This window comes from Actinoplanes sp. NBC_00393, from assembly GCF_036053395.1.
Lineage (GTDB): Bacteria > Actinomycetota > Actinomycetes > Mycobacteriales > Micromonosporaceae > Actinoplanes.
In genome coordinates this window covers 980,835-1,036,734 of the sequence record NZ_CP107942.1, presented here as the reverse complement: position 1 = coordinate 1,036,734, position 55,900 = coordinate 980,835, and the positions used below count along the sequence as shown (strand labels likewise).

Below are 55,900 nucleotides of genomic sequence, written 5' to 3'. Positions count from 1 at the left end.
ACGGCCGGCGGGAAGACGTTCACCGTGGTCGGCTGGGCGTTCAGCCTGAGCGGCTCGGCGGACGCCTGGGTGACGCCGGAGCAGATCGCCGCGCTGAAGCCGAGCGGAACCCAGATGCTGTACCGCTTCACCGGTGACGTGTCGACCCGCGCCGCCGTCGACCAGCGCATGGCCGGGGTGACCACGGGGCTCCCCGACGGCGCGCTGCTCGCGGCCCAGCCGTACCTGGTGATCAAGGAGGACGCGGCCGCCGAGCCGGGCGTCTACCTGCCGTTCCTGGCCACCTTCGGGGTGCTCGGCCTGCTGGTCGCCCTGATCATCGTGGGCAACGTGGTGAGCGGCGCGGTGATCTCCGGGTTCCGGCACATCGGGGTGCTCAAGTCGCTCGGATTCACCCCGCGGCAGGTGGTCGCCGTCTATCTGACGATGGTGTCGGTGCCGGCGGTGATCGGCGCGATCCCGGGCACGGTGCTCGGCGCGTTCGGGGCGCGGGCGTTGCTGTCGAACACGTTCGCGGGGCTCGGCTTCGGGGTGGGCACCGGCGCCCGCCTCTGGGTGTGGATCGTGGCGCTGCTCGGCGTACCGGGACTGGTTTTCCTGGCCGCGCTGCTGCCTGCTCTGCGTGCCCGCCGCCTCTCCGCGGCCGAAGCGATCAGCGCCGGGACCGCGCCGCGACGCGGGCGTGCGCTGCGGATCCAGCGCAGTCTTTCCGGTACGCGCCTCCCGCGCTCGGTCAGCCTGGGTCTGGGCCTGCCCTTCGCCCGGCCCGGCCGCACCGCGCTGACCATGGCGTCACTGCTGCTCGGCGTGGTCTCGGTGACCTTCGCGACCGGCCTGTCCGGCTCGCTCATCCGGGTCGGCGAGGTGGACGACTACTCCGGCGGCGACCTCGGGGTACGCGCGGACGCCGGCCCCAACAGCACGCCCAGCACCCGCCCGGACGCCGAGGTCGAGCAGCTGCTGCGCGGCCTGCCGGGCGCCGAACGGGTCGCGGTGGCCGTCGGCCGGCAGGTGTCCGTGCTCGGCGACAGCGAACCGATGCAGTTCAACTTCGCCCGCGGCGAGGTCGCCGAGATGGGCTACCGGGCGCAGGTGCTGGAGGGCCGCTGGATCGCCGCCGACGACGAGGTGGTCGCGCCGAGCCAGCTGCTCAACGAACGCGGCCTGGCGATCGGCGACCGGCTCACCGTCGAGATCGACGGGGTGCGCAGCTCGTACACCATCGTCGGCGAGACGGTCCGCGGCTTCCCCGGCCCGGAAGGCATGTTCGCCCCGTGGCGCACCTTCGCCGACGCCGAACCGCAGGACTTCTTCTACCAGGTGCAGGTCACCGACGGCACCGACATCGACGCCTACGCGGCGGCGGTGCGGGCCGCCGACCCCGGCCTGTTCGCCTGGAACAACACCGGCGGCAACGAGCTCACCATCGTGGTGACCGGCTTCTCCACGGTGCTCGCCCTGCTGCTGGCCACGGTCGCGGCGCTCGGCGTGCTCAACACGGTCGCGCTCAACGTCCAGGAACGCCGCCGCGACCTGGGCATGCTCAAGTCGATCGGGATGACCCCGCGGCAGGTGGTGATCATGACAGTGACGTCGATGGCGGCGCTCGGGGTGGCCGGCGGGCTGATCGGGCTGCCGCTCGGGATGGCCGCGCACCGCCTGGTCGTGCCGCTCGCCGCGGACGCCGCGAAGGTTCGTCTGCCGGACTACGTGTTCCAGGTCTGGGACCCGGCATCGCTGGCCGTGATGGCGCTCAGCGGGGTGCTGATCGCGGTGATCGGCGCGCTGCTGCCGGCCCGCCGGGCCTCCCGGCTGACCATCGCCCAGGTCCTGCACAACGAGTGAGTGTCACTCCCAGCTGACGGTCTCCAGCTCACCCAGCTCCTCGACGGCGCTGCGGTCCTCGCTCGCCAGGATCCGCAGCATCCGGGCGGCCTCGTCGCCGGTCACGAACCGGCCCCGGGACCGCCCGGCCGCCGCGTCCGGAGTCTCCAGCCACAGCCGGCCACCGGCCTCGCAGGAGACCTGGATCACCGCGTCCGAGCGGGAGGTGAAGACCGCCCAGTTCCCGGGTGTCCGCGCGATGTGCCGGTCCAGCCGCGCCTCGCACTCCTCGACGCTGTGCAGAGCGGGCAGTTCGGCCCAGCCGCGGTCCTCGGTCTGGTAGCGCATCTCCAGCATGTTGGTCTCGGCCGCTCCACCGATCACCGTCGCCAACTCGGTCACGTCCTCCCCGCGGAAGACCGGGGCGAACGCGCGCCAGGCCAGGCGCCGGGGCACGTCCACCTCGCGGGTGAACTCACTGTCCGGCGCGGTCAGGGTGCCGACGACCCGGTCCCACCGGCGCTGCACGACCAGCTCGTAGCCGCGCATGTCGCGGATCTCGACCCGGACGCCGCTCGGGCCCTCCGGCGCGATCTGGGTCAGCAGCCGTTCGGCCGGCCACGGGAAGCGGCGCTTCGAGCGGCGGATCGGGCCACCCGGCCAGTCGTCGAGCAGCCGGGCGTCAGCGCGTGGCAGCGGTTCGCGGTTCCAGTCGTGCACCGGCAACGAAATGCCCTTGCCGGTGGTGGTGAACAGGAACGCGTCCTGTGTCTCGCCCTCGAGGACCTCGCTCCGGTGCGCCGCATAGACGCTGACCGTCCGGTCGGCGAGGTACGGCGTGTCACCGGCGCTCAGCACGACGGCCCGGTCCAGAACCGAGCCGGGCACATGCAGCGGGGCCGTCCTGACGATGTCTGCCGGCTCATCCGGAATCGCCAGCAGCGCGGCGGCCATGTCCTCGCGATATGAACCATTTGTCGCTCGTACCACGGTGACTCGGCCGCTGCGCACCCGGAAGATGATGGTTACCGGGCCGGCCGGCAGCGGCACCGTTTCCGTCAGCACGTCGTGGCCGCCGATCCGGCTCGGCGTCAACGGGAACGGGCGGGCTGCCTGGAGGCGCTCGATGATCTCCTCGTCCGTCACCGGTGCATTTGAGCACGCGGCCGTTAGGGTGGTGGCCGTGACCCGACCCCTGCTGGCCGTCGACGCCCCGAGCCTGTACTTCCGCGCGTTCCACGGCATCCCGGAGAAGGCCGCCCAAACCTCGGCCGGTGAGCCGGTCAACGCGATCCGCGGCTTCATGGACATGCTCGCCCAGCTGATCCGGACCCGGCAGCCCGACCGCCTGATCTGCGCGATGGACAACAGCTGGCGGCCGGCGTGGCGGGTCGAGCTGGTCCCGTCGTACAAGAAGCACCGGGTGGCGCACGGCGACGTCGAAGAGGTCCCGGCCGCCCTCAAGCCACAGATCCCGGTGCTGCTCGAGGTGCTCGCCGCGATCGGCATCCCGGCGTTCGGGGTGGACGGCTACGAGGCCGACGACGTGCTGGGCACGCTCGCCGCCACCCAGCCGGCCCCGGTCGAGGTGGTCTCCGGTGACCGCGACCTGTTCCAGCTGGTCGACGACGCCCGCGGCACCCGCCTGCTGTACTGCGGCCGGGGCGTGGCGAAACTCGAGGACGCCGACGAGGCCCTGGTCCAGGCGAAGTACGGGGTGCCGGCCCGCTGGTACGCGGACTTCGCGGCGATGCGCGGCGACCCCAGCGACGGCCTGCCCGGGGTCGCCGGCGTGGGTGAGAAGACCGCGGCCCGCCTGATCGAGCGGTACGGCGGGGTCGAGCAGATCCTGGCCGCCCTCGACGACAAGGACGCCGGTTTCGCCCCGGGCGTGCGGACCAAGCTTGACGCCGCCCGGGAGTACCTGGCGAAGGCCCTGCCGGTCTGCAAGGTCGCCCTCGACGTGCCGCTGCCCGACTTCGACGCCACCCTGCCGAAGGCCCCGCAGGACGGCGACGCCCTGCTCGCCCTCGCCGAACGCTGGAACCTCGCCGGCTCGGCCCGGCGGCTGGTGGACGCTCTGGCCGGCTGACGCCGGTTGCCGGACGGTTGCGGCTCACAGCGCGATCTCAGGTCGGCCGCGTCGGCTCCGATACGGCGGGGCGGCAACACCGCCGCCTCACGATCGGAGTACGCATTGTCGACGCGAGCCGCTCGCGCGTGCTTCGGCGCCTGGATCCTGGTGCTCACCGGGCTCTACTACGCGTTCCCGGAGGCCCACCTCTACACCTGGGCGGCGCTGGGTTACTCCTGCGCCGCGATGGTGCTGGTGGGCGTACGCATGAACCAGCCGGAACGCAAGGCGCCGTGGTACCTGATCAGCGCCGCGCTGGCCTGCTTCACCACCGGTGACACCTGGTACAACCTGGTCCTGGCGGTGGGCCGGCAGCCGGACTTCCCCGGCCTGGCCGACCTGTTCTACCTGCTGGTGTACCCGCTGCTGACGGCCGCGCTGCTGATGTTCGTCCGGGCCCGCTCGGGCGGCGTGACGAACCGCGCCGCGCTGCTCGACGCGCTGGTCCCGACGGTCGGCCTCGGCCTGCTCGCCTGGGTGTACTGGATCGCCCCGTTCACCCGCTCCGAGCACCTGTCGGTGCTGGAGAAGCTGGTCTCGATCGGCTACCCGCTCGGTGACGTGCTGGTGCTGGCGATGATCCTGCGGATGCTGACCGGCTCCGGCAAGCGCGGCGGCGCGGTGACCACGATCGGGTTCGCCCTGGTCGGGCTGCTCGTCTCGGACATCTTCTACGGCCAGTCGCAGCTCAACAGCGACTGGACGCTGGGCGGGCCGGTCGACCTGGGCTGGATCGTCTTCTATTCGCTGATGGGCTACGTGGCTCTGCAGCCGTCGATGCGGGCGCTCACCCGTACCGCCGAGCAGACCCACACCGACATGGGCCGGCACCGGATCTTCTGGCTCGCGGCGGCCGCCCTGATCGCGCCCGCCGTGCTCGCCCTGGAGTACATGCAGGGCCACGAGATCGAGGCCGCCCGCGGTGGGGTCGTCGACGCGCCGGTGATCGCGGGCGCCGCGGCGGTGATGTTCCTGCTGGTGCTGGGCCGGGTCTCGGACCTGGCGGTGGCGCAGCGGCAGGCCGGCAGCCGGGAACGGGCGCTGCGCCACGCGAGCGCCACGCTGTTCGCCGCCGCCACGGCGGATGATGTCGCGGTCGGCGTACGCCGCGCGGTCGGCCGGCTCATGCCGTCCGACCAGCCCTACCACCTGGACATCCTGCCGGAGGTGTTCCCCGGCGAGGCGGAGATCTCGATGCGGCTGATGCCGGCCGCGGACCTCCCGCACGGCGATGCCGGCGGCTTCACCCACGCGCTCTACGGCACCCAGCCGATGCCGGGCGGCGGGTACGGCGTGATGGTCATCGGCGGGCCGGAAGCGGTCCTGCTGGCGGCACGTGCCTCCTTCGAGGCTCTCGGTGGCCAGGTCGCCGTGGTGCTGGACCGGATCGCGCTGACCGCCGAGGTCAGCCGCCGCGACACCGAGGCCTACTTCCGTACGCTGATCCAGAGCGCCGCCGACGTGATCCTGATCCTCGACGACGACAGCACGATCCGGTACGCCAGCCCGTCGGCGGAGGCGCTGTTCGGGCATGCCGACCCGACCGGCGCGCCGTTCGCCGATCTGCTCGCCGCGGACTCGCAGGAGGCCTGGCGTGAGGTGCTGACCCGGATCGGCCGCTGCGCCGGCGACCTGGACGGCATCGAGCTGGCCGCGGACCGCGACGGGCGGCGCGTGGAGATCGAGTGCGATCTGCGCGACCTGCGGGAGGACACGACCGTACGCGGACTCGTCATCACCATGCGCGACGTGACCGAACGGCGGCGCCTCGAGGACGACCTGACCCACCAGGCGTTCCACGACTCGTTGACCGGCCTGGCCAACCGGGTGCTGTTCAAGAACCGGCTCGAGCAGGCGTTCAGCGTGGCCGCCCGGGACGGCGCCACCCTCGGTGTGCTCTTCGTCGACCTGGACGACTTCAAGGAGGTCAACGACACCCTCGGGCACGCGGTCGGCGACCAGTTGCTGCTCGCCGTGGCGCAGCGGATCTCCGCGATCATCGGGGCGGGCAGCACCGCGGCCCGGATGGGTGGGGACGAGTTCGCCGTACTGGTCGAGCAGAGCAACAACGCCGACGCCGCGGAGGATCTGGCCGCGCGGCTCGTGACCGCGCTGGCCGAGCCGATCGAGGTCACCGGCACCGACGGCAAGGTCCACCAGGTCAGCGGCGCGGCCAGCGTGGGCGTCGCGACCAGCCGGGACGCGGAGAACGCCACCGAGCTGCTGCGCCACGCCGACCTCGCCCTCTACCTGGCCAAGGGCCTCGGCAAGGGCGCGTGGCAGCGCTACCAGAGCGACCTGCACACCCAGATGGTGCAGCGGCTGGAGATGCGTACGTCGTTGCAGGAGGCGATCGAGGACGAGCAGTTCGTGCTGCAGTTCCAGCCGATCGTCGAGCTGGCCGACAAGCGGATCACCGGCGTGGAGGCGCTGGTCCGCTGGCAGCACCCGACCCGCGGAGTGCTCGGGCCGTTCCACTTCGTGGAGGCGGCCGAGGAGAGCGGCGCGATCGTCGGCATCGGCTCGTGGGTGCTGCGGGAGGCGCTGCGCCAGTTCGCGCAGTGGCGGGCGGAGCACCCCGAGTCCTCGCTGCGCTACGTCAGCGTCAACGTCTCGGCCCGCCAGTTCCACAGCGCGGACTTCACCGACGTGGTCCGGCAGGCGCTCGCCGAGACCGGCGCGCGGCCCGAGTGGCTGCTGCTGGAGATCACCGAGAGCCTCGTGCTGCGGGATGCCGACAAGGTCCTTGCGGACCTCAAGGCGCTGCGCGCCATGGGCGTACGCATTGCGATCGATGATTTCGGTACGGGCTACAGCTCCCTGAGTTACTTGCGGCAGATGCCGGTGGACGTGCTTAAGCTGGACAAATCGTTCATCGACGACATCCTGCACAGCCGGCAGCAGCACGCCCTGGTCGACGCCATCATCACGCTGGCTCACAACCTCGACCTCGCGGTCGTGGCCGAGGGCATCGAGCAGTCCGGCCAGCACGGCGCGCTCGACGTCATGGGCTGCCAGTACGGGCAGGGTTACCTGTTCGCCAAGCCGCTCTGGCCGTCCGAGATCCCGGCTCTGGCGGTTGCCCCGGCACCGCTCGCGACCGTATGAGAGTGTCAGAAATCAGCAGATAAGCATGCGCCCCACGAGGGTGGTTCGACGGATATCTACTGGCGCGGGGCGGCGGGAGAGGGCAGGGTCGCAGGTGTGCTGAACAATCCCGTGTGGGCCGCCCTCGCCGGGCCGCAGGCGTGTTTCGCCGAGGCCGCCGGCGAGGCCGCCCGATACCTTCCCGAGATCGCCCCGTTCTGTGCCGTCCGCGACCCCGAGGACCCGGCCGGCTGGCGTGACCTGGCCACCCTCACCGATTCCGCGCTGATGACCGGCCCGACCATCACCCCGCTCGCGGGCTGGCGGATCGAGTCGGAGATGCGCGGGCAGCAGATGGTCGGCCAGAGCATGACCGGCGTGGAGGACCCGGAAGCCGTCCTGCTCACCGAGAAGGACGTGCCCGAGATGCTGGAGCTGGTGGCCCGCGCCCAGCCCGGCCCGTTCCTCAAGCGCACCATCGACATGGGCCGCTACCTCGGCATCCGCGACCCCGACGGCCGCCTCATCGCGATGGCCGGCGAGCGGCTCCGGATGCCCGGGTGGACCGAGGTGAGCGCGGTCTGCACCGACCCCGAGTTCCGCGGCCAGGGTCTCGGCGCCCGCCTCACGATGGCCGTGGCGGCCGGCATCCTGACCCGCGGCGAGCTGCCGTTCCTGCACGTCGTGTCGGACAACGACAGCGCCATCCGGCTTTATGAACGGCTCGGTTTCGAGCACAGCGGCGACGTGGTCTTCGCCTCGCTCAGGGTTGCGAGCTGATCTCTTAAACGGGACACTGCTGCCGTGACGGACAGCATCACGGACAAACTCAACACCGAGATCCCGCACTCGGCCCGCGTGTGGAACTACTGGCTCGGCGGCAAGGACAACTTCGCCGCCGACCGGGCCGTGGGCGACCAGGTCCGGGCGGTCTTCCCGGAGATCGTGGACGCCGCCCGCGAGACCCGGGCCTTCCTCGGCCGGGCCGTCACCCACCTGGCCGGCGAGGCCGGCATCCGGCAGTTCCTCGACGTGGGCACCGGCCTGCCGACCGTGGACAACACCCACGAGGTCGCCCAGCGGGTCGCCCCCGACACCCGGATCGTCTACGTCGACAACGACCCGCTCGTGCTCGCCCACGCCCGGGCGCTGCTCACCAGCACCCCCGAGGGCGTCACCCGCTACATCGACCGGGACCTGCGTGACTCCGCCGCGGTGCTCGCCGATGCCCGCGAGATCCTCGACTTCGACAAGCCGATCGCGCTGATGATGCTCGGCGTCATGGGCCACGTCGAGGACCCCGCGGAGGCCCGCGCCATCGTGCAGGCCCTGGTCGCCGGCCTGCCGCCGGGCAGCTACCTGGCGATGTCCGACGGCACCGCCACCAGCGAGCGGGTGATCGAGTCCCACCGTCAGTACAACGAGAGCGGCGCAGTCCCCTACCACCTGCGCGAGGTCGCCGACTTCACCGCCTTCTTCGACGGCCTCGAGCTGATCGAGCCGGGCGTGGTCCCGACCCCACTGTGGCGCCCCGCCAGCGACGACCGTCCCGTCGTCGACGGGTACGCCGGGGTCGCCCGCAAGCCCTGACCCCCAGTGACGGAAGCGCCGCGGCAGCGAGACAACACCGGGGCAAACCCGCCTTCGGCCGCTCCGCCCTGGCCGGGTAGAGGGCTCGGGCACTCCCGAGCTCGCGCAATGCGCTATCGCCGAAGGGATCACGAAGGTGAAGGGCGTCACCACCGGCGACGTCCTTTGCCTGCGAACCAGCGAGGACCGCATCGCCCGGCTGACCGTCCGCAAGATCAACGCCCGGGAGGGAAGCGTCGGCTTCGACGCCACCGTCTGGGACCACCCCTGAGCCCCTCTCAGCACCAGCCACGTTAGGCCTGCCGGCCCGGACAGCGGCGCAACCTCCGCCCGTCTCAACGCAGGCGGCCGGCGCAACGTCCGGCCATCTCAGCGCCGGCCACCAAGCCCACCAGGGGGCGCAACGTCCGGCCGTCTCAGCGCCGGCCTCCCAGCCCGCGCAGCGGGCGCAACGTCCGCCCATCTCAGCGCCGGCCTCCCAGCCCGCGCAGCGGGCGCAACGTCCGCCCATCTCAGCGCCGGCCTCCCAGCCCCGCGCAGCGGGCGCAACGTCCGCCCATCTCAGCGCGGGCCTCCCAGCCCCGCGCAGCGGGCGCAACGTCCGCCCAACTCAGCGCGGGCCGTAGGCCGGGCGGCGGGCGCAACGTCCGGATGGATCTGTTCGGCTGGCGTTCCGGACGATGACCGGGTGACGAAGTGGTCGCCGGAGCGGCACGAACACCCGTGCCCAAGATCATCTCTCGCACGCCAAGCTGTCCTGATGATCAACGGCCCCGCCGCGTCGTCACCCGAGGAGTACGAGGAGCAGCCCACGACGCTGGTTCCAACCGTCACAGCCGCCCGGCCCGCGCCACACCGCCCGCGCTTCCTCGCGCTGTCGGCGCTGACCGCACTGATGCTCTTCGGCGGCGGGATGATCATCGCCGGTCTGCTGGAACGGCCCGCCGAGCCCTCCTGGGCCACCGGCGAAGCAGCCGACACGACCGACCGCACACCCACGATCGTCGCGACCGCCTCCGACGGAACGCCCACCGGACAGAAACCGGCCGCACAGACACCGGACGGCCAGTCGGGCGCCCCGACATCAGGCACACCGAATCCGGGCGCCGCACCGACAGCCCCGCCGTCGACGAAGCCCTCGCGCAAGCCCAAGAAGAGCAGCGCGCCATCGGCGAAGCCAACGGCTGAGCCGACCAAGACCACCCCGGCCGAAGCGCCGTCCCCCACGAAGCCGGCCGCAAGCCCTTCCCCGACGAAGAAGCCCACGCCATCGCAGACGAGTAGTTCGCCGCAGGTGGTCACCCTCGGTTCCAAATGCTCGACCCCAGGTGCCCGTGCGGTTTCCCAGCTGGGCTTCTCGGTGGTCTGCGCAACGCGCCCCTGGGACGACACACTGCGCTGGCGCTTGGCATGACCGCTCCTGCGCATCACCGGCCAACACAGCCCCGCAATCCCAGCTTCACGCGGCAGATCGGCGGGTGACAGCGCCACCGTGCGGCTGATGCTGCCATTTCGATCTACTTGATCAGTCAGCCGCCCAACAGCGCTGCCTGCCGCGCGGTGGCACAGCATTCCCGCGCGGCCGAGTGATCAACCGAGCGCCAAACCGGGCCTCAGCCGCACGGCAGAGCTGTCACCCCGTGGCGGCACGCGCCTGGTCGCGCAACCGCGAGTCGCGCGAGCACAGAAACGACGCGCACCAGAACCACGCCGCCCGCGGTCGCGCAGGCACAAGAACGACGCGCCCCAGAACCACGCCGCCCGCGGTCGCGCAGGCACAAGAACGACGCGCCCCAGAACCACGCCGTCCGGGTCGCGGCAGCCCAGGATTAGTGCGTCCCCGAGCCGCGCGAGCCCAACGAGTAGCACCAACTCGCAGCCGCGCGGCCCGGAGTCACGCGTGCCCGAAGTCCCGCCGCCCCGGATCATGACCGATCGACGGCGATCTCACCAGCCGCCTTGCTGATGAGCAGCGCGGCAAGGGGTTCGGATGGTGGGCAAGAGCCGTAAGACACAGCCGAGCCCTCATTTTCAGCATTTTCGATCATCCGGCTGGGAGTTACACACCCTTCCGGCCGGCCGAGGCAGCCCCAGCTCCCAGCCGGCCCCGCAAACCCGCCTTGTGGATCACCCGGGCTGGGAATTCTGGCCACCTTGTTGATCCACTAGCGATCAGAACGTCGCGCCATCGCAGCGTCAGGCCGGCAGCACGTCCGGTCCCGACACCGCACAACATCCGACCGGCAGGCAACACCTACAGCAACCCGGGGCAAGCAGCCATGAACGTCAGCCGACCGACCCAGCTGGGTTCCACGGCTGCGTGCCCGGGCGGAAAACGACCCTGAGCGCCAGCCGGACAAACCAGCTGGCACCCACCGCTGCGTGCCCGGGCGCGAAGCGACCGTGGGCGCCGGCCGGACAAATCGGCTTGCGATAGGCGAGGGCTGAGCTTGAGTTCTGCGTCTGCCTGCATGGGCCCGGCGGACGCGCTGGGGCCCGGCACCGCGCCTGGCTCGCGCCGGAAAGCGGGGACCCTGTCACACCCGTACCGTTAAAGCTGTCCATGGTTGGGTGGCTGGATGCCGGCCAATTCGTAGGCCGCGATATGGGTGTATTTGTAATCGATCGGGTCGTGCACACTGTGCGTGCGCGCGTTGCGCCAGTGCCGGTCCAGGTCGTATTTGGCTGCGGCCGAGCTGGTTCCGCAGAGGGTGAACAGTTCGGACCCGGCCTCCACCGCGATCTCGCTGCCGAAGGCTTTCGCGGCCGCGACGGCGAGTGAGCCGCGCGCGGCGGCGTCGGCGTCGGCCGGGACGAGGCCGACCTCCTCGAGGGTGAGGGCGGCCGAGGTGAGGAGCGCTTCGGCGGCCCGGACCCGGCTGGCGAGGCGGCCGTAGCGGTGCCGGACGTGCGGGTCGTCGGTGGCGGCCACGGCGCCGGCGCGGACCGCCTCGGAGGACGGGCGGGCCTTGTTGCGCAGGTAGTCGCGGGCGTCGCGCAGGGCGGCACCGGCGATGCCGACCTCGATGGCGGTGTGGATGAGCTGGGCGCGGGCGCCGAGTTGCTGGGGTACGGCGTACGCCTCCGCATACGACACCCGCAACGAAGGGTCGACCGTGACCTGCGAGAACGTGGCTGTTCCGCTGATCGTGGCGCGCTGGCCGACCATGTCCCAGTCGGTGTCGACGCGGACGCCGTCGGCGTGGCGGGCCACGAATGCCAGGACCAGCCGGTCGTTCTCGTCGAGGGCGCTGACGCCGATCCAGCTGCTGGTGAGCGCGCCGGTCGTGTAGTACTTGACGCCGTCCAGGCGGCCGCCGACGATGCGGGTCTTCAGGTCCTGGGCGTGTTTGCCGCCGCGTTCGGCGAGGCCGTTGCCGAGCCGGCGGCCGGCCAGCACGTCGCCGTAGAGGCGCTTGCAGGCCTCGCGCGTGCCGTGCACGGCGAGCACGTCGATCATCAGGAAGTGGCCCTGCGGGATCTGGGCGATGGCCGGGTCGGCGGCGGCGAGGATGCGGATGACCTCGGCGAGGGTACGCGGACCGAGCCCCGGACCACCGTCGGCGGCGGGAATGGTGATCGCGAGCAGGCCGGAGTCGTCGAGGGCGGCCAGCGCCTCGTGCGGGATCACCGCGGCGCCGTCCCGGTCGCGCTGGATGGCGCCGGGTTCGAGCTGTGCGGCGAGCCGGTGGGCGGCCGCGACCGCCTCGTCATGGGTCTGTGGAGCTGCCATCCACAAATCCTATCGGTTAAGTTCGGTAGCGGAACCACCCTGCAACCGGCCCTTTCTCAAGTGCACCCGGGCGATACCGATCCAAGGCGTCATGCAGACCTGGACGAGACGTGTGCCGGCCCCACGGCACCGGCGGGCGCCCGCTCTGGCCTCGGCCTACCTGCTGCTCGGCGGCCTGTACCTCACGATGATCGTCCTGTCCGGCGCCGCCCTGGTCACCGACGTCTCGGCGTACGACGAGACAGCCGAGCTGGCCCGGTTCGCATTCGGCGTGTTCGGCCTGGCCGCGGCGGTCCGCGCCGCCCGGCAACCGGCCCTGCCCGGCCGGCTGCGGCAGGCCTGGGGCGCGGTGGCCGCCAGCTTCGCGGTGCTGGTCACGAGCGCGCCACTGCTGCTGTTCTTCGACCGGGACGGTACGTCAGTCGCCGCCGACATCACCCACGTGATCTTCGTGGTGGCGCTGCTGATCGCCCTGCAACGGTTCCCGCTGGCCCCGATGAACCGCCGGGACCGGCTGAAGACCGTCCTGGACGCGCTGATCGTGCTGGTCGGCGGGACGACGGTGCTCTGGTACACCTCGGTCGACAGCGCGCTGGTCTACTCGATCGCCGACCTGGCTCTGCTGTTCGTGGCGGCCCGGGCGCTGCTGCGCGGCGCCGACGAGTCCGCGCAGCGCCCGCTGCTGCTGCTCACCGCCGGCGCGCTGGTGCTCTTCGTCGGCGACGCGGTGCACGGCTATCTGGACGGTCACGGCCTGACCACCCAGACGTCCTGGCAGTTCGTCTGCTGGATCACCGCGGACGCGCTGCTCGCGGCCGCTGCGGTGGAGCAGCTGCGGTCGCGCTGCGGCGTCGCCCGGGAACCCCGGCAGGGCTTGCCGATCGGGCGGTTCCTGCCGTTCACCGCGGTCGCCGTGGCGCACCTGCTGATGCTGGCCGCCGCGGTGCAGGAGGGCGAGTTCTCCCCGTGGGGCGGACTCGCTCTCGGCGGCGCCGCCCTCAGCGCGCTGGTGCTGTACCGGCAGGCCCTGGTCCAGCGGGAGAGCGACGAGCAGGCCCGCACCGACGGGCTGACCGGGCTGGCCAACCGCAGCCGGTTCCGGGTCGCGTCGCACCGGTCGCTGGCCCGCAACGCGAGCACCGGCATCCTGGTGATCGACATGAACGGCTTCAAGGAGATCAACGACACCCTCGGGCACAAGTCCGGCGATCTGGTGCTGATCGCCTTCGCCGAGGTGCTGCGCCGCTGTGTCAGCTCGCCGGGCCTGCCGGCCCGTCTCGGCGGCGACGAGTTCGCGGTGGTTCTGCCGGAGATCAATCACCCCGAGGAGGCGTACGAGGTAGCCGGGCGCATCGCCGCCGCCCTGGGCCCGGTCGCCGTCGACGGCCGCCTCATCACGCTCGCGGCGAGCATCGGGGTGGCCGTCTCCGGTCCCGGCGAGCTGACCCACGACGAGCTGGTGCACCGCGCCGACCTGGCCATGTACCGGGCCAAGGCGCTCGGGCCGGACACCCGCTGGGCGATCTGGCAGGAGTCCCTGGAGCCGGACGCGCTACTGTCGAAGGCCTCGTGAACGCTTTCCTGCTGCTCAAACCGGACTGTCTGCGCCGGGGCCTCACCCGCGACGTGGAACGCACTGTCTCCCGCGCCGGCCTGCGCATCACCTGCCGGCACCGGCTCGACCTGACCCCGGACGACACCCGGTTCCTGTGGTCGGAGTACACCGATTCCGGGCACGTGCTGGCCCGCGCCTTCCTGGACCGCTATCTGTGCGGCGGCCCCTCCGAGGTGCTGCTGCTCAGCGGTCCGGACGCGTTCGAGAAGGCCCGCCAGGTCAAGCGGTCGGTGCGCTCGCGGCACGCGATGGGCCTGTTCGCCAATGTGGTGCACGCCGCCGAGCGCCCCGGTGAGCTGGCCCGGCAGGGCAACCGGCTGGCCGGGCACTGCGCTGCCTGCTCGTCGCCGTTTCCGGTGTCGTCGTCCGAGCTCAATCCGGTTCGGCCGGCCGGCGTCGACTTCCGAGAGCACGCCGACATCGCGCGGCTCGTCGACGAGTTGTGGCCGAGGCTGCAGGTGGATCTCACGCCGCCGGCGCCGTTCCGGCTCGCCGGCGAGCCGGTGGCCGCGGTGTATCTCGGCGGCGACCGGGACCATTCGCTGGATTCCGCAGTCACCGCGGTGTGGCGGGCGCTGCCGGGCGTGCCGGTCGGCGATGCGCTGATGCTGAATCTGTACGCGGGACGCGTCGGCGGCTACCCGATCGCGGTCGGCGGGCATGCGGCGGTCGAGCAGGCGTACCGCGTGTTGCGCGACCACGGGATCCGGGAGTGCGGGACCGGCCCGTACCGTCAGCCGGCCTGAACCGCCGGCGGCCGGCAAATCACGTCGCCGCGCCCCGGCCCGCTGTGTGAGGGTGGCGGCATGCCCCAGCCGATCCTGCGCACCCAACGCCTGCTGCTCGTCCCGCTTGCCGACCGGCACCTCGAGCTGGAGGTGGAGCTCGACTCCGACCCCGAGGTGCTGCGCTACCTGTTCGGCCGGGCCCGTTCACGGGACGAGGTCGTCGCGGCCCACGCCGAGCGGATGGCGCACGGCACAAAGGTCGACGGCCTCGGCTTCTGGATGGCGTTCGAGGGCGACGAGACCCCCGAGGCGTTCACCGGGCTGATGATGCTGCCGCCCGCGCACGGCCCCGACCAGCCCGACGACCCGGCCGTCGCCGAGCTCGGCTACCGCATCCTGCGCCGGTGCTGGCGCCGGGGTTTCGCCAGTGAGGCCTCCCGCGAGCTGCTGCGGCACGCCTTCGAGACCGTCGGCCAGCAGCGGGTGATCGCGCAGACCATGGCGGTCAACGCCGGCTCCCGGGCGGTGATGGCCGCGGTCGGCATGCGTCACGTGCGCACGTTCCACCCGAGCTTCGACGATCCGCTGCCCGGCGCGGAGCAGGGCGAGGTGGAGTACGAGATCACCCGGGAGGCCTGGGCTAGTCGACCACGCCGCTGAAAGCCGTGACGCGCTCGATGCGCAGGCGGACCAGCAGCTCGCCCTCGGCCGCGTTGCGGGCGCCGAACTCCCCGGCCCGCTCCGGGCCCATGTAGCGGGCGGCGATCCGGGTGGCCCAGTCGCGCATGTCGGCCAGATCCGTGAGCAGCGTGACCGGCCCGCGGACGGTGACGAACGCGTACGGCGCGGTCTCCTCGTCGACGCAGACCGTGGCGCGCGGGTCGCGGGCCAGGTTGCGGCCCTTCACCGAACTCGCGCCGGTGTTGAAGACGAGGTCGTCGCCGTCCAGCAGGAACCAGATGGGCACCACGTGCGGGGCGCCGTCGGCGCGGGTGGTGGCCAGCTTGCCGGTCCGGGTGCCGTGGGTGAGGAAGGCCCGCCATTCGGCGTCGTTCATCGCTTTCGCCATGGTCGCATTGTCACCCGGCGCCGGGCATGCGGCTCGGCGCCGGGTGAGACGCCGCGGGAGGCCCCGGGCGCGGCGGCTGCCGAGAATCAGGTGGCCGGGGCCGGGGCCGGCGTCCGGTCGACCAGGACCCGGGCGGCGACCGCCGTGATCAGGCCGGCGGCGACCACGGTGAGCAGGCCGACACGCAGGCTGGTCAGGTCGGCGACGAGACCCACCAGCGGCGGCGAGAGCAGGAAGCCGACCCGCAGCAGCCAGCTCACCACGGTCAGGCCGACGCCGGCGGGCAGGCCGGGCAGTTCGTCGGCGGAGTGCATGGCGGCGGGCACCAGGGTGGCCACGCCGAGGCCGGCCAGGGCGAACCCGGCCAGGGTGGTCCAGAGCGACGGGACGGCGAGGGCCAGGCCCATGCCGCCGGCGGCCAGGAGGCCTCCGGTGCGGACGACGGCGCGCTGGCCGTACCGGTCGACCACCCGGTCCCCGGCGAGCCGGCCGGCGGTCATCGCCACCTGCAGCGCCACGAAGGCGAGGCCGGCCGCGGCCGCGCCGGTGGTCAGTTCGTCACGCAGGTAGATCGCGCCCCAGGAGGCGCCGGCGTCCTCGACGAGGGCGCCGCACGCGGCGAGCACGCCGAGCACCGCCAGCATCCGCACCGCGGTCGCCGACCAGGCGCCCTTGGCCGCGGCCGACGACGGCTCGCCCGAGGCAGCGGAGTCCAAGGCGGCGTCCGAGGCGGCGGCGCCGTCCGGGCCGGGAAGCAGGAAGCGGTACGCCACCAGCGCGACCGCGCTGAACAGCACCGCCGAGATGCCCAGGTGCACGCCGAGCGACAGGCTCAGGCCGGCCGCCGCGGAGCCCATCAGGCCGCCGAGCACCGCACCGACGCTCCACAGCCCGTGGAAGGAGTTGACGATGGACCGCCCGTAGAGCCGCTGGACCCGCAGACCGTGCGCGTTCTGCGCCACGTCGATCACCGAGTCCAGCGCGCCGGCCACGAACAGCACCGCGGCCAGGGCGAACACGTTCGGCACGAAGGCGATCGCGACGGTGGCGGCGGCGAGCAGCACGATGCCGAGGGCGGCGACGCGTGCGGACCGGAAGCGGCGGATCGCGGCCGCGGCGAACAGGCCGGCCAGCAGCGCGCCGAGGGGCATCGCGGCGATGGCCGCCCCGAGCGCGGCGTTGGTCAGCTCCAGGTCTGCTTTGAGCTGCGGAAATCGGGGTACGACGTTCGCGTACAACGCGCCGTTGGTGAGGAAGACCGCGGCGACCGCGGCCCGGGCGTGGCGAACCGGGACGGCTGTGGTGGTGCTGAGCATGCGTACGATCGTACATATCATGTGTACGCTTGTACACAGCGCCGCTAAAGCTCATGACCCACGGTGAACGGCCGATAACAGGGGGCATGAGCGCCTCGAGACGGGAGATCGTCACGCCCGTCCTCCGCCGGGACCCGGTGCTGACCGCAGCGATCTGGTGGACAGTGGCGGGTGTCGTCCTGCTTTTCGCCTTCGACAGCAACGCCGAGGCGAAGGGCCTGATCTTCTGGTCGTTCCAGGTGCCGCTGGACGCGCTGCTCGCGTACTCGTCCTGGCAGGTCGCCCGGATCGCGACCGGCGCGATCCGCCGCTTCTGGCTGGTCCTGACCACCTGCGGGGTGCTGTTCACCTGCGGGGACACCACCCAGGCGATCATGGAAATCTCGGACAAGGGCTACGGCTCGACCGCCGGCGGCCCGGTGCAGAGCGCCTGCTTCGCGCTCGGCCTCGGCCTGCTCATCCTGGCCATGCTGGCCCACCCGCACCCGAGCCGCTCACGCCGGGAACGACTCGCGTTCTGGCTGGACTCCGCCACGGTGATGGTCGGTGGCGCGGTCGTCGCGTGGTGCATCACCGTGGACCAAGACGGCAAGACCCACGATTTGGTGACCGCCATCGCCATCGCCGCGGTGGTCCTCACCGCCGGTTTCGCCTCGGTCAAGATGGTGCTCAGCGGCAACGCGCCGATGCACCGCGCCGCGGCCACCCCGATGATCATCTCGTCCGCGGTGAACGCCGTCGGCGTCTTCATCGCCATGGACGAGACCGAGAACCTGCCGGCGTACGTCTTCGCGGTCCGTTTCCTGCCGTCGCTGCTGATCGCGATGGGCCCGCGGACCCAGGAGATCATCGCCCGGTTCGACCAGAGCGCGTTCGGCGCGCGCCGCCGCAAGCCCTACAGCCTGCTGCCGTACGGGTCGATCGTCGTCGTCTTCACCTCGATGATCCTGGTGCTCCGCGAGGGCCTGCGGGGCGGATCCGGCGCCCAGGTCTGGGGCGTCGTGGCCGGCCTCGGCGTGATCGTCGCGCTGGTCGCGGCCCGGCAGCTGGTCGCCTTCCACGACAACTCCCGGCTCATCAAGGAACTCGACACCACCCTCGCCGACCTGCGCGAGCACGAGACCCGGCTGCGGCACCAGGCGCACTACGACGGGCTGACCGGCCTGGCCAACCGCACCTGGTTCCACGAGCAGCTCACCGAGACCCTGGCCGACAGCGAGCCGGGCACGGTGTCGCTGCTGCTGATCGACCTGGACGGGTTCAAGGCGGTGAACGACACCCTGGGCCACGCGGCCGGTGACGCGCTGCTCGCCGGGGTTGCCGAGCACCTGCGCGCCTCGGTACGCACCGACGATGTGGTCGCCCGTCTCGGCGGCGACGAGTTCGCGGTGCTGCTGCGCGACTGTGACGCCCGCGCCGGCGAGCAGACCGCCCAGCGCATCCTGCGCGCCCTGGAGACCCCGGTGCTGTTCGGCGGCGAGCTGATCCGCGCGCACGCCAGCATCGGCGTGGCCGGCACCACCGACGGCGACGATCCGGCCTCGCTGGTCCGCGCGGCCGACGTGGCGATGTACGCGGCCAAGCACCAGGGCAAGAACTGCTGGCGCAACTACGAGCCGGCCATGGAAGCCGCCTGAGGCGCACAGCAAGCGCACAGACGGATCATGGGAGGCGGCCAACTGTGAAGCGCATCGTCATGGGCATGACACAGATGGCGATGCGTTTCCCGTACCCCAGCACCTCTGTCTCCGCCGAGGCGCCGCTGCGCTGGCGGTTGCGCGGCGCGGCGATGGCCGCGGCCTTCGTGGTCGGCTCGGCCACCGCCTCGGGCCACAACCCGCCGGGGTACGCCGACCGCGGCGTCGCCTCGACCCCGGCGACCGCCGAGCCGCTCTGGACCGCCCCGTCCCCGGCCGACCCGGCATCGACCTGGGCCGATGAGCCCGTCGGCGCCCCGGCCACCGCCGCCCTGCTGCACGGCGCGATCACCGGCACCTCGCGGATGCGCGGCTTCGTCTACCGGGCAGAGACCGGCACCCTGCGCGACCCGTCCTGAGCAGGGTTTTGTTCTTGTTTGTTCGGACACAAGAAATTCACGTCGATCATCATCCGGTGACGCCGGGCTCCCGTAGATCTGTGACGTCCGATCAGGACGATCCTCATCGATGGGAGCAACCATGCACCTGTCCCGCCGTCCCCTCCTGGGCGCCGCGCTCGCCGGCGCTGTGCTTGCCGGCGCTGTGCTCGCCGGCCTGCTCGCCTCCCCCGCCCCGGCCGCCCCGACCGGGATCCCGTCCAAGGCCACCGCGCAGACCTACCTGAACTCGCTGACCGTGGCCGCCGAGGCGAACGCGAGCAGCTACGACCGGGACCTGTTCCCGCACTGGATCACCATCTCCGGCGCCTGCAACACCCGCGAGACCGTCCTCAAGCGGGACGGCAGCAACGTGGTGACCAGCTCGGCGTGCGCCGCGACCTCCGGTTCGTGGTACTCCCCCTACGACGGCGCTACCTGGACCGCGGCGTCGGACGTCGACATCGACCACGTGGTGCCGCTGGCCGAGGCGTGGCGCTCCGGGGCGAGCGCGTGGACCACCAGCAAACGGCAGAGCTTCGCCAATGACCTGACCCGGCCGCAGCTGATCGCGGTCACCGACAACGTGAACCAGTCGAAGGGTGACAAGGACCCGTCGACGTGGCAGCCGTCGGTCACTTCGTACCGGTGCACGTACGCCCGGATGTGGATCGGCGTGAAGTACTACTGGGCGCTGAAGCTGCAGTCCTCGGAGAAGACCGCCCTGCAGAGCATGCTCAACACCTGTAGCTGATTCAGCGCAGGCCCCGGAAGAACTCGCGCAGGTCCTGGATCAGCAGGTCCGGGACCTCCAGGGCCGGGAAGTGACCGCCGCGCTCGTGCTCGGCCCAGTAGCGGATGTCCGGGTAGCGGCGCTCGGCCCAGCGCCGCGACGGCCGCGGCACCTCAGCCGGGAAGATCGACGCGCCGACCGGAACGGTGACCGGCTCGGCGTCGGCGCCGCTGATCCACCCGGCGACCTGGTCGATGCTCTCCGCGTAGAGCCGCGCCGACGACGCCGCGGTGCCGGTCAGCCAGTACAGCGTGACCTGGTCGAGGACCTGGTCGCGGCTCAGCCCGCCGGTGTCGCTCCAGGCGAGCAGCTTCTCGGCCATCCACGCGCACAGCCCGGACGGCGAGTCGACCAGCGCGTAACCGACGGTCTGCGGCGCGGTCCGGTGCATCTCCGAGTACGCCGACGACGTCCGGCCGCGTTCCGCCGCCTGCGCGAGGGCCTCGCTCTCGGCGGCGGTGAGCTGTCCGTCGGCCGGGTCCGGGCCGGCCAGCGGCGGGATCAGGTGGATGCCGGCCACATGATCCGGGGCGGCGACGGCCAGCGCGCTGGAGACACTGGTGCCCCAGTCGCTGCCGGCCGCCCCGTAGCGCGGGTAGCCGAGGCCGGCCATCAGCTCGGCCCAGGCGGCGGCGATCCGGTCGATGCCCCAGCCTGGCGCGGAGGGTTTGGCGCTGAAGCCGTACCCCGGCAGCGACGGGATCACCACGTCGAAGGCGTCGGCCGGGTCGGCGGGCTCGGTGAGCGGCCGGACCAGGTCGACCAGCTCCAGCACCGAGCCCGGCCAGCCGTGGGTGAGCACCAGCGGCAGCGCGCCCGGGTGCGGCGAGCGGGCGTGCAGCACGTGCACCTTCAGCCCGCCCAGCGTGACCAGGTACTGCGGCACCGCGTTCAGCCGCGCCTCGGCGGAGCGCCACCGGTACTCCTCGGCCCAGTACCGGCACAGTTCCTGCACCACGCCGAGCGGCACGCCCTGGGCCCAGCCGAGTGCGGGCGCCGGTTCCGGCCAGCGGGTCCGCGCCAGGCGGTTCCGCAGGTCGGTCAGCTCCGATTCCGGCACCTGCACGTGGTACGGCTCGACTCGCATGAACAATCTGTTACCCACTCAGGTGGCCCGGTGGCAGCTTTCGGCCGCAGATCACCATCAGCAGGTCCTGCGCCTCACCCCGGACCGGCCTTCCGGCGCCGAAACTCCAGTCCCGGTCGGTCGCCTGCAGCGACACCCCGGCGAGATCAGCGCCGAAGAAGGCGACACTCTTCGCCGAGAGCCCGGACAGCACAAGATCCATCCGGTACGCCGGAACGCTGCGGCCCAGCCCCAGAGCGATCGTGATGTCCAGCCCGTGGATGACGTCGTGCGACAGCGCCCCGAGCAGCCCACCGCCCGGCGGCTGCCACGGGTGAGCGACGTTGTCCTGCAGGCAGGTGAGCAGCTCGTCGCTGGTCAGCCGGGCCGCGTCCCGCTTGGCGCAGCGGTCGGCCATCGGGTTGAACCGGAACCCGGACCGGGCGAAGTCGATCAGGAAACGGGGCGCCGACATCCGGTACGGCATCGTCATGTGGGCGACGACCTCGCGTACCCGCCAGCCCTCGCACAGCGTCGCCGCGTCCCACTGCTCCGGCCGCAGACCGGCGAGCACGCCGGCCAGCTCGGTGCGTTCCGCGGTCACCGCGGCCCGGATCTCGTCCTGCTCTAGTCGTGTCATGAAGGGGGTACGGGGCAGAGGCGCCGAACTCATCGGTCCTAATCTCGGTGCATGACTGCCGAGCTGGAACAGTTCCGGGTCGAGCTCACCGGGTTCTGCTACCGGATGCTCGGTTCCGGCTTCGAGGCCGAGGATGCGGTGCAGGAAAGCCTGGTCCGGGCCTGGCAGGCGTACGAGCGGTACGACGAGCGGCGCGCCTCGCTGCGGACCTGGCTGTACCGGATCGCCACCAACGTCTGCCTGGACATGCTGCGCAGCGCACAGCGCCGCGCCCTGGCCATGGACCTCGGCCCGTCCTCGGACGCCGGCGCCACGTTCGGTGCGCCGCTGCCGCCGGACCGGTGGATCCTGCCGATCCCGGACGCCCGGGCCCTGCCGGCGACCGGCAGCCCGGAGGAGCAGGCCGTGCAGCGCGAGACGATCCGGCTGGCGTTCGTCGCCGCGCTGCAGCATCTGCCGCCCCGGCAGCGGGCCGTGCTGATCCTGCGCGACGTGCTGTGCTGGTCGGCCGAGGAGGTCGCCGGGCTGCTCGACGGCACGGTGCCCGCGGTGAACAGCGCGCTGCAGCGGGCCCGGGCGACGCTGCGCTCGCATGCTCCGGCGCCGGCCGACCCGCCGGACGCCGCCCGGCGGGCGCTGCTCGACCGCTACTGCGCCGCGTTCGAACGCCACGACATCGAGACCCTGGTGTCGCTGCTGCACGAGGACGCGACCACGTCGATGCCGCCGTTCGTATGGTGGCTGCGCGGCCGGGAGCAGATCCGCCGCGCCATGCTCGCCCCGGAAGCGTCCTGCGCGGGCGCGCAGCTGCGGCCGGTCGCGGTGAACGGCTCCCCGGCGTTCTGGCAGACCCGCCCCGGCCCGGACGGGCGGCACGAGCCGTTCGCGCTGGTCCTGCTCGAGGTCGCCGGTGGCCTGGTCACCGACACCGTCACCTACCTGGACCTGGACGGGCGGCTGCTCAGCGCAGTCGCGCTGCCTGATCGGTGACGGCCGCGAGGAAGGCGGTCAGGGCCGGGGTGGGCGGGGCGTCCCGGGTGACCAGGAACAGCCGGCGCCCGGTCCCGGCGCCCGCGACGTCGCGGATCGCCAGCGCCGGGTCGGCCGGCGGCAGGGTCATCGCCGGCAGCAGGGCCACGGCGCCGGCGACACGGACCAGCTCCAGCTGCACGTCGGCGTCGCCGGAGCGGTGCCGCAGGTCCGGCTCGTACCCACCCAGCGCCCGGCACGTGCCGACGACCATGGCGTAGTGGCCGGTCCCCTCGTCGGAGGCGACCCAGACGTCGTCGCGCAGGGCGGCGATCGCGACCTCCCCGCCGTCGGCGGCCAGCGGATGGGCGGCGGGGAGCACGACCCGCAGCGGCTCCTCGTGCAGCAGGGTGAACTCCAGGCCGGCGGGGCGAGGGCGGGGATGCCCGTCGTACTCATCGCTGACGATCACGTCGACCGAGCCCAGCCGCAGCTCCGGCAGGGCCTGCTCCAGCTCCAGCTCGGAGATCTCGACGCGGACCTGCGGATGGTCGGCGGCCATCCGGGCGACGGCGGGCACCAGCAGGCGGCGGGCGGCGGACTGCAGGCCGCCGGCACGCACCGCGCCGCGGACCTCGTCGCTCAGCGCCGCCAGGTCGGCCTCCGCGGCCTCGGCGGCGGCGAGCAGGATCCGCGCGTGCTGAGCCAGCAGCCGGCCGGCGTCGGTGAGCCGCACGCCCCGGCCCGCCTTCTCGAACAGGCGGGTGCCGGTCTCCTTCTCCAGCAGCGCGAGCTGCTGCGAGACCGCGGACGGGCTGTAGTCCAGCGCGGCGGCGACAGCGCCCAGCGTGCCGCGCTCCTCGAGCTCCCGGAGAAAACGCAGCCGGCGCAGATCGAGCGTGACCATGCACAAATCCTAACCAGTCAGCTCCAAGAATCATCACTGGACCTGAACGGTACGGCGGTCGAAGCTCGAACCATGGGACCTGTTCTGTGCCTTCTCTCCGCGGCCTGCTTCGGCGCCATGGCGATCTTCGGCAAGTTCGCGTACGAGGCGGGCGTCTCGGCCTCGGCGCTGCTGCTGGTGCGGTTCGGGCTGGCGGCCGCGCTGCTGGCGCTGCTCCTGCTGGTACGGCCGGGGTTGCGCGCTCCGGTCCGGTCCCGCGTGGCGGGCACCGCGCTGGCGATGGGCGGGATCGGGTACGCCACCCAGGCGGCCCTGTACTTCGCCGCCCTGCAGATCATGGACGCCTCGCTGCTGTCGCTGATCCTCTACACGTACCCGGTGCTGGTCACGGTCGCGGCCGTCCTGCTCGGCCGGGACCGGCTCACCCCGGGCCGCGCCGTCGCACTGCTGGTCGCCTCCGGCGGCACCCTGCTGGTCCTGCTCGGCACCGGGCGGGTTCCCTTCGCCCCGCTGGGCGCGCTGCTGGCCTTCGGGTCGGCCGTCACCTACACCGTGTACATCCTGGTGGCCGACCGCGTCGTGCAGCAGGTGCCGCCGGTGCCGCTGTCCGTACTGGTGATGGCCGGCGCGTTCGTCACCTTCGCCGGGCACGCCGCGGTCCGCGGCGTCGCGCTCGACTTCGGCGTGGCCGGCTGGTTCTGGCTGCTGTGCATCGCGGTGGTCTCCACGGTGCTGGCGCTGCTCATGTTCTTCGCCGGGCTGCGCCGCACCGGGCCGTCCACGGCCGCCATCCTGTCCACCTTCGAGCCGGTCGTCACCACAGTGCTGGCCGCGCTCACCCTGCACGAGTTCCTGACCAAACTCCAGCTCACCGGCGCCCTGCTGGTCCTCACCTCAGTGGCCGCCCTCCAGCTGTCACCCAGCGCTGCTTCGCAGCCCGGGAAGCAACACTCACGGTCAGCCGCACAAACAGGCTGACGCCCAGCGCTGCTTCGTGGGCTGGGATACGACAGCGACGGTCAGCCCGGCTGACGGGCTGACGCCCAGTGCTGCTTCGTGGGCTGGGATACGACGGTGGCGGTCAGCCCGGCTGCCGGGCTGACGCCCAGTGCTGCTTCGTGGGCTGGGATACGACGGTGGCGGTCAGCCCGGCTGACGGGCTGACGGTCAGTGCGGCTTCGTGGGCCGGGATACGACGGTGGCGGTCAGCCGAGTTCAGGGTGAGCCCGGCGGGCGCTGTGGGGCCTGGAGTGGGCTGGTGGTCGCGTCGTGCGGCGGGACGGGGTCGATTCGGGTGGGGCGGGGATTGCTCGTACCGTTGCGGGTTCTGCTCAGTCGGGGTGGCGCCAGATGACAGCTTCGAAGGTTGCCGCGGGTTCGGTGAACCGGCCGGAGGCCGATGAATCGGCCAGCAGGCCGCGCAGGTCGGCCTCGAAGGCCGGCCGGCGGTCGCCGAACAGGTGTGGCGCCGAGCTGGAGCGGGAGAGGACGGCGGCGACGATGTCGTCGGGTTTGCGTTCGACCGGGTCGCCGTCCACCCGGATGCGGGTGGGGCCGGTGAAGCCCGCGGCGCGCAGGACGTCCTCCTCGCCGGAGGCGGTGCCGTTCGGCAGGAAGCCCTGGCCGGCGCGGCGCACCGGCCCGAGGTAGCGGGCCACCAGCTCGTCGATGCGTGCCTGCAGCGGGGCGGGTTCGGCGACGCCACCGCCGACGTGCACCCAGGCGCCGCCCGGTTCCAGCAGGTGGTCACGAACCCGGGCGGCGACCAGCGACTGGTCCATCCAGTGGAACGACTGGGCGAACGTCACCACCCGGAAGCGACCGAGGCCGGCGGGCAGGTCCTCGCCGCGGGCCCGGTGCCAGCGGATGCCGGCGGCGCCGGGCCGGCGGGCGGCTTCGGCGAGCATGCCGGCGTCCGGGTCGACGCCGACCGCCTCGGCGAACAGCGGGGCGAGCAGCAGGGTCAGCGTGCCGGGGCCGCAGCCGACGTCGAGCAGGCGGCCGGTTCCGTCCAGACCGAGTTCGCGCCGGATGCCGTCGATGAGCTGCGGCGGGTACGGCACCCGGCCGGCCGTGTAGTAGGGCGCGGTGCCGGCGAACAGGGTTTCGTCCCACTCCCAGTCAGGCACGGTACTGCTCGTCGGTGACCTCGCCGCCCCACTCGGTGGTGCCGGTGGCGTTGACGGCCAGGTGGACGAAGGTGCTGTCCGGGGCGGCGCCGTGCCAGTGGGCGACGCCGGGCACGACGTGGACCCAGTCCCCAGGTTCCAGAGTGCGCGGCGCCGCCTCACCCTCCCACTGGACCAGGCCGCGCCCGGAGACCGCGACCAGGGCCTGCTCCCCGGTGTGCACGTGCCAGTACGAGCGGGCGCCCGGCGCGTAGGTGAACCGCAACCCCCGCAACCCCTCGTCCTGCTGGGCGGGCAGGATGTCGGCCTGCCACGCGTCGCCGGTGAACTTGTCCGGTTCGGCCGCCGGCGACGGCACCGAACCCTCCGCGACGATCCGGAATTCCGGCTTCTTCTCGGTCATCCCCCGATGATGCCCGGGTTGCGCCGCCCCGTGCGGGGGAAAGGTAGACGTCCATGACTCTGGTGAAGAGGGGTTCCCGGCTGATCACCGTGGACGGCGTCGTGTACCGGTGGCGGGTGCGGCGCCGTCCGACGTACCCGCAAGCCGTGGCCGTCTCACCGCTGTCGTTCGCGGTCGAGCGGGCCGAGGGCCGGGGTTCGGTGCTGATCGCCACCATGCCGGGCACGCATCCGAGCAACTGGGTGGGCACCGGTTCGGCCATCCCGGTGGTGCCGTCGATCGTCGCCGCGGTGATCCGGCGGGCCCGCGAGCAGGGCTGGCGCCCGGACCGGCCGGGGCCGGCGTTCTCGCTGGCGGTGAGCCGCGCGATCTGGGCCGAGACGTCGAGCACCTGACGGGCGCAGATCACATTCGAAAAGCCCGGCGCAGGCCACGATGACCGCAAAGGTAGCCTTGCCCGCCATGCGCAGATCCACCACCGCGGCCCTCGCCCTGAGCACCCTTCTCGGGCTTGTCGGCTGCGCTTCCACGAGCGAGTCCGCCGCACCCGGCGGCGCCCCCACCACCCCGGCCGTCACCCCCGGCCTGGACGAGGGCACCCATCTGACCTGTACGCTCGCCGGCCAGGCCACCCTCGGCCAGGACGGCCGTGACCTGAACGTCGCCACCGCGAAGGACATCGTCACGGCCGGCCGTACCTCGCAGAGCGTGCTGATCACCAGCGCGGTGAACGTGGTGGAGTCGGCCGCGTTGCGCGCCGAGGCCGCGGCCGGCACCCCGGACGAGGCCGCGATCGTCGCCGAGGTGAAGGCGGCGATCCTCAAGGTGCAGACGGTGTGCCAGGACGTGCCGTCGCTGAAGTCGAGCATCGAGTCGCCGGGCGCCGGCGGCGGCGGTGAGATCGACGCCGCCACCCCGGAGCCGGCCGAGCTCGACCGCGCCTCCTAACTGACGATGATCTCCTGGGCGGCGCCCGGCGCGTGGAACGCGAGCAGCGCCGCCCCCTCGGTGTGCACGCCGTCGAGTTCCGCCGCGGTCAGTGGCCGGAACGGCCGGATCGTCAGGGTCGCCGCCTTCCTGGTGGTGGCGATCCGCCAGGTCGCGGCGGCGCTGCCGTCGGCGAGCACGGTCCGCGGCTGCTCCATGTTGCCGCCGCCCCAGCCCTGGGTGGTGTAGTCGACGGTCACCACCCGGCTGCGGTCGGCGTGGGAGAGCAGCAAGTTGTCGAAGTCGTACAGGTAGCGGACCGGCGCCGGGGTGTCCGGGTCGGGGCGCGGCGCGTCCGGCAGGTCGAACAGCTCCCGTCCGTGCTCGTCGCGGAAGGTGACCAGCCGCGGCTGGAGCCGGTCGGCGACCTCGGCGAGCCGGGTCAGCCCGGACCACTGCTGGGCGTCGCGGACCGTCGCCGGGCCGAACGCGGCCAGGTAGCGCAGGAACAGCTCGTCCACCGGGGCGTCGACGGTCGGCTGGCCCAGCGGCATGTGCGCCGGCCGCCCGCTGCGCCCCCACATCCCGCGCGGCGGAACCTGGACCAGCGGCATCCACATCCGCGCGGCCTGGGCCAGCGCGGCCGGATCGTGCCCGGGGAAGTCCGGCGCCAGGGCCCGGCCGAGCTCGCTGAAGATCAGCGGCTGCCCGGCCATCGCCTTGCCGGCGGCCTCGACCAGCCGGTCCCGGTCGACGCCGCGCAGGTGCCGGCCGAACGCGCCCATCGTGCTGCGGATGATCACGGGTTCGACCAGGGGCCGCAGCCACCGGCAGTCGTCCAGGGTGACCAGGTGGATGGTCGAGCGCATCAGCGCCATCCGGACGATCGCGCCCTCGCTCAGCAGCGCCGCGGTTGTTTCCGGGGTGTAGTCAACGAGCCGGCTCCAGAGCCCCACGTACCAGGTGTGCGGGGTCTGTGCCTGCAGGCCGCCGAGTTGGGCCAGCGCCTCCGGCACGGTCAGGTCGGCGCGTTCCAGCAGCATCTGCCGGGCCAGGGTCGCGCGGTTCAGGGATCGCCGGTCGAGCGTTCGGGAGGCACGCTCCTGACGGTAGTGCCGATTGCGGCCGGTTTCTGTCCGCTTTCCGGTGGGCCGCTTTCCGGTCACGCAGCGTGCCGCCGACCAGCGGGGCCGGGTCGCCGGCCACCGGCGGCGAGGCGTGCAGGTCCGGGAACCAGGGTCGTTTGCGGGTGGCGGTCAGCACGGTGGTGAGCTGCCGGGCGGTGATCCAATTGCCCCGGCTCAACGCCGATCCGTCACCCAGGGTGACCACTTTCGGGTCGGCACCGAGCCGGGCGAGCGCGTCCACGGCGACGGTCGCGCCGGCCAGCCGCGGATCCGCCAGGATCCGGTCCAGCTCGGCGGTCAGCGCGGTGTCCGCCCGCGGGTCCGCCGCGGCTGCCGGGGCGCCGGCCAGGACGAAGGCCGCGACGAAAGCGCAGGCGAGGCGCATGGCTGATCCTCAAGAACAGGGCGGGGTACGGGCGCCGCGATCGTCACACGACCCGGTCCCCTCCCCCGCACCACCACCGCGAATCACCGCCCGACCCCGCCCGTCGGATGATGTCGGTATGGGACAGACACTCGCAGAGATCCTCGACGACGTCGCCGACGGGCGGTTCCCGCCGGCGGACGGCGGCACCACCGTCGTGCCGCAGGCGGCGCCCCGCGACGCCGGGGTGATCGCGTTCACCGCGCACACCGTGGTGTTCACCGACGAGGACCCGGCCTGGGTGCACGCCACCCTGGCCACCGCCGACTGCGACGCGCTGGCCGCGAGCATGCACCCGCGGTTCCTTTCCGCCCTGCTGGACCGCACCGGCCGGGTGATGGACGCGATCGACCTGCTCACCGTGGCCACCGCGCTGCCCGGGCCACCGCCGGTCGCCCTCGACGAGATCACGTCGGCGGATCACCCGCGGGTCCGGTACGCCCGGCGGCGCCGCGACGACGTGCGGGTGTGGGCGGCCGACGGCGGTGTCCTGGTGCTCGGCCGCGGCGTGGCCGGGCGGTGGGAGACCTCCGTCGAGGTGGCGGACGGGCAGCGCCACCGCGGGCTCGGCCGGAAGTTGGCGGTTGCCGCGCGTCATCTCGTACCGGAAGGTTCCCAGGTCTGGGCCCAGCAGTCCCCCGGCAATGCCCGCAGCGTGCGGGTCTTCCAGGCCGCCGGGTTCCGCCCGGTCGGCGCGGAGGCGCTGATGCTGCCGGCCGGCGCATAGCATCATCGATGGATGACCGACGCATATGAGACCGGACGTTTCGCCGCCGTCCCACCGGAGACGGTCGAGCGGGTGGAGACCGCGGACGATGTCGCCGACGTGATCGGCCGGATGCTGGCCGACCTGCGCGCGCACCCCGGCGCGTGGGAGAACCACAGCCTCGAGTCGTTCCTCGCCGCCGCGCAGGAGTCGGTGACGTCGCTGCCGTGGGTGTACCGCAACCGCGGCGAGGAGTTCCCGGCCGAGCCGGGCTGGCGGCAGTTCACCGAGGTCCTCGTCATGGCGAGCGGGCTCGAATGATCGGCCGGGTACGCGAGGCCCGTCACCGCCTGGCGCAGGACGGCCCCGGCTGGACGCGTGGCCCGGAGCTCGACTTCGAGGTCGTCACCCTGCCCGCCGGCGACTGCGACCTGGTCCGGGACCTGCTGATCGCCGAGAACGCCCGGACCGTCGTCGAGGTCGGCCTGGCCTACGGCAGTTCCGCGCTGGCCATCGGCGAGGCCCTGGTCCACGTCGCCGGTTCCGGCGCCCGGCATTTCGTGATCGATCCGTTCCAGGAGCGGGCGTACGCGAACGTCGGCTGGAACCTGCTGCGCTCAGCCGGCCTGGACACGATCACCCGGCTGCTCACCGAACCGTCGTCGCTGGCCCTGCCCCGGCTGCTCACCGAGGGCGTCGTCGCGGACGCGGCATTCGTGGACGGCAGTCACCGCTTCCACGAGGTCTTCGTCGACCTCTACTTCCTCCGCAAGATCGTCCGGCCCGGCGGCCTGATCATCCTGGACGACGACTGGACGCCGTCGGTGCGCAGCGCAGTCCGTTACTACGAGCGGAACCTGGGCTGGGTGCCGCTGCCGGACGCATTCACCGGCGGCACGTTGACGACCGTCGCCCACGATCCGGCGGGCGAGATGGTGCCCCGGTGCCGGGCCGTGCGGCTGCCGGACTCGATCTCCGAGCCTCCGTTCGACGACTTCCGCCCCTTCTGATCGTCTCGTCACCGAGGCGGTCGCGCTGCCCGGCAGCCCACCGTTGCGGCCGCTGATCACCACCGGCCGAACACCACCGGCTCAACACCACCGACCCGCCCCCACCCGCCCGCCCGATCGCCATCGGCCGAACCCTAGCGGCCTGATTCACCAGCCCGACCCCAGCGACCCGACCCCACTTGCCCAACCCCGGCGGCTCAACCCTGCCAGCCCAATCCAATCGGCCCGACGCTGTCGGCCAAGCGGCGCCGGCGGCCGAGGCATTGGCCGATCTTGGCGCCTTGCGCCCGCCCCGGTCTTCGCCATTCTTGAGTCGTTCGGGTGGCGACAAACGGGGTGTCTCGGCTCGTCGCGGCGAGAATGCGGGCCTCGACTTCGACGATTTGCGGCTTTCATTCGGTCTATCTAATCCTTGTGGTGGATCGGGTGGGCTATAGCGCACCCAATCCACCACGCAACCAGATCAGCCACATAAACGGCCGCAGATGACAGCCCAAGATCGCCCGCGGATGGGCTACCAGCAGGCGGAGCGCGACGGGCGGGCAAGCGACCGGTGGCCAGCGGGCGGTGGGCAGCCAGCGAGCAGCCGTTGGGCGGTGGGCAGCCAGCAGACAGCCCTTGGGTGGGCGGTTGGCCGCCAGCGGGCGGCGCCCACCGGGCGGTGGCGGCAGGCCGCGAACGGCGGCAGGCCGCGAACGGCGGCGGACGGCGAACAATGGGCCGCCAGCAGCTAGCGGGCGGCGGACGATGGGCAGCCAGCGGCCAGCGGGCGGTGGGTGGGCGGAAGGGTGGGTTAGCGGCCCTGGAAGAAGGAGACGGCCTCGGTCAGGGCCAGGTCCGTCAGGACCGGGTCGTGGCGCAGCCCGATGTCACGCATGAATGCGTGCTCACCACCCTGATAGACGTGCAGCTCCAGGTCGTCCAGACCGGCCGCGTACAGGGCGGAGATCGTCTGCAGCCGGGCCTCAGCCGGGACGTGCGGGTCGCGGGAGCCGAAGACGACCATCAGCCGGCCGGTGATGTCGGCGGCCCGGGCCAGCGAACCCGGGTCGTCGGCGCCCAGCGAGCCGCTGTGCAGGCCGGTCGGGTAGAAGCAGACGGTGGCGGCGACCCGCGGGTCGAAGGCGGCCCGGAACGCCAGGTGCCCGCCGATGCAGAAGCCGGCGGCGTAGAGCCCGGCCACATCCGCGCGCTGTTCCAGGAAGTCGAGCACCGCGACGCGGTCGGTGTCGAAGTGCGCGGTCGTGGTCGCGGCCGCACCGGCCAGGCCCGCGGCCTTGCCGGCGTCGTCGAACTCCAGGGCGACCCCGGCCAGTTCGGTACGCGGATAGATCTCCGGTACGGCGACCACGAACCCGTACGACGCGAGCCGCCGCACCGTGCGCAACGTGGACTCGGTGAGCTGGAAGATGTCGGTGTAGAGCAGCACCCCGGGCAGCGGCTCGTCGCCGGCCGGGCGGATTACGATCGTCCGGATCTCGCAGTCGGGCGCCGGGATCCGCACCTCGTCCTCACGCAGCTTCATGATCAGAGACCCTAGCGGTCGAGCAGGTCCAATGTGCGCTGGTCCGGGCCGTCGTAATACCGGTCGAGCACCTGCTGGAACAGCGCCGGGTCGTCCGCGGCCCGGGCGAACAGCGTCATCGAGCTGCGCAGCTTCAGGTCGTCGGGGTAGCCGAGGATCTGCTCGGCGGTCCGCCCGGAATGCTTGAGCAGCGCCGCGCAGCACTCGGCCAGGCGCGGGCCGAGCACCGGATGGGCCAGGTAGGCGCGGGCCTCGGCCAGGTCACGGATCGCGTACCGCTGGGCGGTGGGGCTGGAGCCGAGCCCGGCGAGCTGCGGAAAGATGAACCACATCCAGTGGCTGCGCTTGCTCCCGGCGAGCAGCTCGCTCAGCGCCTGCTCGTGGACGCCCTGCTGGGCGCTGACGAATCGGTCCAGATCAGCCACGGGCGCGCCGCGTCTCCCGGTCGTTGGCCTTCTGGATCGCCTCGACCAGCTCAGGCTTGGTCATCCTGGACCGGCCCGAGATGTCCAGCCGTTTCGCCAGACCCAGCAAGTGCTCCTTGCTGGCGTTGGCGTCCACGCCGCCCGCCGTCGGCGCGCTCGTGTCCCGGCCACCGGCGGCCTTGGCGTCGCTGGGCCCCTTCTCCTGTTTCGGTTCCCAGTGGTCGCCGACCTTCTCGAACGAGTGCTTCACGGCCGAGAACGCGGTGCGGTGGGCGCGTTCACCCTCGCCGTACTGCTCGACCGCGGAGTCGTGGGTCTTGACGAAGGTGTCCTGCGCCTTCTTCGGCGACCGCTTCAGGGTTTCCGGCAGTTCGTCACGTCCAGGCATGCCCCATGGAGTTCCCGCCCGCCCCACCGGCAAACCGGCCCACCCGTACGCCGGCCGGGCCCGGGGCGGGACGGCGGGCCGCGCCGAGACCGCTCACCCCCTCGACGGTCACCTCGACGATGTCGGCGTCGGTGAGCACCAGGGTCTCCCCACCGGCGGGCATCCGCAGGATCAGTTCACCCTGGTCGCGTACCTCTCCCCCGAACGCCGACAGACCGGTCTGCCCGTTGATCAGGTAGTGGTCGAGGTGCGGATGCGGACTGGCGATCAAGCGCTCACCGCGTACCGAAAGAATCCATGGCAGGCTGAATGTTCCCGCCCAGGCCGACCCGGGCGGGGCCGCATCCTCGCCGAGCTGAGCAAGCGCGCAGCGGCGCCCGGCGGCATCCAGGAAGGTCGCGGCGGGGCCGAGCCGGCCCCGGCCGAACACTCCCCAACTCTGGGCGGTGAAGCCGCGGCCGTCATAGGAGCCGATGGCGTACGTCTCCTCGGCGCCCTCGGTGACCATCAGCACCCACGCGCCGTCCAGGGCGAACAGCCGCGGGCAGCCCCACGGCGAGCCGGAGATCAGGATGCCGTCGTAGGTCCAGGTCAGCAGGTCGTCGGAGCGGTACTGCAGCACCGCGCCGGCCTCTCCGCTGCGCCGCGCGCCGAGCAGCATGCGCCAGCCGTCCGCGGCCGGGAAGACGTAGGGATCGCACAACCCGGCCATGCCGTCCGGCGGGCCGGCGATGATCGGCTCGGCCGGGCCGGTGCCCCAGCCGGCCCGCAACACCACCCCATCGGTACGCGCGAAGAACAGCACCGGCCCGCCCGGCCCCGCCACGACGGCGCCGCAATGCGGTTCCGCGGGCGGCGGCACGACCTGCTGCTCGGTCCAGATCACCAGGTCGTCGGAGGTGGCGAACCCCCAGCCGGCAACCCCGCCGTCGTCCGGGTGGTGCTCGTAGTAGACGTGATACTGCCCGGCGGTGGTCAGGACGCCGAACAGGTCGCCGACCCGGCCGGCGCGCGGGGTGAAATGCAGGCGGGGCCGCAGGCCCGAAACGCGCGGTGCGGGTTCCATGCCTCTGCGTAGCATCACCGGCGGTTTTCCACCACCCCGCGCGCCGTGCCGTTCTACGCCGCGGCGTCCAGCCGGGCCCGCTGCCCGGCGGTGAGCCGCACGTCGCGGGCACCGAGCGCCTCGCTGATCTGGGCGGCCGTGGTCACCCCCACGATCGGCGACACCGGCACCGGCCCGCCGGCGATCCACGCCAGCACCACCTGGTTGCGGGTCGCGCCGGTCTCCGCAACCACCTCGTCCAGCACCGCCAGGCGCCGGGCGGTGCCGGGATGGGCGTACGCCTCCGGCAGCGGCCGGTCCGCCCGGGTGTACCCGCCGTCGATCAGCGTGTTGTACGCCCACAGCCGCATCCCCTCGGTGGACGCCACGTAGTCGAACGTCTCCGGCGACGCGTGCACGTGCCCGCTCTGCGGCAGCGCCGCCCCCGGCAACGGCTGCAGGTACGACCAGCGCAGCTGCATCGCCGAGTACCCGGCCAGCCCCCGCTGCGCGGCGATCGCCCGGGCCTGCGCGACCCGCCACGCCGGGTGGTTCGACGCGCCCAGCCGCGCCACCCGCCCGTCCGCGACGAACCCGCCGAGCGTCTCCACCGTCTCCTCCAGCGACACCGACCGGTCCTCGACGTGCGCCCAGTACAGATCCACCGACTCCACCTGCAGCCGCTCCAGGCTGCCGGCCAGCGCGTTGCGCAGCGCCGGCCCGGACAGTCCCTCGATGTGTTCCGGGTACCCGTTCGGGACGGTCGGCTCCGCGCCGCCCTTGGTGCTCAGCCGGATCCGCTCCCGCATGCCGGGCCGCTTGGCCAGCCAGTTGCCGATGACCGTCTCGCCCTGCCCGCCGAGGCCGCTGTCATGCAGCCACCAGCTGTAGTTGTTCGCCGTGTCGATCCACTCCCCGCCGAGCCCGGTGAACTGGTCGAGCAGATCGAACGACTGTGCCTCGTCCACCCGGGTGCCGAAGGCCAGCGCGCCGAGGACGATCGAAATCTCCGTTGCCATGCGGTAGAGCCTGGTTGCTGGAGCGCGCTCCAGGTCAAGCTATTCCAAGGAAACTTTACCGAGGCCGGCCCGCCGGGCCCGGACAATCGCTTCCGACCGGTGCTCGACGTGAAGTTTGGCGAACACGGCCGACACATGGTTGCGGACCGTCTTGGCCGACAGGTGCAGCCGCAGCGCGATGGCGTTGTTCGGGAGCCCTTCGGCGATCAGCTCCAGAACCTCCACCTCCCGATCGGTGAGCTCGGGGAACGGGCGTGCCGCGCGGTGCCCGGACGCAGACCTGGCGAAGTACGCCAGCGCCCGTTCGGCGACGCCGGGGCCCAGCAGCAGGTCGCCGGCCACGACCGCGCGGATCGACCGGATGATGCGCGCCTCGTCGGCGCCCTTCACCAGATAGCCGCGGGCCCCGGCCCGCATGGCGGTGAACAGGGACTCGTCGTTGTCCAGCATGGTGAGTACGAGCACCGCGACGCCGGGTGCCCGGAGCGCCAGCTCCCGCGTCGCGTCGATACCGGTCGTGCCGGGCACGTGCAGATCCATCAGCACCACGTCGACCGCCAGTTCCACGGCGGCGGTCACCGCGGACGGGCCGTCGACGGCTTCGCCGGCCACCTCGATGTCCGCCGCGGCGCCCAGCGCGGCTCGCAGGCCACGCCGGAACACCGGATGGTCGTCGGCGATCAGCACACGGATGGTCATCATGGCCTCCCGAGAGGCAGGGCCGTGGTCACCGTGGTGCCGCCGCCCGGTCTCGGCCTGATCCGAAGGTCACCGCCCAGTTCCTGGGCCCGTTCCAGCATGGAGCGCAGTCCCAGCCCGGGCGTGACCCGGCTACCGGCGTTCTCGATGCCGACGCCGTCGTCCTCGATCAAGAGCTCGATGCACTCCGCGCCGGCGCCGACCTCGACCCGGCAGTGCCCGGCCCGGGCGTGCCGGGCCACGTTGGTGATCGCCACCATCGCGATCCGGTACGCCGCGAGTTCGGTCTCCGGAAGCAGCGCCGGAAGGACCTCCGGCCCGCGGACGGTGACGGTGAGCGCCGCGCCGCTGCGTTCCGAGACCGTGAAGGCGTGCTGGCGCAACGCTTCGAGCAGGCCGACCCCGGTCGGCGGCGTCGGATGCATCTGCGCGACCAGCCAGCGGACGTCCACCAGGCACTGCTGGACCTCGTCGTGCAGTTCGGCCAGCAGCCGCGCGGTCTCCGGCCGGCCGGCCACCGAGCGCCGTGCCGCGCCCAGCCCCAGGGCCAGGCCCGCGAGCGTGGGTCCCAGCCCGTCGTGCAGATCCCGGCGGATGCGATGCCGTTCCTGGTCGCGGGCGAACGCCAGCCGGGCATGCGACCGGCGCAGATCGTCGGTGAGCCGGGCGGCGTGCACGGCGGCGCCCAGGTGCGGCAGGACGTCGTCCAGCAGCCGCTGGTCGACCGGGTCCAGACTGTCGCGCCCGGCCCGTACGCCGACGACGAGCGATCCGACCGGCCGGCCGGCGTGCCACAACCGCAGATCCACCGTGGTGGCCGGCGCCGTTCCGTGTCCGGCCGCCGGCAGTTGGTCGTCACCGAGGTGCACCGCGACGTACGGCAGCCGCATAGTGACCGCAACCGCGTGCACGATGTCGGGCAGTACCTCGTGCGGGGTGACCGCATCGGTCAACCGGTGCCCGAAGTCGATGAGCGCGGCGTAGGAGTCCGGCCGGCGGCCGTACAGCAGACGGTCGACGCCGTGCTGCACCGATCGCCGGGCCGGATCGAGCCCGAGGGCCACCACCACCGCCGCGGCCACCGCTCCGGTCCCGTTGCCACCCAGGCTGTTGCCGAGCCACCCCACGAAGGTCGCGAACACCGCGACGATCAGGGCGGTCAGAACGGTGTACACCAGCGTCCGGTTCAGCACCCGGTCGCCGTCGTACAGGCCGTGGCGCACCATCGCGACGCCGAGCGCGACCGGGATGAACGCCACCGCGGCCAGGGTCGCCCACTGATTCGGCACGAGCGTGAGGACGACGATCAGCGGCACCATGGCCGCCAGGAACCAGGCGAGGCGCCCGCGCTCGGGCCCGCTCGAGCGTCGCATCCGCACCGCGATCGCAGCGATCCCGGCAAGCCCGCAGCCCGCGCTGATCAGCAGACCGGTGACCGCCAGGTCGCTCGGCAGGTCGACCGGCAACCAGTGCCGGGCCAGCGGATTGCCACGGCCGGGAAACGAGTCGGTGAGCAGGTCCGTCCAGACGGCGGCGGCGACCACGGCCACCGACATGGCGGCCGCGGCGAGGATTCCGACCGGCCGCCAGCGCCGCGACGGCAGCTGCCCGTCGGGGTAGAGCAGCGGGATCGCGCCGACCTGCAGAAGGAACGCCGGCCACCACAGGTACGAACCGAGCCAGGCCGCCGGTCCGCCCCACGGCAGCGCGCCGGGCCGGGTGGTGAACGTGTACACCGCCCATTCGGTGCCCAGCACAGTTCCCGCGTTCAGCAGCGCCACCACGAGGAACACCCATCCGAGCCGGTGGCGGGCGGCCGCCCGGAGCACCAGGACCGCCACCACGGCGTAGCCCACCGCCAGAACCACGTTGTTGGCCAGGTTGCTCCGGACCAGGTCCGCGCCACTGCGGCCGTTCATCACCGCCAGCACCAGACCCAGACCGGCGGCGCTCACCGCGGCCGCTCCCAGGCCGGGAACGACCGCGGTGACGACGCCGGTCCAGAACCGCACTTCTGACCACCTCAACGCACAGTGTGCGCTTCGGCGGGCATGACCACAGTCGTCGGCATGGCCGATCCGCGTACCACGGACCAGCCGATCCAGGCCAGTGCGGCGAACCAGATCGCATGCGCCGGGACCGGCACCGGCCCGAACAGCCCGAAGTCGCCCAGCACAGCCGCCACCATCAGCACCAGAGCGCCCCGCGCCGCGGTCCGGGCCCGCCACAGCGCAACGGCCAGCACCACCAGGCCGACCGGAGCCGACAGGAACATCACGGCGACCGGGACGACCGCCACCGAGCCGGTCACCGCGTCATCGAGCCGCAGCACCGCTGCCACGCCGAACCCTTCGGCCAGCGCCACCCGTTCCACCATCTCCATGCCCTGCAGGACCGACAGACCGACGAAGCCGGCGAAAGCCAACGCGCCGCCGGCCCACGCGAGCCGGGGCGAGCCACGGACCGCGAGCGCGGCCAGCACCAGCGCGGTCACCAGAAGGAACGGCAGGGCGACGATGCCGAAGAGCTGAGCCAGCCCGAACGGCTCCGGATCAGCGGCCATGGCCGCGAACCGGGCGGCGGGCGTGTCGTAGGACGGCACCAGGACTTCCTCGAGCGTCTGCAGCAGGCCCGCGGCGATCATGGCCGCGCACGCGGCCGACCGCAGCCGCCGGCCCCATTCCAGGCCGTCGCCGGACGTCGCCGTCACCCAGGCCCGCCGCCGCATCGCTGTCGATACGCGCATCAGCTTTCTCCCTCGCTGCCGGCCGCCGGGTGCGGCCGTCCACGACCACCGTGCGACGCCCGGGATCCCGGACGGATGGGAGCACTGTCCCGATCCGGCCCGGGATCCGGTCGCGAGGAGGACGTTGGCCGGCACACCGGCGACGCCGGTGCCGTCGAGGTCGCTCCACAGCGGTGGCAGGAGGGCGGCCACGGTCGCCGCCTGCAGCGTCCCGCCCGCTACCCTGTCGGCAGCGAGACGAGCTACGGGGAGGCATCGTGCCGTACACGCCTGGTGAAGCGGCGGGCCGGATCGGCGTCAGCATCGACACGATCCGCTACTACGAGAAGATCGGACTGATGCACGGCATCCGGCGCGACTCCGGCGGGCGGCGGGTGTTCTCCGACGACGACCTGTCCCGGCTCGGGCTGCTGCGCTGCCTGCGGGACTCGGGCATGCCGATCGCCCGGCTGCGCCGGTTCGCCGAGCTGCTGCAGGGCGGCGACGACACCGCCGAACAGCGGACCGCCCTGCTCGAGGAACACGACCGGGAGATCGACGACAAGGTCGCCCAGTTGCGCCTCGAGCAGGAACGCGTCCGCGAAAAGATCAAGTGGTATCGCTCGGTGAGTATTGTTCACGACGGTGGAGACCGGGTCGGCGACCCGCGCTGACCAGCTGGTCGCGGAGGGTCGTGAACAATACTCAGTAACGGCACCTCAGGACAGCGAGGCTGTGGCGCAGCACTGAGATCTGCGTGCCCGCCTTGAAGGTCTTGCGCCGGGTCGCCAGCAGCGGATCCGCGGTGTTCGCCGCGATCTCCCAGGTACGGCCGTAGTCGCGGCCCGGCAGCGTGAACGACACGTCCTCGTCGAGCGGGTTGAACAGCAGCAGGAACGAGTCGTCCTGGATCTCCTCGCCGAGGGCGTCGCGTTCCGGGATGCCGTGCCCGTTCAGGAAGACGGTCATGGTCATCCCGCTGCGGGTGTTCCAGTCCGCCTCGGTCATCACCTCGCCGTCACGGCGCAGCCAGGCGATGTCCGGCAGCTTGGAGTCACCGGCCGGCTCCCCCGTGAAGAACCGGCGGCGGCGGAAGATCGGGTGTTCGGCCCGCAGCTTGAGCAGCCGGTGCACGAACCCGGTCAGCACGTCGTAGTTGCGGGCCTCCTGCCAGTCCACCCAACTGAGCTCGTTGTCCTGGCAGTACACGTTGTTGTTGCCCTGCTGAGTGCGGCCCAGCTCGTCGCCGTGCACGATCATCGGGACACCCTGGCTGAGCAGCAGCGTGGCCAGGAAGTTGCGCTTCTGCCGCTCGCGCAGCGTGACGATGTCGGGATCCTCGCTGGGGCCTTCGACGCCGCAGTTCCACGACCGGTTGTGGCTCTCGCCGTCGCGGTTACCCTCGCCGTTCGCGTCGTTGTGCTTCTCGTTGTACGACACCAGGTCGTGCATCGTGAAACCGTCGTGCGCGGTGACGAAGTTGATCGACGCGATCGGCCGCCGGCCGTCGTCCTGATACAGGTCGGAGCTGCCGGTGAACCGCGACGCGAATTCGCCGAGGCTGGAGGGCTCGCCGCGCCAGAAATCGCGTACCGAATCCCGGTATTTGCCGTTCCATTCCGTCCAGTTCGGCGGGAAGCCGCCGACCTGGTAGCCACCGTCGCCCACGTCCCACGGCTCGGCGATCAGCTTCACCTGGGAGACGACCGGGTCCTGGTTGACCAGGTCGAAGAAGGCGGCGAGCCGGTCCACCTCGTGGAACTCGCGGGCCAGCGCGGAGGCCAGGTCGAAGCGGAAACCGTCGACGTGCATCTCGGTCACCCAGTAGCGCAGCGAGTCCATGATCAGCCGCAGCGACTCGTGGTGGCGCACATTCAGACTGTTCCCGGTGCCCGTCGTGTCGTAGTAATAGGACCGGTCCTCGTCGACCAGACGGTAATAGGCCGGGTTGTCGATCCCGCGCATCGACAGGGTCGGGCCCAGGTGGTTGCCCTCGGCAGTGTGGTTGTAGACGACGTCCAGGATCACCTCGATGCCGGCCTGGTGCAGCGCCTTCACCATCGCCTTGAACTCCTGCACCTGCCCGCCACCGCCGGCGAACGACGCGTAACCGTTGTGCGGCGCGAAGAACCCGATCGTGTTGTAACCCCAGTAGTTGGACAGGCCCTTCTCGATCAGGCCGCTGTCGTGCACGAACTGGTGCACCGGCATCAACTCGACCGCGGTCACCCCCAACCGCTTCAGGTACTTGATCATCACGGGGTGGGCCAGCCCGGAGTACGTCCCCCGCACGTCTTCGGGGATGTCCGGATGCTGGATCGTCATCCCCTTGACGTGCGCCTCGTAGATCACCGTCTCGTACATCGGGATCTTCAGCGGCCGGTCGTTGCCCCAGTCGAAATACGGGTTGATCACCACGGAGCGCGGCGCGAACGGGGCCGAGTCGGCGTCGTTGTAGGAATGCGGATCCCCGAACCGGTACGAGAACAGCGCCTCGTCCCACCGGTAGTCACCCTCGATCGCCTTCGCGTACGGGTCGAGCAGCAACTTGTTCGGATTGCACCGCAAGCCCTGGGACGGGTCGTAAGGGCCGTGCACCCGGTAGCCGTACCGCTGGCCCGGCACCACGCGGGGCAGATAGCCGTGCCAGACCAGGGCCTCCCGTTCCGGCAGGTCGATACGGGTCTCATTCCCGTCGTCGTCGAACAGGCACAGTTCGACCCGGTGCGCCGCTTCGGAGAAGAGAGCGAAGTTGGTTCCGCCGCCGTCGTACGTGGCACCCAGCGGGTAGGGGTTGCCCGGCCAGATATGCATGAGCCCCACGATGCCCCGTCGATGCACATGCGGAAACGCCCTGTTGATGTGACCAAGCTCCCGCGCGTCGGTTTAGCCACCGGGCCGACGGCAATGAATCAGGCATGAAACGTGGAATCCGGGCGGCCGCGGCAGCCGCCGCCTCGGCCGTGGCCGCCGTCGCCGTACGGGACCTGATGCAGCGCAACCACGCCCTGCTGCGCAACTTCCCGGTCATCGGGCACGGCCGCTACCTGATCGAGGCGATCGGGCCGGAACTGCGCCAGTACGTCGTCGCCGGCAACAACGAGGAGCGCCCGTTCACCCGTGACCAGCGGCGATGGGTCTACGCGTCGGCGAAGATGGAGAACAACTACTTCGGGTTCGGCACCGACAACGACATCGAGTACACCGCCGGATACCCGATCATCAAGCACAAGACGTTCGGGCGGGCGGTGCCGCGTTCGAACCCGTCGGCCGGCTACGAGGCGTACGTGCCGTGTGCCAAAGTGCTCGGCGCGGCCCGCGGGCGGCGGCACGCGTTCCGGCCCGAGTCGGTCGTCAACATCTCCGGCATGAGCTTCGGATCGCTCTCCGGTGCGGCCGTCGAAGCTCTGAACCGGGGCGCGGCGCTGGCCGGCTGCCTGCACAACACGGGTGAGGGGGCGCTTTCGCCGTACCATCGCCGTGGTGGTGATCTGATCTTTCAGATCGGGACGTCGTACTTCGGCTGCCGCGACGAGCAGGGACGCTTCGACCTGCAACGGCTCAAGGACCTGGTGGCCTCCGCCCCGGTCCGGGCCCTGGAGATCAAACTCAGTCAGGGCGCCAAGCCCAGCCTCGGCGGGCTGCTGCCCGGCGCCAAGGTCTCCGCCGAGATCGCCGCCACCCGCGGCATCCCCGAAGGCGTGGACTGCGTCAGCCCGTCCCGGCACGCCGAGTTCCACGACACCGACAGCCTGCTCGACTGGATCGAACTGCTCGCCGCCGAGACCGGCCTGCCGGTCGGCATCAAATCAGCCGTCGGCGACCTGGGCTTCTGGGACGAGCTGATCACCCTGATGGCCACCACCGGCCGCGGCCCCGACTTCGTGACCATCGACGGCGGCGAAGGCGGCACCGGCGCGGCGCCGCTGATCTTCACCGACACCGTGTCGCTGCCGTTCCAGGTCGGCTTCGCCCGCGTCTACCGGATGTTCGCCGAACGCAACCTGCACGAACAGGTCGTCTTCGTCGGCGCCGGCAAACTCGGCCTGCCGGACAACGCGGTCGTCGCCTTCGCCCTCGGCTGCGACATGGTCAACGTCGCCCGCGAGGCGATGCTCGCGATCGGTTGCATCCAGGCGCAGAAATGCCACACCGACACCTGCCCGACCGGCGTGGCCACCCAGAACCGCTGGCTCACCCGCGGCCTCGACCCCACCCTGAAATCGGTACGTGCCGCCAACTACATCAAGACGCTGCGTCGCGACCTGCTCAAAGTCGCCGAAGCCTGCGGCGTCGAACACCCCGGGCTGATCGACACCGGCTCGGTGGAGATCCTCGACGGGCGTACCGCGGCGACCGCCCTCGACGAGGTCTACGGCTACCGCGCCGGCTGGGGCCTGCCGTCCGCCGCCGACCAGAAGGCCATCGCCGAACTGATGACCGCCACCGAACCCCAGGGCAGTACCGCACCGCCCTCCGCCACGCGGGTGGGATAGAAACCGAGCTCGTGCCCCGCCGCTATCTGATCCTCGCGATCTGCTGCCTCAGCCTGCTGATCATCAGCCTGGACGCGACGATCGTGAACATCGCGCTGCCCGCGATCCGTGACGACCTGGACACCACGGTTTCCGGGCTGCAGTGGACGCTCGACGCGTACACCCTCGTCCTGGCCAGCCTGCTGGTCCTGGCCGGCTCGGTCGCCGACCGCATCGGCCGGCGCCGGGTCTTCCAGGCCGGCCTCGCAGTGTTCACCGTCGGCTCCCTACTCTGCAGCGTGGCCCCGAGCCTCGGCTGGCTGATCGTTTTCCGCATGGTCCAGGCTGTCGGCGGCTCCATGCTCAACCCGGTCGCCATGTCGATCATCACGAACACCTTCACCGACCCCCGCGAACGTGCCCGCGCCATCGGCGTCTGGGGCGCGGTCACCGGCTTCAGCATGGCCCTCGGCCCGGTCGCCGGCGGCGTGCTCGTGCACTCCTTCGGCTGGGAGTCGATCTTCTGGATCAACGTGCCGGTCGGGATCGCCGCCTTCCTGCTGGCCTGGCGCTTCATCCCCGAGTCCCGCGCCGGACACGCGCGCCGGCTCGACCCCGGCGGCCAGGTGCTGGTGTTCACGCTGCTCGCCTCAGTCACGTACGGAATCATCGAAGGCCCCGCCGCCGGCTGGACCTCGCCGGAAATCCTCGGCTGCTTCGGCCTCGGCGCGGCCGCCCTCGGCGGCCTCCTCTGGTGGGAGCCGCGCCGCGCCGAACCCCTGATCGAACTCGGACTCTTCCGCCGCCGCCCATTCGCCGGCGCCACCCTCATCGCGGTGTGCGCGTTCGCCGCGCTCGGCGGCTTTCTCTTCCTGAACACCCTCTACCTGCAGGAGATCCGCGGCCTGACCGCCCTGCAGGCCGGCCTCTACACGCTGCCGATGGCCGTGATGACCATCATCGCGTCACCGATCTCCGGCCGGCTGGTCGCCTCCCGCGGCACCCGCCTCCCCCTCACCATCGCCGGCACCGCGATGGCCGCCGGCCTGCTGCCGATGACGTGGGCGGGTGCTGCCACACCGGCCTGGCAGCTGTTCGCCGGCTACCTGGTCTTCGGGTTCGGCTTCGGCATGGTCAACACGCCGATCACCAACACAGCGGTCTCCGGCATGCCGCGCGACCGCGCCGGCGTCGCCGCCGCGATCGCCTCCACAAGCCGCCAGGTAGGCACGGCGCTGGGCGTGGCGGTCATCGGCGCCGTCGTGGCTTCCGCCACCACCGGCGCTGTCGCTGCAAACTCGCAGCACGCCGCCTGGTGGATCCTGTGCGGCCTGGGCTTGGCGGTGCTCGCGCTGGGCCGCATCAGCACGGCCCCACAGGCCAAAACCCCTCCCCGGTACGCCGAAAAGCTCCCCTCTTAACCAGCGCCCCGCCGTTTGTCCGGCGCCCCGCCGCAGTTCCGCCTGTTTTGTCCGGCGCCCTGGTGCAGCTTCGCCGTCTTAGCCGGTGCCCCGAGCGCAGCGTGGCCCGCACGGTGTGAACAAGCCCTCGGCCCAGCAGCAGCCCGTCGCGCAAGACGATGCGACAGGCCCCTGGTCGGCGACCTTCGATCCAGTAGCCATAGTCGGGCTCACCCCGCCTTTGCATCCTAGGAGGCTAGCCAACTGCTTCCCGGCGCGGTCAGCTAGGGCGAGCTCGCCCGGGCTGTTGCTGAGTACCGAACGCGTCCTCCGGACCTGCACGGACGACGGCTGGCCAGCTTCGGCCGTCGCCCACGCAGGAAACGGACGCAGCATTACCGGCCTGAGCGGCGGCCCGTCCGCCTCAGCCGCCGCCCACGCACGGAATATGCGCCGCATAAGGGCTCGTCGAAGAACAAGCCGTTGCTTGGCGGATTTCGATGCGTTGATCTGTTATGGCGGTATCGGAGGAGGAACGGGGCAGGCTGGCAGCGAAGTTTGAGGTGATCTTGCCGCATCTGGACGAGCGGCAACGCCGGTTGCTGCTGGGTGCTGAGGCTCGGGTGCTGGGGCATGGCGGGATCCGGGCGGTAGCGCGAGCTGCCGGGGTCCGGGAGGGCACGGTGGCTGCGGGCGTCGATGAGTTGGAGGCCGGGGTGGCGCCGCTGGGCCGGGTCCGCCGTGCCGGTGGCGGCCGGAAGCCGGTGACCGAACATGATCCCGCTCTGATGCCGGCGTTGTTGGGGCTGGTCGAGCCGGACGAGCGGGGGGACCCGATGTCGCCGCTGCGATGGACGACGAAGTCGTTGCGCCACCTTGCGCAGGAACTGGCCGGGCGGGGTCATAAGGCCGGGCCGGACACGATCGCTGCTCTGCTGCACGGTGAGGGATTCAGCCTTCAGGGCAATGCCAAGACTCTGGAAGGCAGACGCCATCCCGACCGCGACGCCCAGTTCGGCTACATCAACGAGCAGGTCAAGGATTATCTGTCCAGCGGTGACCCGGTCGTCAGCGTCGATACGAAGAAGAAGGAACTCGTCGGCGCGTTCGCGAACAAGGGCCGCGAGTGGCGGCCTGCCGGTGAGCCGGCCGTAGTCCGCACCCACGACTTCGCCGATCCGCAGCTGGGACAGGTGATCCCCTACGGGGTCTACGACCTGGCCGCCGACACCGGCTGGGTCGCCGTCGGCACCGACCACAACACCGCCGCGTTCGCCGTCGCCACTCTGCGCCGCTGGTGGGACGGCTACGGCCGTGACCGCTACCCGAACGCCGGACGGCTCTTGATCACCGCGGACGCCGGCGGATCCAACGGCTACCGCACTCGCGCCTGGAAAACGGATCTGGCCGCTCTCGCCGCCGAAATCGGGCTACCGATCACCGTCTGCCACTTCCCGCCCGGCACCAGTAAATGGAACCGTATCGAGCATCGCTTGTTCGCCCACATCTCGATGAACTGGCGGGCACGACCCCTGACCAGCCACGAGACCATCGTCCACACGATCGCCGCGACCACCACCAGCAGCGGGCTGCGCGTGCACGCCGAACTCGACACCGGCCACTACCCGACCGGCGTCGTCATCACCGACGAGCAGATGAGCACCCTGGCCATCGACCGTCACGACTGGCACGGCGACTGGAACTACACCCTGCGCCCCGACCCGGCCACACCCGCCGGCGAACCCGCGACAGCCCTACCACCGCTGCATCACCTGGCCGCGCTGGTGCACCCGGCCATCACCGGCATGCCCGACAGCGCATGGAACGACCTGATCAACCGGCTCACCGTTCCCCATCAAGCCCAACACGAAGCGTTCCTGCACAACCTGCGCGGCCACGCCCGGCCCCGCGGCGGCGGCCGCAAGATCCGCGTCACCCTCAGCCACCAACTACTGGCCACCTTGCTCCACGACCGCTACCAACTGCCCCGCAAGGTCATCGCCGATCTGTTCGGCGTCGCCGGCACCACCATCAACGTCGCCATCCGCAACACCCGCACCCTGCTCACCCAAATCCAGCACCCCATCGAACCCAGCAACATCCGCCTCACCAACCACACCGACCTCGCCGCTCACACCCGCGCCGCCGGATTCACCGCACCCGCCTTGATCAAAACAGCGAGTTAAAAATCGACGAGCCCTAACCCGCCTGAGTGGCGGCCCGCCCACCCCGGCCGCCGCCCACGCACGGAATACGCGCCGCATAACCCGCCTGAGCGGCGGCCCGCCCACCCCAGCCGCCGCCCACGCACGAAATACGCGGGTGCTGCTGGCCTTGGGCAGCGGGTGGTTTGGTGAGGGAGCAAGCGCTGCCGGCCCGGAGCGGCGGGCCGTCTAGAGACAGCAGGACACGGGCGGGCGCTGCCGGCCTGGAGCGGCGGGCCGACTGGAGACAGCAGCACAACGGGAAGGCGCTGCTGGCCTGGAGCGGCAGGTGGCCCTGGGAGAGCAGGACACGGGCAGGCGCTGCCGGCCTGGAGCGGCGGGCCGACTGGAGACAGCAGCACAACGGGAAGGCGCTGCTGGCCTGGAGCGGCAGGTGGCCCTGGGAGAGCAGGACACGGGCAGGCGCTGCTGGCGTGGGGCGGCAGGTGGCCCTGGGAGAGCAGGACACGGGCAGGCGCTGCAGGCCTGGGGCGGCGGGTGGTCTGGCGAGCAGGACACGGGCAGGCGTGGGTGGCTCGGGGCGGCGGGTGGTTTGGAGAGGGGGCGGGGAGAGCGGACAATTGGCCAGTGACCGACCTGCTGGACATTCGCCGCATTTATCTGGAGCCGGCGGCGGCGGAACTGCCTCGTGGCAAGGAAGTTCTCGAGCGCTATCCGGACGCCACGATCGTCGAGGTGGAGAGTCACCAGCGGATCCCGGAGCTCTACGGCGATGAGACCAACGTGCGCCGCTGGGTGCGGATCAAGCGGGAAGCCCTGGTGCTGGGGGTGAAGAAGACGCTCACCGCCCGGCCGAACGGGCGGTCGGCGGACTTCATCGCCCCTAGCACCGCTAACGGGTGTGCGATGGCCTGCGCCTATTGCTACGTTCCGCGGCACAAGGGGTACAGCAACCCGATCACCGTCTTCGCGAACATCGAGAAGATCTCGGCGTACCTGGGACGGCACGTGGCCCGGCAGGGCAGCAAGCCGGAGCCGAACGAGTGTGATCCGCACAGCTGGGTCTATGACATCGGCGAGAACTCGGACTGCTCGGTGGACGCCCTGATCAGCGACAACGTCCGCGATCTGGTGACGCTGTTCCGGGAGCTGCCCACCGCGAAGGCCAGCTTCGCGACGAAGCACGTCAACCGGGATCTGCTGGACTGGGATCCGCAGGGGCGGACCCGGATCCGGTTCTCGCTGATGCCGCCGCGGGACGCCAAGGTCCTCGACATCCGGACCAGCAGCATCCCGGAGCGGATCGCCGCGATCGACGATTTCGTGGCGGCCGGGTACGAGGTGCACGTCAACTTCAGCCCGGTGGTGGTCCGCGACGGCTGGCTGGAGGACTGGGCCGACCTGCTCGACCACCTGGACGCCGGCCTCGGCGCGGAGGCGAAGAAGCAGCTCGCCGCCGAGATCATCTTCCTGACGCACAACCGGGGCCTGCACGAGGTGAACCTGGGCTGGCATCCGCGCGCCGAGGAGCTGCTCTGGCAACCTGGACTCCAGCAGCCGAAGCGCTCGCAGAACGGTGACCTCAACGTCCGGTACCGGACCGGCGCGAAAGGCTCGTACGTCCGCGCTCTCACCGATCTGATCGCCGAGCGCACGCCCTACCTTAAGATCCGGTATGCCTTCTGACAGGGATGTCTTCGATGAGGCCGCCGCCGATTACGACCAGCTCGGCGTGGAGTTCTTCACCCCGATGGGGGCGGCGCTGGCGGCCGCGGCGGGGATCACCCGCGGGGATCGCGTGCTCGACGTGGGGTGCGGGCGCGGGGCGGTGCTCTTCCCGGCGGCGGAGGCGGCCGGGGAATCGGGGCGGGTGACCGGAATCGATCGGGCGCCGGCCATGGTGTCGCTGACCAGCGCGGAGGCCGCCCATCTGCCGCAAGTACAGGTCCTGGTCGGGGATGCGCAGGCGCCGGACTTCCCGGGCGAGAGCTTCGACGTGATCACCGCGGGGCTGCTGCTCTTCTTCCTGCCGGACCCGGGCGCCGCGCTTCACGCGTACCGCAAACTCTTGCGACCCGGTGGAACGCTGGCTTTCAGCGCCTTTGCCCAGTTTGACCCGCGGCATCGCGCGGCCATGCAGGCCGTCGCGCGGCACGCTGTGGATCCGCCGCCGGAGATGGCGCTCGCGGAGATGTTCAAGGATGCCGGCCGGTTGCGCGCCGCGGTGGGCGAGGCCGGATTCCTCGGTACGAGCGTCGAAGAGCTGACCGTGCGCAGTGAGTTCCGCGACCGCGAGCATTTCCTCGCGTGGGTCGGCTCGCACAACGGCCGGGAACTGGTGCGCCGGGTGCCGGCGGAGCGCCGCGGCGACCTGCTCGCCGAGCTGGCCACTGTCCTGTCCGAGCCGCCGGAGCTGGCCACCACGATCCGGTTGATCAACGCCCACCGGCCGGGGTGAAACGGGTGGAGCCCGGCGGGATCGCCGCCGGGCTCCGGTATGGGTGCGTTTGAATGGGTGCGGGTGAACGGGGTCAGGCGAAGCGGGCGGCGATCCAGTCGGCGACGAGATCGGCCGACTCGATGACGGCGCTGTCGTGGGTGGCGCCCTCGAGCGGCACGAACTTCACCGGGATGCTCGGGTAGTCCTTCTTCAGCTGCGGGACCAGGTAGTCCTCGGAGAGGAAGAAGGGCACGTCCTGATCGGCGGTGCCGTGCACGATCAGCACCGGCGCGCTCGGGGAGGTGCGGCCCGGGTTGAGGTACTGCCGGAACTTGCTGATGATCGTCGGGTGGACGGTGCCGCCGGTCAGCAGCTGGGCGGCGGTGAGTTCGTCGTAGGCGTCGAGGATCTCGTAGAGGCAGCCGGTCTGCAGCACGCCGACCTTCGCCTCGGCCTGGGGAGCCAGGTACGTGAACGGCTGGAACGCGGGTTCGACGGCGTTGATGCCGTACAGGGCCATCACCAGGTAGCCCTGGGCGGGTGAGCCGGGGATCAGCGGGGCCAGGACGTCGGCGTTGGAGAGCGGGGCGATGCTGGCCGTGCCCTTCAGCACCAGGTTGCCGTCGTAGGACGGGGCGAGCTGGCTGGCGAAGAGCGAACCCTGGCCGCCCTGCGAGTGGCCGTCGATGGCGTACTGGGTGGACAGGGCGGCGTCGAGGTTACGGGCGGCCTTCACGCTGTCGATCAGGGACCGGCCCTCGCTGGCCCCCACCAGGTACGGGTGCGGCAGGGCAGTCCCGAGTCCCGGGTAGTCGGGCGCCGCCACGGTCCATCCGCGGCTCAGCAGTTCGGCGACGGCGACCCGGGCCTCGGGCCAGAACACGCCCTGATTCGTGGACGGGGCGCACTTGTCGGCGAGTCCGGTGGTGCCGTGACCCCACGCGACGATCTTGTTTTTCTTTCCGGTCTTCGGCGTCAGCACCAGACCGGTCGCGGTGGTCAGACTGCCATTGACGTTGGTGGACACGTACTGGATCCGCTTGCCGGTGGCGAGTGGGGCCAATTCGGCCGGGAGGGCCGCGGCCGAAGAGGTGAGGACGAAGCCTGGCAGCTGCGCCGCGCTCGCCGCCGTGCTGGTCGCGGCCGTCGTTCCGGCCACCGCCACCAACACGGCGAGCAGGACCCTGGTGATCGTTTTCATGGCACCCCAGTTCCCTTTTCTTGATCATTGTTCTTGATCGTGGGAACTCAGCCTAAAACTGATCACGGCAATCTGTATCCGTATCCAGGTACACAGATGCGTGGCCGCGAATCCGATGTGTACTCACCGTTTGCGGCAAAAAGAAGATCCAATTAAGCGACCCTTTATGGATGTCACACTCCACTGGGGAATGTCTCCGGTTCCCTGGAGTCGACCCGGAGGGTGTGCAGCGGCCGCAGCGCGCGCGTCCCGTCGAACCAGAGGAACGCGTCGTACCGCTCCCCCAGGACCGTCGGCACGTAGTTGGACCAGCGTTCCCGCTCCGGCCGGTACACCACGCCGATCGCCCGGTGCGGCAGCACGGTGGTGAGCAGGTCCGGCCCGTCCGGGCCGGGCGGGAAGACGAAGACGCCGCATTCGGGCGCGGTCAGATGCAGCACCTCCTCCAGCGATCCGGCCCGCGCCGGCGGCACGGGCATCGCTTCCATCGGGGCGCCCCAGGCCGGTCCGGCCACCACACTTCCCCGGTACGTGCCGAAGCCGACCAGGACCACTTCATCGTCGCCGAACCGTTCGCGGGCGAGTTGTCCCAGGGTGACCTCGCCGTACTCGGACTGGTCGGTGGCCCGGGCGTCGCCGACGTGCGTGTTGTGCGCCCACACCACGGCCTTCGACGCCGGGCCGTAGCGGTCGAGCAGGCGGGCCAGGGTCTGGTCCATGTGCCGGTCCCGGATGTTCCACGCCTCCGGGCCGCCGCGGACCATGGTCCGGTAGTAACCCTCCGCACCCGCAACGACCTCAGCGTTCTGCCACACCCCGAAATCCCGGTCGCGGAGCGTGGTCAGCATGGCGACGACCCGGTCCTCGCAGCTCGCCGGGACGAACTGGGTGGCCCAGCCGTACGCGTTCGGGTCCTCGGCGTACGGCTCGAAGCACCGGTAGGCGTCCAGCGCGGCCGGCACCAGGTTCGGGTCGTTCTCGCGCAGCCAGGTCAGGATCTCCCGCATCGACTGCCAGAGCGAGTAGACGTCGAGGCCGTGGAAACCGGCCCGGTCGTCGGCCGGCCGCTTCGCGTTGTGGTCGTGCAGCCAGCGGGTGAAGTCGACGGTCTCCTCGTTCGCCCACATCCAGGTGGGCCAGCGGTCGTACCGGACCAGGGCGTCACGCGGGTCGCTCCCGCCCCGGACCGCGTCGTCGACGCGCCGGCAGTCCGGCCAGTCGCCCTCCACCGCGACGAAGGAGAAGCCGCGCTCGGCGATCAACCGCCGGGTCAGCGCGGCGCGCCACTCGTAGAACTCGTGCGTACCGTGGGTGGCCTCGCCGATCATGACGACCCGCGCGCCGGCCGCCCGGTCCAGGAGGATCTCCAGGTCGCCCGGGTCGCGCAGTGGCCGGGCGATGGACGCCACCTCGTCCCCGTAACGGATCATTCAGTGCTGGTACCCGCACCGGAATGCAACATACGTCCGACTTTGCCCATTGACGAAGGGGTGGTGCCCGGCGAACGACGGCGGCTCGGGCGGGCCGCCAGGATGCAGGTGTCGTCGTCCGGGTTGGCGCGGCGCAGGCGGGCCAGCAGCTCGGCCAGGGGTTGCTGCGGGGAGGCGCGGACCGCGTCGTCGACCGCGGCGATCACCGCGTCCAGGCCGGCGTCGAGGCTGCGCCGGCGATGCTCGACCAGCCCGTCGGTGTAGAGCAGCAGGACGTCGCCGGCGCGGAACTCGGTCACCGCGCCGGCGTACGTCGCGTCCTCGACCACGCCCAGCAACGGCCCCGCGGGCCGGGCCAGCGGCGCGGTACGCCCACCCCGGCTCAGCAGCGGCGGCGGATGCCCGGCCTGGGCCCAGACCAGCTCCCGCCGGCGCGGATCGAACCGGGCGATCACCGCGGTGGCGGCCAGCTCGGGCGACTCGTGCCCCAGCTCGCAGGTCAGCCGGTTCAGCTGTGCCAGCAGCGTGCTGGGATCGCTGGTGAGGATGCTGAGGGCGCGCAGCGCGTGCCGCAGCTGGGCCATCGTGGTCGCCGCCTGGGTGCCGTGGCCGGCCACGTCGCCGACGGCGAGCAGAACGGAGCCGTCGCGCAGCGCCGCCGCGTGGTACCAGTCGCCGCCGACCAGGGTGTCGTCGCCGGCCGGCAGGTAGCGGATCGCCGCCCGCAGCCCGGGCAGGTCGATCGGCTCCTCGGGGATCGGCAGGATGATCCGCTGCAGGCGGCCGGCCAGGTCGTGTTCCGCGGCGAGGGTCCGGCTCTGCTCGTCGAGCTGGTGTTCCACCTCGGCCAGGCGCTCCGCCCCGGCCTGCTGCTCGGTGACGTCCTGGACGACGCCGTACAGGCGCAGCGGCCGGCCCTCGGTGTCACGGACCGCGTCGGCGACCGTCCGCAGATGCTTGACCCGCCCGCCGATCCGCACCCGGTGCACGACGTCGACCCGCTGGCCGCGCCGGAACGACTCCTGGGCGGCGGTCCGCAGCGGCACGTCGTCGGCGACCGCCAGGGCCGCCGCCTCCTCCTGCTTGAGCGGGCCGAGCGACGGGTCCCGTTCGTAGATCCGGTACAGCTGCGGTGACCAGTAGATCTCGCCGCTGATCATGTCCCACTCGCCCCAGCCCAGGTTGCCGAGCTGCTCCATGCCGTCCAGCCGGTCCACCTCGTGGTCCGGGTCGTCGCGGCGCTCCCAGCTGATCAGCAGGCCGGGGCCGAGCGGCCGGGCCCGTACGGTGAACTCGCCCTCCCCCATCCGGACCGGCCCGACGTCGGCCGGCTCACCGCGGTCGAGAACCCGCTGGTACAGGTGCCAGCGCTGCTCGGCGAGCACCTCCGGGTAGTAGCGGCTCACCGGGTGCCCGATCAGCTGCGTGCCGCGCCGGCCGTCCGGGGTCACCGCCTCCGGGGTGCAGGCCGCCCACACCAGGTCGATCAGCCGGCCGGCGTCGTCGCGTTCCGCGGTGAAGAACGCGGCCATGCCGGGCAGCGCGTCCAGGACGCCCTGCACGGTGGCGAGCCACGGCCGGAACCGGCGCGGCGGCGGCTCCGCCGTGGTCAGCGCCGGCGCCGGGCTGACCACCGCGGGGTTGACCATGGCAGCGGCGACGATCTGCGGGGCCGTCTCCGGCGACGGCCGGTCCGCGGTCTGCGGCCCGCCGTCGAACAGCCGGATCACGCGGCCGGCCACGTCGGCCACATCGCACCGCTGCTCGGCCGCCATCCGCAGCAGGTGCCGGTGCGCCTCGGCGAGCCGGCACCGGGCCCGGCCCGCCAGCAACCCGACCGCCCGGTCAACGACGGCGCGTGCGCTTTCCGGCGAGCCGTGCGTATGCGCCTGACCTGCCACCAGCGACCTCCCCGCCTGCTTGACGAACTCCTGCTTACGCCAGCGGGCACCCGCCCGGCATCCCCCGTTCATCCGGGCACGCGCCCTGCCTGCGGCGTCGCGTCGCACAGGTCACCCGGTCGGGCGTCGAACGTTCGGGGAGCCGGCCGGCCTAAATGGAGGGTCAGAGCTCGAAGAGGTCCCGGACGGCCTCGGCGAGACGGGCCATGCTCGCCCCGGTCACCATGCCGATGCGCTCCGCCCCGGTGGACGCCGGCAGCCGGCGCATCCGGTTCACCACCACGACGCCGGTGATCGGGTCCTGTTCGGTGAGCGCCACCGCGTACGGCGGCAGTTCGGTGACGCCGCGCTGGCGGACGATGGGCGCGCAGATCGGCGCGGCGTTGCCGCGCTCGTTGTAGCTGTCGGCAGAGAGCACGAGTACGCGGTACCGCAGGTCGGCGCGGTCGCCGATGGTCCAGATCTCGCCGCGTCTCATGTCAGCAGGATCCGGAGGTCAGGGCGGTCCGGATCGGCATGGCAGGAAGCGTACCGCCGCGCCGATCTCCACTTTTCCCCGGCCGGGCGCTCACCACGTGGACGAGATCGAACCCCGAGGGGCCGCATCCCGTAAGAATGACGGCGGGGCCCGTAACGGGCGGGTACTGAGGAAGGACGTAGTGATGTCGCAGAAGGCGCAGATCGGAGTCACCGGCCTGGCGGTGATGGGCCGCAACCTGGCCCGGAACTTCGCCCGGCACGGGCACACCGTGGCGTTGCACAACCGGTCCTACGGCCGCACCAAGGAGCTCGTCGAGAACTTCGGCCACGAGGGCACCTTCCTGCCGGCCGAGACCGCGGAGGAGTTCGTCGCGAGCCTGGAGCGCCCGCGCCGTGTGGTCATCATGGTGAAGGCCGGGCCGGCCACCGACGCCGTGATCGACGAGTTCGCCCCGCTGCTCGAAGAGGGCGACATGCTGATCGACGCGGGCAACGCGCACTACGCGGACACCCGGCGGCGGGAGGCGGCGCTCAAGGCGAAGGGCCTGCACTTCGTGGGCGCCGGCGTCTCCGGCGGCGAGGAGGGCGCGCTGCACGGCCCGTCGATCATGCCGGGTGGCCCGAAGGAGTCGTACGAGGCGCTCGGCCCGCTGCTCGAGGACATCGCGGCGAAGGTGGACGGGGAGCCGTGCTGCGTGCACGTCGGCCCGGACGGCGCCGGTCACTTCGTGAAGATGGTGCACAACGGCATCGAGTACGCGGACATGCAGCTCATCGCCGAGGCGTACGACCTGCTCCGGCAGATCGGCGGGCACTCGCCGGCCGACATAGCCGGCATCTTCGGCCAATGGAACGAGGGGCGGCTCGGCTCGTACCTGATCGAGATCACCGCCGAGGTGCTCAAGCAGGTGGACGCCGCCACCGGCCAGCCGTTCGTGGACGTCGTGCTGGACCAGGCGGAGCAGAAGGGCACCGGCCGCTGGACCGTGCAGGCGGCGCTGGACCTGGGCGTACCGGTCTCCGGCATCGCCGAGTCGGTCTTCGCCCGGGCGCTCTCCGGCGGCAAGGCGGAACGCAAGGCCGCCGCCGACGCGGGCCTGCCGGGCCCGTCGGTCACCGCCGGCGCGCACTCCGGAGATTTGGTGGCCGACGTCGAGCAGGCGCTGTTCGCCTCCAAGATCGTGGCGTACGCCCAGGGCTTCCAGCAGATCCAGGCGGCCAGCAAGGAGTACGGCTGGGAGATCGACCCCGGCGCGATGGCGAAGATCTGGCGGGCCGGCTGCATCATCCGGGCCAAGTTCCTCGACTTCATCAAGCAGGCGTACGACAAGCAGCCGACCCTGGCCACGCTGCTCGTCGACCAGTACTTCCTGGACGCGGTCAGCGGCGCCCAGGACGCGTGGCGCCGCGTGGTGGCGACCGCCGCGCAGCAGGGCATCCCCGCGCCCGGCTTCGCGTCCGCGCTGGCCTACTACGACGGCCTGCGCGCGCAGCGCCTGCCGGCCGCCCTGATCCAGGGCCAGCGCGACTTCTTCGGCGCGCACACCTACCACCGGGTGGACAAGCCGGGCTCGTTCCACACCCTCTGGGCGACCGAGGACCGCGCCGAGGTCGAAGCCTGACAAGGTCCCACGGAGGCCGCCCGCCGGTGAGGCGGGCGGCCTGTCGGCGCCGCACCGATCAGCGCCACCAGCGGAGGACGGACCTCCCGCCGCGGTTCTTGATCTTCACTCGTGCGAAGGCCCCGTCTCCCATGAACACGACCCCGGAATTGATCGCGGTTCGGGAGCCGGGTCCACCGGTGGGCGGGTCGGACGCCGGCCCGGCGGGTGGCTCCGCCGGTGGCGCAGCGGGGCGGGTGAGGAGCGCGCGGCCGGCGACGAGAGCGGCCAGCACGAAACTGGCCACGCTGGCCACCTGATCGGCGGCGCCGAGGTCGACGACCGCGAAGACCACACCGGCGACGACCAGCAGCGCCCCGAGTGCGATCAGCCCGATCCGCATCGGTGGCCTCACCAGAGATCCAGTCCCGGCGCCTCGACGTCACGCCGGGGTATCGGCGGCGTTGTTGATCGGGGAATGCTGGACGCCGGCCTCTGCTCCGACGGCATGACCGGCCTGACGGGCGACGGTGCAGGCTGCGGCGGCTCGACCGCGCTGAGCGGCGACAACTGATGCTGCGGCTGCGGCGGCTGCGTGAGTTCGACGGTCTTCGCCAGCTCTTTCAGCTTCTTGCCGATCATTTCCTTGAGCATCCAGCCGGCGCCCCACGCGAGGCCGATCCGGGTGCTCTGGTTCAGCTGGTTCCCGT

The 55,900-nt window shown here is 71.7% G+C and carries 53 protein-coding genes (2 of these 53 only partly in view); 27 read left to right on the top strand and 26 right to left on the bottom strand.

Annotated elements, in window-relative coordinates; all coding sequences use genetic code 11:
- Positions 1–1,845: the 3' portion of an ABC transporter permease gene (locus OHA21_RS04560; protein WP_328470445.1), read on the top strand. Its footprint begins 471 nt before the window's first position; 1,845 of the gene's 2,316 nt are visible here — the last part of the coding sequence; the start codon falls outside the window, past its left edge; its stop codon occupies positions 1,843–1,845.
- 3 nt (positions 1,846–1,848) lie between these two features.
- On the opposite strand, the gene OHA21_RS04555 is transcribed toward OHA21_RS04560, so the two are convergent.
- Positions 1,849–2,970 (bottom strand): hypothetical protein, encoded by a 1,122-nt coding sequence (locus OHA21_RS04555; protein WP_328470443.1) that lies wholly within the window; start codon positions 2,968–2,970, stop codon positions 1,849–1,851.
- 37 nt (positions 2,971–3,007) lie between these two features.
- Here OHA21_RS04555 and OHA21_RS04550 point away from each other — a divergent pair, with 37 nt between their 5' ends.
- The 6 genes from OHA21_RS04550 to OHA21_RS04525 all read left to right on the top strand — a co-directional run bounded on the left by OHA21_RS04550 (position 3,008) and on the right by OHA21_RS04525 (position 10,049).
- Positions 3,008–3,916, top strand: a complete 909-nt coding sequence (locus OHA21_RS04550) for a 5'-3' exonuclease (protein WP_328470441.1) — start codon at positions 3,008–3,010, stop codon at positions 3,914–3,916.
- A 105-nt stretch (positions 3,917–4,021) separates the two neighbouring features.
- Entirely contained in the window at positions 4,022–7,066 is a 3,045-nt protein-coding gene (locus OHA21_RS04545) for a putative bifunctional diguanylate cyclase/phosphodiesterase (RefSeq protein ID WP_328470438.1), read from the top strand.
- A gap of 96 nt (positions 7,067–7,162) precedes the next feature.
- Positions 7,163–7,825 carry a GNAT family N-acetyltransferase gene (locus tag OHA21_RS04540; protein ID WP_328470436.1) on the top strand — a complete coding sequence of 221 codons (663 nt, stop codon included), beginning with the start codon at positions 7,163–7,165 and terminating at the stop codon, positions 7,823–7,825.
- Positions 7,826–7,849: 24 nt separating this feature from the next.
- Positions 7,850–8,635 (top strand): SAM-dependent methyltransferase, encoded by a 786-nt coding sequence (locus OHA21_RS04535; RefSeq protein WP_328470434.1) that lies wholly within the window; start codon positions 7,850–7,852, stop codon positions 8,633–8,635.
- Between the two features lie 136 nt (positions 8,636–8,771).
- Positions 8,772–8,906, top strand: coding sequence for a hypothetical protein (locus OHA21_RS04530; RefSeq protein ID WP_328470432.1), 135 nt, complete (start codon positions 8,772–8,774; stop codon positions 8,904–8,906).
- A 489-nt stretch (positions 8,907–9,395) separates the two neighbouring features.
- Positions 9,396–10,049, top strand: a complete 654-nt coding sequence (locus OHA21_RS04525; protein WP_328470430.1) for a hypothetical protein — start codon at positions 9,396–9,398, stop codon at positions 10,047–10,049.
- A gap of 1,137 nt (positions 10,050–11,186) precedes the next feature.
- Here OHA21_RS04525 and OHA21_RS04520 read toward each other — a convergent pair.
- Entirely contained in the window at positions 11,187–12,368 is a 1,182-nt protein-coding gene (locus OHA21_RS04520) for an acyl-CoA dehydrogenase family protein (RefSeq protein ID WP_328470428.1), read from the bottom strand.
- 91 nt (positions 12,369–12,459) lie between these two features.
- Between OHA21_RS04520 and OHA21_RS04515 the strand changes: the two genes are divergently transcribed.
- The 3 genes from OHA21_RS04515 to OHA21_RS04505 are packed head-to-tail and all read left to right on the top strand — an operon-like array spanning position 12,460 to position 15,371.
- Positions 12,460–13,941, top strand: a complete 1,482-nt coding sequence (locus tag OHA21_RS04515) for a GGDEF domain-containing protein (protein ID WP_328470426.1) — start codon at positions 12,460–12,462, stop codon at positions 13,939–13,941.
- Complete coding sequence (locus OHA21_RS04510) at positions 13,938–14,729, top strand: nucleoside-diphosphate kinase (protein WP_328470424.1); 792 nt, start codon at positions 13,938–13,940, stop codon at positions 14,727–14,729. Before OHA21_RS04515 ends, OHA21_RS04510 begins: the two co-directional genes overlap by 4 nt.
- A gap of 60 nt (positions 14,730–14,789) precedes the next feature.
- Positions 14,790–15,371 carry a GNAT family N-acetyltransferase gene (locus OHA21_RS04505; protein WP_328470422.1) on the top strand — a complete coding sequence of 194 codons (582 nt, stop codon included), beginning with the start codon at positions 14,790–14,792 and terminating at the stop codon, positions 15,369–15,371.
- On the opposite strand, the gene OHA21_RS04500 is transcribed toward OHA21_RS04505, so the two are convergent.
- Both OHA21_RS04500 and OHA21_RS04495 read right to left on the bottom strand, forming a co-directional pair.
- Positions 15,352–15,780: a PPOX class F420-dependent oxidoreductase gene (locus OHA21_RS04500; protein WP_328470420.1), complete on the bottom strand. Its 429-nt coding sequence runs from the start codon at positions 15,778–15,780 to the stop codon at positions 15,352–15,354. The genes OHA21_RS04505 and OHA21_RS04500 overlap by 20 nt on opposite strands.
- 86 nt (positions 15,781–15,866) lie before the next feature.
- On the bottom strand, positions 15,867–17,096 hold the full coding sequence (locus OHA21_RS04495; protein WP_328470418.1) for an MFS transporter: 1,230 nt from the start codon (positions 17,094–17,096) through the stop codon (positions 15,867–15,869).
- 86 nt (positions 17,097–17,182) lie between these two features.
- On the opposite strand from OHA21_RS04495, the gene OHA21_RS04490 reads away from it, so the two are divergent.
- The 3 genes from OHA21_RS04490 to OHA21_RS04480 all read left to right on the top strand — a co-directional run bounded on the left by OHA21_RS04490 (position 17,183) and on the right by OHA21_RS04480 (position 19,924).
- On the top strand, positions 17,183–18,733 hold the full coding sequence (locus tag OHA21_RS04490; protein ID WP_328470416.1) for a GGDEF domain-containing protein: 1,551 nt from the start codon (positions 17,183–17,185) through the stop codon (positions 18,731–18,733).
- Positions 18,734–18,798: 65 nt separating this feature from the next.
- Positions 18,799–19,152 carry a hypothetical protein gene (locus OHA21_RS04485; protein ID WP_328470414.1) on the top strand — a complete coding sequence of 118 codons (354 nt, stop codon included), beginning with the start codon at positions 18,799–18,801 and terminating at the stop codon, positions 19,150–19,152.
- A 109-nt stretch (positions 19,153–19,261) separates the two neighbouring features.
- A complete protein-coding gene (locus OHA21_RS04480; protein ID WP_328470412.1) occupies positions 19,262–19,924 on the top strand; it encodes an HNH endonuclease family protein in 663 nt (220 codons plus the stop codon).
- 1 nt (position 19,925) lies between these two features.
- Here the strand turns inward: OHA21_RS04480 and OHA21_RS04475 are convergent, their stop codons facing one another.
- Together OHA21_RS04475 and OHA21_RS04470 are read right to left on the bottom strand one after the other, a co-directional pair.
- Positions 19,926–21,050 (bottom strand): epoxide hydrolase family protein, encoded by a 1,125-nt coding sequence (locus tag OHA21_RS04475; protein WP_328470410.1) that lies wholly within the window; start codon positions 21,048–21,050, stop codon positions 19,926–19,928.
- Between the two features lie 10 nt (positions 21,051–21,060).
- Entirely contained in the window at positions 21,061–21,669 is a 609-nt protein-coding gene (locus OHA21_RS04470; protein ID WP_328470408.1) for a maleylpyruvate isomerase family mycothiol-dependent enzyme, read from the bottom strand.
- A gap of 51 nt (positions 21,670–21,720) precedes the next feature.
- Between OHA21_RS04470 and OHA21_RS04465 the strand changes: the two genes are divergently transcribed.
- A complete protein-coding gene (locus OHA21_RS04465; protein WP_328470406.1) occupies positions 21,721–22,659 on the top strand; it encodes an RNA polymerase subunit sigma-70 in 939 nt (312 codons plus the stop codon).
- Here OHA21_RS04465 and OHA21_RS04460 read toward each other — a convergent pair.
- Complete coding sequence (locus tag OHA21_RS04460) at positions 22,631–23,545, bottom strand: LysR family transcriptional regulator (protein WP_328470404.1); 915 nt, start codon at positions 23,543–23,545, stop codon at positions 22,631–22,633. The two genes, OHA21_RS04465 and OHA21_RS04460, sit on opposite strands and share 29 nt — an antisense overlap.
- A gap of 72 nt (positions 23,546–23,617) precedes the next feature.
- Between OHA21_RS04460 and OHA21_RS04455 the strand changes: the two genes are divergently transcribed.
- The gene (locus OHA21_RS04455; RefSeq protein ID WP_328470402.1) at positions 23,618–24,523 is read left to right on the top strand and encodes a DMT family transporter; all 906 of its coding nucleotides are present in this window, start codon (positions 23,618–23,620) and stop codon (positions 24,521–24,523) included.
- 353 nt (positions 24,524–24,876) lie between these two features.
- Here OHA21_RS04455 and OHA21_RS04450 read toward each other — a convergent pair whose 3' ends face one another.
- On the bottom strand, positions 24,877–25,674 hold the full coding sequence (locus OHA21_RS04450; protein WP_328470400.1) for a class I SAM-dependent methyltransferase: 798 nt from the start codon (positions 25,672–25,674) through the stop codon (positions 24,877–24,879).
- On the bottom strand, positions 25,667–26,077 hold the full coding sequence (locus OHA21_RS04445) for a cupin domain-containing protein (protein WP_328470398.1): 411 nt from the start codon (positions 26,075–26,077) through the stop codon (positions 25,667–25,669). Before OHA21_RS04445 ends, OHA21_RS04450 begins: the two co-directional genes overlap by 8 nt.
- Positions 26,078–26,130: 53 nt before the next feature.
- Here OHA21_RS04445 and OHA21_RS04440 point away from each other — a divergent pair, with 53 nt between their 5' ends.
- Complete coding sequence (locus OHA21_RS04440; protein WP_328470396.1) at positions 26,131–26,472, top strand: hypothetical protein; 342 nt, start codon at positions 26,131–26,133, stop codon at positions 26,470–26,472.
- A 67-nt stretch (positions 26,473–26,539) separates the two neighbouring features.
- Positions 26,540–27,025, top strand: a complete 486-nt coding sequence (locus OHA21_RS04435) for a hypothetical protein (RefSeq protein ID WP_328470394.1) — start codon at positions 26,540–26,542, stop codon at positions 27,023–27,025.
- On the opposite strand, the gene OHA21_RS04430 is transcribed toward OHA21_RS04435, so the two are convergent.
- The gene (locus tag OHA21_RS04430; RefSeq protein WP_328470392.1) at positions 27,022–28,047 is read right to left on the bottom strand and encodes a winged helix DNA-binding domain-containing protein; all 1,026 of its coding nucleotides are present in this window, start codon (positions 28,045–28,047) and stop codon (positions 27,022–27,024) included. The genes OHA21_RS04435 and OHA21_RS04430 overlap by 4 nt on opposite strands.
- On the bottom strand, positions 27,935–28,516 hold the full coding sequence (locus OHA21_RS52660) for a D-alanyl-D-alanine carboxypeptidase (protein ID WP_442875065.1): 582 nt from the start codon (positions 28,514–28,516) through the stop codon (positions 27,935–27,937). The genes OHA21_RS04430 and OHA21_RS52660 overlap by 113 nt, the downstream gene beginning before the upstream one ends.
- A 118-nt stretch (positions 28,517–28,634) precedes the next feature.
- Here OHA21_RS52660 and OHA21_RS04425 point away from each other — a divergent pair, with 118 nt between their 5' ends.
- Genes OHA21_RS04425 through OHA21_RS04415 form a run of 3 tightly spaced genes read left to right on the top strand, consistent with a single transcriptional unit; the run spans position 28,635 to position 30,271 of the window.
- Positions 28,635–29,282, top strand: a complete 648-nt coding sequence (locus OHA21_RS04425; protein ID WP_328470390.1) for a GNAT family N-acetyltransferase — start codon at positions 28,635–28,637, stop codon at positions 29,280–29,282.
- A 12-nt stretch (positions 29,283–29,294) separates the two neighbouring features.
- Positions 29,295–29,582 carry a DUF7660 family protein gene (locus OHA21_RS04420; protein WP_328470388.1) on the top strand — a complete coding sequence of 96 codons (288 nt, stop codon included), beginning with the start codon at positions 29,295–29,297 and terminating at the stop codon, positions 29,580–29,582.
- Positions 29,579–30,271 (top strand): class I SAM-dependent methyltransferase, encoded by a 693-nt coding sequence (locus tag OHA21_RS04415; RefSeq protein WP_328470386.1) that lies wholly within the window; start codon positions 29,579–29,581, stop codon positions 30,269–30,271. Before OHA21_RS04420 ends, OHA21_RS04415 begins: the two co-directional genes overlap by 4 nt.
- Positions 30,272–31,064: 793 nt before the next feature.
- Here OHA21_RS04415 and OHA21_RS04410 read toward each other — a convergent pair.
- Genes OHA21_RS04410 through OHA21_RS04375 form a run of 8 tightly spaced genes read right to left on the bottom strand, consistent with a single transcriptional unit; the run spans position 31,065 to position 38,118 of the window.
- The gene (locus OHA21_RS04410) at positions 31,065–31,796 is read right to left on the bottom strand and encodes a dienelactone hydrolase family protein (RefSeq protein ID WP_328470384.1); all 732 of its coding nucleotides are present in this window, start codon (positions 31,794–31,796) and stop codon (positions 31,065–31,067) included.
- An 11-nt stretch (positions 31,797–31,807) separates the two neighbouring features.
- Positions 31,808–32,221 carry a DUF1810 domain-containing protein gene (locus OHA21_RS04405; RefSeq protein WP_328470382.1) on the bottom strand — a complete coding sequence of 138 codons (414 nt, stop codon included), beginning with the start codon at positions 32,219–32,221 and terminating at the stop codon, positions 31,808–31,810.
- Complete coding sequence (locus OHA21_RS04400; RefSeq protein ID WP_328470380.1) at positions 32,214–32,609, bottom strand: ChaB family protein; 396 nt, start codon at positions 32,607–32,609, stop codon at positions 32,214–32,216. The genes OHA21_RS04405 and OHA21_RS04400 overlap by 8 nt, the downstream gene beginning before the upstream one ends.
- On the bottom strand, positions 32,596–33,675 hold the full coding sequence (locus tag OHA21_RS04395) for a glycoside hydrolase family 32 protein (protein ID WP_328470378.1): 1,080 nt from the start codon (positions 33,673–33,675) through the stop codon (positions 32,596–32,598). The genes OHA21_RS04400 and OHA21_RS04395 overlap by 14 nt, the downstream gene beginning before the upstream one ends.
- 53 nt (positions 33,676–33,728) lie before the next feature.
- Positions 33,729–34,673, bottom strand: coding sequence for an aldo/keto reductase (locus OHA21_RS04390; RefSeq protein ID WP_328470376.1), 945 nt, complete (start codon positions 34,671–34,673; stop codon positions 33,729–33,731).
- Between the two features lie 39 nt (positions 34,674–34,712).
- Positions 34,713–35,375 carry a response regulator transcription factor gene (locus OHA21_RS04385; RefSeq protein WP_328470374.1) on the bottom strand — a complete coding sequence of 221 codons (663 nt, stop codon included), beginning with the start codon at positions 35,373–35,375 and terminating at the stop codon, positions 34,713–34,715.
- Positions 35,372–37,384 carry a sensor histidine kinase gene (locus OHA21_RS04380; protein ID WP_328470372.1) on the bottom strand — a complete coding sequence of 671 codons (2,013 nt, stop codon included), beginning with the start codon at positions 37,382–37,384 and terminating at the stop codon, positions 35,372–35,374. The genes OHA21_RS04385 and OHA21_RS04380 overlap by 4 nt, the downstream gene beginning before the upstream one ends.
- Before the next feature lie 11 nt (positions 37,385–37,395).
- Positions 37,396–38,118, bottom strand: a complete 723-nt coding sequence (locus tag OHA21_RS04375; protein ID WP_328470370.1) for a hypothetical protein — start codon at positions 38,116–38,118, stop codon at positions 37,396–37,398.
- Between the two features lie 254 nt (positions 38,119–38,372).
- On the opposite strand from OHA21_RS04375, the gene OHA21_RS04370 reads away from it, so the two are divergent.
- Positions 38,373–38,771, top strand: a complete 399-nt coding sequence (locus OHA21_RS04370) for a MerR family transcriptional regulator (RefSeq protein ID WP_328478290.1) — start codon at positions 38,373–38,375, stop codon at positions 38,769–38,771.
- A 31-nt stretch (positions 38,772–38,802) separates the two neighbouring features.
- On the opposite strand, the gene glgX is transcribed toward OHA21_RS04370, so the two are convergent.
- Complete coding sequence (gene glgX, locus OHA21_RS04365) at positions 38,803–40,911, bottom strand: glycogen debranching protein GlgX (protein ID WP_328470368.1); 2,109 nt, start codon at positions 40,909–40,911, stop codon at positions 38,803–38,805.
- Between the two features lie 104 nt (positions 40,912–41,015).
- Here glgX and OHA21_RS04360 point away from each other — a divergent pair, with 104 nt between their 5' ends.
- From OHA21_RS04360 to OHA21_RS04340, 5 genes are all read left to right on the top strand, one after another.
- A complete protein-coding gene (locus tag OHA21_RS04360) occupies positions 41,016–42,593 on the top strand; it encodes an FMN-binding glutamate synthase family protein (protein ID WP_328470366.1) in 1,578 nt (525 codons plus the stop codon).
- An 11-nt stretch (positions 42,594–42,604) separates the two neighbouring features.
- A complete protein-coding gene (locus OHA21_RS04355; RefSeq protein ID WP_328470364.1) occupies positions 42,605–43,993 on the top strand; it encodes an MFS transporter in 1,389 nt (462 codons plus the stop codon).
- Positions 43,994–44,487: 494 nt separating this feature from the next.
- The gene (locus OHA21_RS04350) at positions 44,488–46,158 is read left to right on the top strand and encodes an ISAzo13 family transposase (RefSeq protein WP_442875064.1); all 1,671 of its coding nucleotides are present in this window, start codon (positions 44,488–44,490) and stop codon (positions 46,156–46,158) included.
- A gap of 606 nt (positions 46,159–46,764) precedes the next feature.
- A complete protein-coding gene (locus OHA21_RS04345) occupies positions 46,765–47,823 on the top strand; it encodes a spore photoproduct lyase family protein (protein WP_328470362.1) in 1,059 nt (352 codons plus the stop codon).
- Positions 47,813–48,595: a class I SAM-dependent methyltransferase gene (locus OHA21_RS04340; RefSeq protein ID WP_328470360.1), complete on the top strand. Its 783-nt coding sequence runs from the start codon at positions 47,813–47,815 to the stop codon at positions 48,593–48,595. The genes OHA21_RS04345 and OHA21_RS04340 overlap by 11 nt, the downstream gene beginning before the upstream one ends.
- A gap of 73 nt (positions 48,596–48,668) precedes the next feature.
- On the opposite strand, the gene OHA21_RS04335 is transcribed toward OHA21_RS04340, so the two are convergent.
- The 4 genes from OHA21_RS04335 to OHA21_RS04320 form a co-directional block, all read right to left on the bottom strand.
- The gene (locus tag OHA21_RS04335) at positions 48,669–49,778 is read right to left on the bottom strand and encodes an alpha/beta fold hydrolase (RefSeq protein WP_328470358.1); all 1,110 of its coding nucleotides are present in this window, start codon (positions 49,776–49,778) and stop codon (positions 48,669–48,671) included.
- Between the two features lie 173 nt (positions 49,779–49,951).
- Positions 49,952–51,208 carry an erythromycin esterase family protein gene (locus OHA21_RS04330; protein ID WP_328470356.1) on the bottom strand — a complete coding sequence of 419 codons (1,257 nt, stop codon included), beginning with the start codon at positions 51,206–51,208 and terminating at the stop codon, positions 49,952–49,954.
- Positions 51,205–53,109 (bottom strand): SpoIIE family protein phosphatase, encoded by a 1,905-nt coding sequence (locus OHA21_RS04325; protein ID WP_328470354.1) that lies wholly within the window; start codon positions 53,107–53,109, stop codon positions 51,205–51,207. The genes OHA21_RS04330 and OHA21_RS04325 overlap by 4 nt, the downstream gene beginning before the upstream one ends.
- Before the next feature lie 163 nt (positions 53,110–53,272).
- Positions 53,273–53,587 carry a type II toxin-antitoxin system PemK/MazF family toxin gene (locus tag OHA21_RS04320; protein WP_196414146.1) on the bottom strand — a complete coding sequence of 105 codons (315 nt, stop codon included), beginning with the start codon at positions 53,585–53,587 and terminating at the stop codon, positions 53,273–53,275.
- Positions 53,588–53,771: 184 nt separating this feature from the next.
- Here OHA21_RS04320 and gndA point away from each other — a divergent pair, with 184 nt between their 5' ends.
- Positions 53,772–55,211: an NADP-dependent phosphogluconate dehydrogenase gene (gene gndA / locus OHA21_RS04315; RefSeq protein WP_328470352.1), complete on the top strand. Its 1,440-nt coding sequence runs from the start codon at positions 53,772–53,774 to the stop codon at positions 55,209–55,211.
- Positions 55,212–55,269: 58 nt separating this feature from the next.
- Here gndA and OHA21_RS04310 read toward each other — a convergent pair whose 3' ends face one another.
- Both OHA21_RS04310 and OHA21_RS04305 read right to left on the bottom strand, forming a co-directional pair.
- Positions 55,270–55,605: a hypothetical protein gene (locus tag OHA21_RS04310; RefSeq protein ID WP_328470350.1), complete on the bottom strand. Its 336-nt coding sequence runs from the start codon at positions 55,603–55,605 to the stop codon at positions 55,270–55,272.
- Positions 55,602–55,900: the 3' end of a hypothetical protein gene (locus tag OHA21_RS04305; RefSeq protein ID WP_328470348.1), read on the bottom strand. It continues 997 nt past the right edge of the window; only the last 299 of its 1,296 coding nucleotides appear in the window; the start codon falls outside the window, past its right edge; its stop codon occupies positions 55,602–55,604. Before OHA21_RS04305 ends, OHA21_RS04310 begins: the two co-directional genes overlap by 4 nt.

Excerpts from the sequence above, each read along its gene's own strand:
- OHA21_RS04475 (WP_328470410.1), bottom strand. The coding sequence starts at position 21,050 with ATGCGAGTCGAGCCGTACCACGTGCAGGTGCCGGAATCGGAGCTGACC.
- OHA21_RS04445 (WP_328470398.1), bottom strand. The coding sequence starts at position 26,077 with ATGACCGAGAAGAAGCCGGAATTCCGGATCGTCGCGGAGGGTTCGGTG.
- OHA21_RS04495 (WP_328470418.1), bottom strand. The coding sequence starts at position 17,096 with ATGCTCAGCACCACCACAGCCGTCCCGGTTCGCCACGCCCGGGCCGCG.
- OHA21_RS04360 (WP_328470366.1), top strand. The coding sequence starts at position 41,016 with ATGAAACGTGGAATCCGGGCGGCCGCGGCAGCCGCCGCCTCGGCCGTG.
- OHA21_RS04420 (WP_328470388.1), top strand. The coding sequence starts at position 29,295 with ATGACCGACGCATATGAGACCGGACGTTTCGCCGCCGTCCCACCGGAG.
- OHA21_RS04330 (WP_328470356.1), bottom strand. The coding sequence starts at position 51,208 with ATGATCCGTTACGGGGACGAGGTGGCGTCCATCGCCCGGCCACTGCGC.
- OHA21_RS04465 (WP_328470406.1), top strand. The coding sequence starts at position 21,721 with ATGACTGCCGAGCTGGAACAGTTCCGGGTCGAGCTCACCGGGTTCTGC.
- OHA21_RS04515 (WP_328470426.1), top strand. The coding sequence starts at position 12,460 with ATGCAGACCTGGACGAGACGTGTGCCGGCCCCACGGCACCGGCGGGCG.
- OHA21_RS04470 (WP_328470408.1), bottom strand. The coding sequence starts at position 21,669 with ATGACACGACTAGAGCAGGACGAGATCCGGGCCGCGGTGACCGCGGAA.
- OHA21_RS04425 (WP_328470390.1), top strand. The coding sequence starts at position 28,635 with ATGGGACAGACACTCGCAGAGATCCTCGACGACGTCGCCGACGGGCGG.
- OHA21_RS04460 (WP_328470404.1), bottom strand. The coding sequence starts at position 23,545 with ATGGTCACGCTCGATCTGCGCCGGCTGCGTTTTCTCCGGGAGCTCGAG.
- glgX (WP_328470368.1), bottom strand. The coding sequence starts at position 40,911 with ATGCATATCTGGCCGGGCAACCCCTACCCGCTGGGTGCCACGTACGAC.
- OHA21_RS04385 (WP_328470374.1), bottom strand. The coding sequence starts at position 35,375 with ATGATGACCATCCGTGTGCTGATCGCCGACGACCATCCGGTGTTCCGG.
- OHA21_RS04410 (WP_328470384.1), bottom strand. The coding sequence starts at position 31,796 with ATGAAGCTGCGTGAGGACGAGGTGCGGATCCCGGCGCCCGACTGCGAG.
- OHA21_RS04455 (WP_328470402.1), top strand. The coding sequence starts at position 23,618 with ATGGGACCTGTTCTGTGCCTTCTCTCCGCGGCCTGCTTCGGCGCCATG.
- OHA21_RS04485 (WP_328470414.1), top strand. The coding sequence starts at position 18,799 with ATGACACAGATGGCGATGCGTTTCCCGTACCCCAGCACCTCTGTCTCC.
- OHA21_RS04490 (WP_328470416.1), top strand. The coding sequence starts at position 17,183 with ATGAGCGCCTCGAGACGGGAGATCGTCACGCCCGTCCTCCGCCGGGAC.
- OHA21_RS04335 (WP_328470358.1), bottom strand. The coding sequence starts at position 49,778 with ATGAAAACGATCACCAGGGTCCTGCTCGCCGTGTTGGTGGCGGTGGCC.
- OHA21_RS04505 (WP_328470422.1), top strand. The coding sequence starts at position 14,790 with ATGCCCCAGCCGATCCTGCGCACCCAACGCCTGCTGCTCGTCCCGCTT.
- OHA21_RS04400 (WP_328470380.1), bottom strand. The coding sequence starts at position 32,609 with ATGCCTGGACGTGACGAACTGCCGGAAACCCTGAAGCGGTCGCCGAAG.
- OHA21_RS04395 (WP_328470378.1), bottom strand. The coding sequence starts at position 33,675 with ATGGAACCCGCACCGCGCGTTTCGGGCCTGCGGCCCCGCCTGCATTTC.
- OHA21_RS04375 (WP_328470370.1), bottom strand. The coding sequence starts at position 38,118 with ATGCGCGTATCGACAGCGATGCGGCGGCGGGCCTGGGTGACGGCGACG.
- OHA21_RS04500 (WP_328470420.1), bottom strand. The coding sequence starts at position 15,780 with ATGGCGAAAGCGATGAACGACGCCGAATGGCGGGCCTTCCTCACCCAC.
- OHA21_RS04435 (WP_328470394.1), top strand. The coding sequence starts at position 26,540 with ATGCGCAGATCCACCACCGCGGCCCTCGCCCTGAGCACCCTTCTCGGG.
- OHA21_RS04440 (WP_328470396.1), top strand. The coding sequence starts at position 26,131 with ATGACTCTGGTGAAGAGGGGTTCCCGGCTGATCACCGTGGACGGCGTC.
- OHA21_RS04340 (WP_328470360.1), top strand. The coding sequence starts at position 47,813 with ATGCCTTCTGACAGGGATGTCTTCGATGAGGCCGCCGCCGATTACGAC.
- OHA21_RS04415 (WP_328470386.1), top strand. The coding sequence starts at position 29,579 with ATGATCGGCCGGGTACGCGAGGCCCGTCACCGCCTGGCGCAGGACGGC.
- OHA21_RS04430 (WP_328470392.1), bottom strand. The coding sequence starts at position 28,047 with ATGCTGCTGGAACGCGCCGACCTGACCGTGCCGGAGGCGCTGGCCCAA.
- OHA21_RS04390 (WP_328470376.1), bottom strand. The coding sequence starts at position 34,673 with ATGGCAACGGAGATTTCGATCGTCCTCGGCGCGCTGGCCTTCGGCACC.
- OHA21_RS52660 (WP_442875065.1), bottom strand. The coding sequence starts at position 28,516 with ATGCGCCTCGCCTGCGCTTTCGTCGCGGCCTTCGTCCTGGCCGGCGCC.
- OHA21_RS04480 (WP_328470412.1), top strand. The coding sequence starts at position 19,262 with ATGGGAGCAACCATGCACCTGTCCCGCCGTCCCCTCCTGGGCGCCGCG.
- gndA (WP_328470352.1), top strand. The coding sequence starts at position 53,772 with ATGTCGCAGAAGGCGCAGATCGGAGTCACCGGCCTGGCGGTGATGGGC.
- OHA21_RS04320 (WP_196414146.1), bottom strand. The coding sequence starts at position 53,587 with ATGAGACGCGGCGAGATCTGGACCATCGGCGACCGCGCCGACCTGCGG.
- OHA21_RS04525 (WP_328470430.1), top strand. The coding sequence starts at position 9,396 with ATGATCAACGGCCCCGCCGCGTCGTCACCCGAGGAGTACGAGGAGCAG.
- OHA21_RS04350 (WP_442875064.1), top strand. The coding sequence starts at position 44,488 with ATGGCGGTATCGGAGGAGGAACGGGGCAGGCTGGCAGCGAAGTTTGAG.
- OHA21_RS04520 (WP_328470428.1), bottom strand. The coding sequence starts at position 12,368 with ATGGCAGCTCCACAGACCCATGACGAGGCGGTCGCGGCCGCCCACCGG.